Origin of the sequence: Dyadobacter sp. 676 (assembly GCF_040448675.1) — a bacterium.
GTDB lineage: Bacteria > Bacteroidota > Bacteroidia > Cytophagales > Spirosomataceae > Dyadobacter.
The window spans coordinates 1,727,030-1,784,700 of sequence record NZ_CP159289.1 but is presented as its reverse complement, the minus strand read 5'-3'; the positions used below and the strand labels follow the sequence as shown (position 1 = coordinate 1,784,700).

The following is a 57,671-nucleotide window of genomic DNA, read 5'->3' as shown; positions in this document are numbered from 1 at the left end:
GGCAGTTTATCTAATGCGGTTCTTTCCAGCCCCGGTTCCAGGGCCGACAGGTTGGCCTTTTGCGCCTCTGCAACGCTTGCTATGGTGCTTTTCAGTATCATCGATTGGGTAAATGATTCAAAGATAACAATCTTATACTTTTGTATCAAACAATATTGTCTATTAGTAATGAACAATATTGACTAGTAACATTTAACACTTGAGGTGTCCGGTTTTGGACACCGGTTTGGGAGTAAATATTTGATATTGAATGGCTTAATATTTTGGTACGAATTTGTAGCCGGTTTGCAAATCAGTGGCCATGCCTTTTCGCCAGACTTATGCTTAAAAACTACCTCAAAATCGCCGTTCGCAGCCTGTTCAGGCACAAAATGTATTCGCTGATCAACGTCCTTGGCCTTGCGGCGGGCATATGCGTTTCTACGCTCATATTGATGTTCGTCGTTCATGAGCACAGCTACGACAGGTTCCATGCCCGGCATAGCGACATTCACCGTGTGCTTGGCAAGGTGAAAATGGGCGATAATGAATTTCAGATGAATACTTTTGCCGCCAGCTTCGGCCCCGCGGTGGCGGAAGGCGTGCCGCAGGTAGCGGATTACGTCAGAATTTTGCCGTCCTACCGGAATGTTGCGATGGTGAATCCCGCGCGGAAGGAGGAAGTGGTGCTGGAAAAGAATGTCCTGTTCGCCGATCCGTCGTTTTTCCGCGTATTCAGTTTCCCGCTCGAAAAAGGGGATGCCGCGGATGCGCTGCAAAAGCCCCTTTCGATGGTGGTTTCCGAGCGGGCGGCGGTGAAATACTTTGGAAATACCGACGTGATCGGTAAAACGCTCCTGTACGAAGGGAAACATCTCATTCAGATTACAGGAGTAGCCCGGAATCCGCCCTCCAACTCTTCACTGGACTTCGATTTCATCATTTCCAATGCTACCTATCCCGCATTGAGCCCGGAAAACCGGAAGAATTGGGAAGCCGGAATGGGCAATTTCAATGTATACCTGCTTCTGAATTCCGGCGTTTCGAAAGCGCTGGCCGAGCGGAGTATCAACCGGCTTAAACCTTTGAAAGAACTAACCGGCGAGTTGCAACCTCAATATGTACTGGAAAGTCTCGACGACATGCACCTCGGCGGTGCATTCAATGAAGCCGGTAATAACAAGCTGATCCCTATTTTCTCCGTTGCGGCTATGGCGGTGCTGGTGCTCGCCTTGTTCAATTACATGAGCCTCACCACAGCGCGGGCGACGCAGCGCGCACGTGAGGTAGGCGTGCGAAAGGTCGTAGGCGCCACGCGCGCAGGGCTAGGTGGTCAGTTTTACATGGAGTCGGCGTTGGTATGTGCCCTGGCTTTTGGTCTGGGGCTGCTGATGGTCTTTTATCTGAGTCGGCCATTTTATGCGCTGCTGGGTCTGCGGATCGATACCTCCTTCGTCGTATCTCCGTTCTTTTTGTCGTTCCTGGCGGGCTTGCTGGCGCTCACCGCATTGATCGCGGGCAGCTATCCCGCGTTTGTATTGTCGGGTTTTGCGCCGCTGGAGGTAATCAAAGGCCGGTTTACGGGCAGTATCGGCGGAATAAGCGTACGGCGTGCGTTTACCGTCTTTCAGTTCGCGGTTTCCATGGCGCTGATCGTCGCCAGTCTGGTTGTACGCGAGCAACTCTCGTTCATGCAGCGAAAAGAACTTGGGCTCAATAAAGAACAAGTGCTGAGCATACCGGTAGGGCCGTCGATGGCCGCAAACTACATTCCTTTCCGGAACGCGCTAAGGCAACAGGCCGGCGTGGCGAATGCCACTTTTGCGAACGTGGGCCTTTTCAAGGGATACAATATGTTTTTTGTTCCAAATAAGGTCACCAAAAAGGACATCGCGGTAGCACAAATGGTGGTGGATGAGCAATTTGTGAAAACCCTGGGCCTTCAATGGAAAATGCCGCCAATGGCCGGCGCACGCCGCAATCAGGCCGTGCTGAACGAAATAGCCGTCAACGCGTTGGGTATTAAAGGCGATCCGCTCGGGCAGCAGTTAATGGAAGGCATGAATGTGGATGGGGTCGTGAAAAACTTCGACTTTTCGGATGTGCAGCATGGCGCAAAGGCAATGATGCTGTCGGTAGCCAGCGATACGGCCAACATGTTGCGTATGCCCGGCGCTTCGCAGGGCGTAATGTATGTCCGGATGGACGCTCAAACCGACATTGCAGCCAACGTAAAAGCGATAGGCCGGCTTTTCAAAAAGTACGATGCCGAAATGCCTTTTGAATACTACTTTCTCGACGATGCATTCAACGAGACTTTCAAAAACGAAATTCGGCTTTCGGGAATGTTTTCGGTATTCACGGGACTTGCCATTTTTATTGCCTGCATGGGCCTTTTCGGGCTCATTACTTTTACTACTGAAACACGGACGAAGGAAATCGGCATCCGGAAAGTATTGGGCGCATCGGCCGCGGGCATCGTCGGAATGCTTTCGAGGGAGTTTGTCGTGCTGGTACTCATTTCGGGTGCCCTGGCGATACCGGCCGCATGGTACTTTATGTCGCGTTGGTTGGAGGACTTTGCTTACCGGATCAGTATTCCGTTATGGGTACATTTCCTGACGATCGCCACGATGCTGCTGGTCACTTTGTTGACGGTCGGGTTCAGGGCCGTTCATGCGGCGATGGCCAATCCCGCGGCATCTTTGAAAAATGACTGACCACGGCGTTCAACGGTATCCTTCGGATCCTGTCCGGCTGTTCGGTTCCGGACAGCTTGCTTTTGTTTTGAGTAATTAAGCAATTGAATATCAGACTATTTGAATTTTGGTATACATTTCATATAGGAACACATTTAAAGCCAAATTTTATCAGACAGCCATGTTGAAAAACTATTTCAAAATCGCCTTCCGCAACCTTTGGAAACACAAAGTATTTTCGTTCATCAACATCATGGGCCTCACCGTCGGAATGTCGGCCTGTTTGCTGATTTCGATGTATGTTCATTTCGAACTCACTTACGACGCCTTTCACTCCAAATCGGACCGCATTTACCGCCTGGTAACCGATGTCATCACCCCTTCGGAGACCATTAATGCGGGTATTACTTCATGGGCCTACGGGCCGACGATCAGCCAGGAGTTTCCGGAGGTGGAAGCCTACACGCGAATCAACGGCGGCAGTTTTCTGGTCCGGAAAGGAGATATCAAATTTCAGGAGGAAGCGACGGTGTTTGCCGACTCGTCGTTTTTCCATGTTTTTGATTTCAAATTGATCCAGGGCGATCCCAAAACTGCGCTGAAAGCGCCACTGAGTCTTGTTTTTACAGAAAAGGCAGCCAGAAAATACTTTGGCGACAGCGACCCGCTGGGCCAGACATTGCTGCTGTCGGGCGAAGGCCTTCCCGCGAAGGTTACCGGAATCATGAAAGACATCCCGGAAAACTCACAGATCAAAGGCGACATGTTCGTTTCGATGACCACCATGACCCAACGCTTCAACCGGGGGATCGACGATCAATGGGGTAATTTCGGGGCCACTACCTACCTGCTCCTGAAACCCGGCACGGATAGCAAAGCTTTGGAAAAGAAGTTCCCGGTATACCTCGAGCGCCGCGCGGGCAAGCTCATGCGGGAAGCAAAAATGTCCTACAAACTTTTCCTCGAACCGCTGCTGGACGTGCATTTGCATTCGGAGCGCGATGTGCCGGAAAAGGGCAGCATGAACAACGTGTATGTATTCTCGGTAGTGGCCGCTTTTATTCTGCTGATAGCCTGCATCAATTTTGTGAACCTTACAACCGCACGTTCCGCGGAAAGGGCGAGGGAAGTAGGCATCCGTAAGGTGGTAGGTGCGGCCAAAGGGTTGTTGGCGAGGCAGTTTGTGAGCGAATCGGTGCTGCTTTGCCTGATCGCATTTGCGTTTTCGATCGCGCTGTCGGCAGCGCTGATACCGCTGTTCAACAACCTGGCGGGTAAAGTGGTCGTTTCGGGCATATTTTCCGATCCTTCATTTATTATATACATGCTACTGGCCGCCGTTCTGATCGGCGCCCTGGCCGGTATTTACCCGGCACTGGTATTATCGTCGTTCGAGCCGGTAACCGTCCTGAAAGGACGTTTTACCACCAGCATCAAGGGTATTTTGTTGCGAAAAGGGCTTGTTACGGTCCAGTTTGCCATTTCGATCGCGCTGATTATCGCTACGATGATCGTGTACATACAAATGAACTACATGCGCAACCGCGATCTCGGCTTCAGCAAGGATCAAATGCTGGTGGTCAGTACGGAAGGCGACCCGAAACGCGACGCATTCAAAGAGTCGCTGCGCGGCCTTGCGGGGGTGAAATCCGCAGCCGCATCGTCGAGTGTCCCGGGAGGCGGGAACCGCAGCGCATATTCCGAAATCGAGAACAAAAGTGGTGATTTGCAGGTAGCCAACCTGGATCTCTATTTCGTCGATTTTGATTATATCCCTCAATTTGGCCTGAAAATGGCAGCCGGTCGGCCGTTTTCGAGGGAATTCGGGACAGATACCACTCAGGCCATGGTAGTGAACGAGGCTGCTACGAAACTGTTTGGGTACGCCAAACCCGAAGACGCCGTCGGTCGCCGTTTCAAGCAATGGGGGCGCGAAGGCAAGATCGTCGGGGTGGTCAAAGACTTTCATTTCCGTTCATTGCAGGAAACCATCAAGCCCCTCACGATGCGCATTGAGCCGGGGGGGAACGGAGCTTGTTTCGGTCAAGATCGAAGGTAACCGCTTGAAAGAAACGGTTGAAGCTGTGGAGGCGAAATGGAAAGAGCTGATTCCCGGCAGGCCGTTCAACTATTACTTTATGGACGAGTTTTTTGACAGGCAATATCGCGCCGAAGAACGTTTTGAAAAGCTGTTTTTCAATTTCGCGATCCTGGCGATATTCATTTCCTGTCTCGGTTTGCTGGGGCTGGCGTCTTACAGCACCATGCAACGCACCAAGGAAATAGGGGTGAGGAAGGTCATGGGGGCATCCGTTGCCAGCATCGTAGGGTTGCTTTCCAGGGATTTTCTCAAACTGGTACTCATTGCATTTGTGGTAGCGTCGCCGATAGCGTATTTCGGCATGGACCGGTGGCTCGAAAACTTTGCCTACCGGACCGATATTTACTGGTGGGTTTTCGTGATCGCAGCAGTGTTATCCACGGTTATCGCTTTCGCGACAGTCAGTTTTCAGAGTATCAGGGCTGCTGTCATGAATCCGGTGAAGAGCCTGCGCAGCGAATAGACCTATGATGACGTCCCGTTCCAAATCGAACGGGACGTGTCCGATACCGGACACCAGGGATTTGTTTTATCAATATGTAAAAAATTGATTTTCAGGTGATTGATACAATGTAATTGGCTGGTGCATAATTTGACTGTCGAATTGAAGAATCCATCCGTTAATCTTCATAACCCGCGCAGTTATGCTATCCAGTTATCTGAAAATCGCTCTCCGGAGCCTTTGGAATAAGAAGGCTTTCGCCTCCATTAATATCTTCGGACTGGCAATAGGGTTAGCGACTTGCATGCTGATTCTCCTTTTTGTGCAACACGAACTGAGTTACGACCGCTTCAACCGAAATGCAGACCGTATATTAAGGGTTACATTGCATGGACGGATTGGCGGTAACGATATCAACATCGCGGGTGCGTCCGCTCCCGCAGGGCCCGCGCTCTTGCGCGATTACCCGGGCGTGGAGGCGTATACGAGACTCAGCAGCAATGGTACATTTCTTGTTAAAAACGGCGAAAAGCGCTTTTTGGAAGAGCGTGTCATTTTCACCGACTCCAACTTCTTCAATTTCTTTTCCATACCCCTTTTGAAGGGCGATGCCAACAGTGTGCTGAAAGAGCCGAAGACAGTCGTTCTGACCCGATCCATGGCATTGAAATACTTCGGGAATCAGGATCCGATAGGGAAAAGCCTCGATATGGGCAATAGCGGTGCGTTCCGTGTGACCGGTGTCTGTGAGGATGTGCCTTCCAATTCGCATTTCCATTACAATTTCTTCGGATCGATGAAATCGGTCACATTGGGGGATAAATGGCTGTCGAGCGGTGCCCATACCTATATTCTCTTGCGTAAAGGCTATCCGGTTGAAAAACTTTCGACTCAGATGCCGCAGATGGTGCGGAAGTACATCGGCCCCGAAATCCAGGAGTTCCTGGGCATGAGTTACGACGAGTACCTGCGCAAAGGCGACAAGTTTGGTTTCGGTTTGCAGCCATTGACCGACATTCACCTCACTTCCAACCTCGAAAATGAGCTGGAAGGCAATAGTAACATCAAATACATCTACATATTCACGGCCATCGCGGCATTCATTCTTCTGATCGCGTGCATCAACTTTATGAACCTGTCGACCGCGGGTTCGGCCGGGCGGGCGAAAGAAGTAGGCGTCCGGAAAGTAATGGGATCGGTGCGGCAGCAACTCATGGCGCAATTCCTGGTCGAATCTGTTTTGGTGACGTTTTTCGCGCTTCTGCTAGCATTGGTGCTGGTGGCGTTGCTTTTACCCGGTTTCAACGACCTGGCCGGCAAACAGTTCGATCTTCAATCCATTCTGAATGCGCGGATGATCGGTTACGCCCTGGCCGGATGCCTGATCGTGGGGCTGCTGGCAGGCAGCTATCCGGCATTTTTCCTGTCTGCCTTCAGGCCGGTGGCTGTGCTGAAAGGAAGTATCCAGGCAGGCGTAAAAAGCGGATGGCTGCGGAATACGCTGGTTACCATTCAATTTGTAGTCTCCATTGTGATGATTATCGGCACGATGGTCGTCTACCAGCAACTCCGTTTTATCCAGAACAAGAATCTGGGTTTTGATAAAGAACAGGTGCTGATCCTGCATGATACCTATTTGCTGGGAGATAAGGCCAAGACCTTCAAGGAGGAGCTGGGGAATCTCTCGGCAGTGAGCAGCGTGACGCTGGCAGGTTATGTGCCTGCGGGAAATTCCAATAATGGCACGGATGGTTTTCTGCCCGAAAGTGCGGATAACAACATTACGCCATATCGCTTCACGACCTACCAGGTGGATGAAGATTACCTGAAAACGCTGGGGATCGGCTTGGTTAGGGGCCGGAACTTTTCGAAGACCTTTGGCGGAGACAGCGCTTCCGTATTGATCAACGAGGCGGCAATGAAGCAATTCGGCTGGAAAGATCCCATCGGAAAGCGTATCAGAACCGTCGGTAACGGTACGCCCGAAAGCAAGCGGTTTTATACCGTGGTGGGTGTTACCAAAGACTTTCACTTCCGCTCCATGCATGAGCGTATTGCCCCGCTGGTGATGTTTTATGGTGGTGACCAATACCAAATGGCCGTCAAAATTAAGACGAACGATATTCCGGGTGTGCTCAAAACACTGGAAAGGACCTGGAAGGCAACAACGGATAATCCGTTTGGTTATTCGTTTCTGAATGAGCGTTTTAACAATATGTACGAGTCGGAGCAGCGGGTAGGAAAGCTGTTCGGGATTTTTGCCGGGCTTGCGGTCGTGATTGCCTGCCTGGGGCTGTTTGGACTGGCGGCTTTCACCACCATCCAGCGGACTAAGGAAATAGGGGTGCGCAAAGTGCTGGGTGCTTCGGTATGGAGTATCGTCTCATTGCTTTCCAAAGACTTTGTCAAACTGGTGGGCATTGCCATCGTCATAGCCTCGCCGCTGGCGTGGTATGGGATGAACACATGGCTGTCGGATTTTGCCTACAAGGTCAGCATTGAATGGTGGGTATTCCTCGTTGCGGGTGTGCTGGCTGTGAGTGTGGCTTTGCTGACGGTTAGTTTTCAGAGTATCAAGGCGGCGTTGGTCAACCCTGTAACTAGTTTGAAGAGGGAATAAAGGAGGAAAGGGAGGAAGGGGAATAAGGGATTGGACTTTCTGCCTCTTCTTCTTCTTTCTCCCCAAATAAAATACATCATGCTCAAAAGCTATCTGAAAATCATATTCCGCAACCTTTGGAAGAACAAGGGGTATTCGGCGATCAATATCGGTGGATTGGCGATAGGAATGGGTGTGGCGATGCTGATCGGCCTGTGGATTTATGACGAACTTTCGTTCAACCGCTATTTCGGAAACTACGGCCGGATAGGGCAGATATTGCAAAACCGGGTGGAGCACGGGGAAAAGAAAACGTGGTTCTCGCTGCCTGTGCCGTATGTCGAAGAATTGAAAACGCATTATGCCGCTAACTTCAAACGCATTGTGGCTTCCACCCAGACAGGCGAAAATATTCTCACCGCGGGTGATACGAAATTATCCTGTAAAGGTCACTTTATCGAGCCGGAAGCGCTGGAAATGTTCACGGTTTGCATGGTGAAGGGCTCGTGGGCGGCGCTGCACGACCAGCAGGGCATTGTCCTCTCCCGGTCGACCGCCGGTTCACTTTTTGGGAAGGCCGACCCGATGAACAAGATCGTGAAAATCGATACCGACTTAAATGTGAAAGTAACGGGTATTTACGAGGATTTTCCACAAAATACCCGGTTCAGCGACGTGCAATTCATGGCTTCGTGGGATTACTTTCTCAATAAAAACCGCTGGATGAAGGATAAAAAATGGGATAATCACGCGATCTGGATTTTTACCGAACTGGCTGATAATACCGATTTTGAGACTGCGAGCCGGGCTATCCGTCTGTCCGAACTGAATGTAATCCGGAAAATGGACGATATGCGGGAAGAAGCCGGCACACGTCCCGAAATGTGGATACATCCTATGAAGGACTGGCATTTGTACTCCGACTTCCGCAATGGCGTTGCGGGAGAAGGGGCTGTGAAATATGTCTGGATGGTAGGTCTGATCGGCTTTTTTGTGCTGTTGCTGGCTTGCATCAATTTTGTGAACCTGAGTACGGCACGTTCGGAGAAGCGTGCAAGGGAAGTGGGCGTGCGCAAGGCGATCGGTTCCATGCGAATGCAACTGGTCGGGCAGTTTTTCAGCGAATCGCTTCTCGTGGTGGTACTATCGTTTGTGGTGGCGTTGGTGGGCGTAGCATTGTCGCTCCCGTGGTTCAATAACCTGGCTGCAAAGCAAATGGTTATTCCCTGGGCCAATGCCTATTTCTGGTTTTGCAGCGCTGGTTTCGTGCTTGTTACGTCTGTACTGGCGGGCAGTTATCCTGCCATTTACCTTACGTCTTTCCAGCCGGTGAAAGTGCTCAAAGGCTCCGGAGGTTCATTGCGGACACATTTCGGGCGCTTTGGTTATACACCCCGGCAGGTACTGGTGATACTGCAATTCACAATTTCCGTCACATTGATCATTTGCACCGGCATTGTTTACAAACAAATCCGGTTCGCGAGGGAGCGCCCCGTCGGCTACTCGCGTGACGGCTTGCTGATGATACCTATGAAAACGACGGATTTTTATGGTAAAACCGACATTATACGCACAGAATTGAAAAATACCGGTGTAGTGGAGGAAGTCGCCGAATCGCAAAGCCCTATTACCGGGGTGTGGTCGTCCAACGAAGGTTTCAGCTGGAAGGGAATGCCGGAAGGGCTTGCCGAGACATTCGCCACACTGACGGTTTCGCCCGAATACGCTAAAACAGTCGGCTGGGAATTTGTAAGCGGCCGCAATTTTTCGAAGGACTTTGCTTCCGACACGTCGGGCTTTATCATCAACGAATCGGCGGCACGCTTGCTGGGCGTCTCCGACCCGGTTGGGATGGTCGTTTCCTGGAAAAGCCAATGGATGACCGATAACATCCAAAAGCAATTCACGGTGCTGGGGGTAGTGAAAGATATGGTAATGGAGTCCCCTTTTGCGCCTGTAAAACCGACCGTTTTTTTCTCTTCGGTTCTCCCAACTGGATCAATATCAAACTGAACGCGAATGTCAGCTCGGCAGACGCTTTGCCTGCTATTGAAAAGGTATTCAGGAAGCTGGTACCTGCCGCGCCATTCGAATACAAGTTCGCTGACGTAGAGTACGACGCCAAGTTCAGGGCAGAAGAGCGAATTGGAAAACTGGCCGGCTTTTTCGCCGCATTGGCAGTGCTCATTAGTTGTCTCGGATTGTTCGGATTAGCTTCATTCACCGCCGAGCAGCGTACCAGGGAAATCGGCATTCGTAAAGTACTCGGTGCGTCGGTAACGGCATTATGGGGCATGCTTTCGAAAGATTTCGTGTCGCTGGTGGCGGTCGCCAGCCTCATAGCTGCCCCTCTCGCGTGGTATTCCATGAGCGAATGGCTTGAAAACTACCAGTACCGCACGGAAATCAGTTGGTGGATATTCGCCGCGGCAGGATTGGGAGCACTCGTGCTCACGCTCGCGACCGTGAGCTGTCAGGCGATCAAAGCGGCGTGCAGCGATCCGGTGAAAAGTTTGAAAACAGAGTAAACATGACCAGCAGCTATTTGAAATTCACGCTTCGAAGCCTGGCCAGGCACAGGGTTTATACCGCCATCAACCTGATCGGACTGGCTGTTGGTATGGCCGGAGCCATTGTGATTTTTCAGCTCGTGAAGTATCATCTCGGGGTAGACAGGTACCATCGGAATGCCGACCGTACCTACCGCGTGGTGGTTGATCTGCACTTGGAAGACGGCTCCGTGGAGCATGAGCGCGGCTCGACGTTTCGTTTGCATGAAACGTTGAAAAAAGAGTTCGCCTATGTAAAGGACGCCGCCTATCTGGCACATAAAGAGACGACGATCCGTGCCGATCGAGAAGGGGAATCGCGAAAATTTCTCGAAAAAGAACATGTGGTATTCACCAATGCCGATTTCTTCAAAATTTTCGACTATAAATGGATCAGCGGTAATGCAAATGCGCTCAAAGCGCCTAATCAGGCAATAGTTACTGAGCGGTATGCCCGCAAGTATTTCGGGAATGGCAATGCATTAGGTAAGGTAATCCGCGCCGACAACCTCGAAAACCTGGTAATCGCGGGCGTTGTTGCCGACTATCCCGAGCAGACCGATTTCCGGAAGGACCTTTTCATTTCGTTGCCTACATTGAAAAAGATCGTTCCGAAGTATGGTTATGAGGATTGGGGCTGGATCGACAGCGGCCGCGAGACCTTCATAACGCTTCGTTCACCGGAAGACAAGGCGGCATTCGAGGCGCAAATGCCTGTGTTCGCCGGTAAATACTACGGCCCCGACGGCAAAGTTTTCCATTACCATTTGCAGGACCTCGCCGACGTGCATTTCAATATGGCCTACGGTGGTAAAATCAAGTACAATACCGTCATCGTACTCTCGACGGTCGGGATATTGCTCGTGCTGATCGCCTGCTTCAATTTCATTAACCTGTCGACGGCACAGGCGTTCAAACGGAGCAAGGAAGTGGGAGTGAGGAAAGTACTGGGTATTTCTCAGGCGCAGGTTTTCTGGCTTTTTATACAGGAAACGGCCTTGCTGGCGGTCGCCGCGGAGAGTATTTCGCTGCTGGGCGCCTGGCTTTTCGCGCCGGTGCTTAGTCGATGGATCGATCTAAATATAAAGCTAAACATTCCGAGGGACCCGTTGCTGCTTGGTTTCTGCGGTGCATTACTGCTGTTCGTGATCATGCTGGCCGGTGTTTATCCGGCATTTGTGGTATCGAACTTCAATCCGGTGAAAGCCATTAAGGGAGTGCTGAAAGAAAATAATCGCAGCTTTTTTTCGGTCAGAAAGGGACTAGTGGTGACACAATTCAGCATTTCGTTTGTCCTCATTGCGGTATCGACGTTGATCATCCTGCAATCTCGATACATGAAAAACAAGGACCTGGGAATGGACAAGGATTTGATCCTGCATTTAAACCTGCCTGAAACCAACCCCGGAAAACTAACCGCATTACGGAATGAACTCTCGGCATTACCGGAGGTGTCCGACATGTCGTTTTTCCGAAGTGCACCGTCGGTACAGGTCAGCGGAGGCGGGTCGATCAAATTCGAAAATCGCGACTGGGAGAAATTTGTGGCACGTTCGAGAGCCGCGGACGCGCATTTTGTCAAAACCTATGGCCTGAAACTCGTAGCGGGCAGGGAACCGGCGCATTCCGACACATTGAACGAATTGCTGATCAACCGGAAACTCGTGAAAGCCCTGGGCCTGAAATCGCCCGAGGCTGCATTGAACCGGCGGCTGCATGTGGGCGATGCGGGCAAAACCGGGACCATCGTGGGCGTTCTTTCCGATTTTAACAACGGCGACCTCTACACCGGCATCGAGCCGACGATCGTTTTCGCGGACCAATCGCGCTACCGCCGGGCGGGTGTCAAACTTAGCCGGGTAAACGCGGCCACTATCCAACGGATACAAGCGGTATGGCAGAAACAGTTTCCTGAAAATGTGTTCGAATACACTTTTTATGACGATGAAATCGCGAAGTTCTATCAACGCGAAGAACTCGCGACCCGCCTCACGACCACTTTTGCACTGCTGTCGGTGTGCCTGTCGTGCCTCGGGCTTTTCGGGTTGGCGATTTTTGCGATCGAACAGCGGATCAAGGAGATAAGTGTGCGGAAAGTACTCGGTGCCTCCGTGGCGGGCATTACTGCCATGTTGTCGATGGATTTTTTGAAACTGGTACTCGTAGCGGTTGTTATCGCGAGCCCGGTTGCCTGGTATTTCATGCACCGCTGGTTGCAGGATTTTGCCTTCCGCGTCGAAATCCATTGGGGGATTTTCGCCTGGGCGGGTTTTCTCGCAGCCGGTATTGCGTTGCTGACGGTTGGCTTCCAAAGCGTTAAGGCCGCGTTGGTAAATCCTGTTGAGAGTTTGAAAAGGGAATGAAGGAGGAAAGGGAGGAAAGGAGAATGGAGGAAAGGGAACAAGGGAAAATATGTAGTGCTCCTCTTCCTCTTTCTCCCTCCTTCCTTTCCTCTCATAAAATAACCGATAAAAACTATGCTCAGAAGTTATCTAAAAATCGCGTGGCGTAGCCTGGTTAAGGACCGGCAGTTTACGCTGCTCAACCTGTTGGGGCTTTCTACCGGGCTGGCTTGTACGTTGCTTATCTACCTTTGGGTGACGGATGAATTGCGTGTGGATAAGCACAACGCAAAAGACGCGCATTTGTTCCAGATCATGGTCAACCAGCCGCATGAGGATGGCATTAAAACCGGAGAATACACTCCGGGGTTGCTGGCCGACGCATTGAAGGCGGAAATGCCCGAGGTGGAGCTGGCGACGACGGTGGTTCCAGCAGAATGGTTTTCGAACAAGGGCATGGTATCGGCCGGGGAAACCAAATTGAAAGCGGGCGGCCAGTTTGTGAGCAAGGATTATTTCGATGTGTTTACCTGTCCGTTCACACAAGGCGACGCTGCCGCGGTAGTAGGCGACAAGAATACGCTGGCGCTGTCCGAGGAGATGGCCGAAAAGCTTTTTAGCACGCAGCAAAATGTGGTTGGAAAGACCGTCAAGTGGGACGAAGGGCAGTTCAGCGGGCTTTACCGCGTGGGTGGCGTGTTCAAGGCTAACCCCCGTAATGCGACCAACCAATTTGATATTCTCTTCAATTTCGAGCAGTTCAAGGCGCGACGGCCCGGAATGGAAAACTGGGGCAACAGCGATCCCCATACTTTTGTGATCCTCAAAAACGGCGCAGATCCGGCGCTTTTTAACGAGAAAATCCGGCATTTTCTAAAAACAAAGAGCAAGGACAACAATACGCAGCTTTTCGCCATCCGGTATTCGGACAAATACCTGCACGGGCGGTTCGAGAATGGCGTGCAGGCGGGCGGGCGCATTACCTATGTGAGGCTGTTTTCCGTGATCGCGGTGTTCATCCTCGTGATTGCCTGTATCAATTTCATGAATCTCGCTACGGCCAAAGCGTCGGGGCGCATGAAAGAAGTGGGGATCAAAAAAGTGGTGGGCGCACAGCGCAGCTCGCTCGTCATGCAGCATCTGAGCGAGTCGCTGATGCTCACCTTTGTGTCGTTGCTCCTGGCGGTAGGCATAGTGATCCTTTTGTTACCGGAGTTCAACAACATTACCGGCAAGCAGATCTCGCTTTCACCCGATTCGGGGCTGATTTCGGCGGCGTTTGTTATAACGCTCCTGACCGGCTTGCTGGCGGGGAGCTATCCGGCATTATACCTCTCGGGCTTTGACCCGGTTTCCGTATTGAAGGGAAAGCTGAAAAACACGGCGGGCGAGCTGCTCGTGCGCCGCGGATTGGTGGTATTCCAATTTGCGGTGTCGGTGATTTTCATTGTTTCGGTGATCGTCGTTTACCGGCAAATACAGTTTATACAAAACCGGAACCTCGGCTATAACCGCGACCACATTATCCATTTTGAAATACCACTTGAAATGGACTCCCTGAAATTGAAAGCGGCAGAGGCGTTTCTGGGAGAAGTCAAAAATGTTCCCGGCGTGGTGAATGCATCCAGCTACTACCACAATCTGACAGGCCAGCACGGCGCAGTCTCCGGTTTCGAATGGCCGGGTAAGTCCGTCGGGACGGATATGGAGTTTTCGAACCTGGAAGTGGGCTACAATTTCATGGAAACTGTGGGTATGACCTTGCGCGAAGGCCGGTTTTTTTCTCAAAACCAGAATGCGCGTAATGAAATCATATTCAACGAGTCGGCTATTAAAAGTATGGGACTGAAAGACCCCGTCGGAAAAACGGTGAAGTTCTGGGGAATGGAGCGGCAGATCGTGGGTGTGGTGAAGGACTTTAATTTTGAATCGCTCTATGAGCCGGTGAAACCCTGCTTCTTCCAGGTGTACCCCGTTATGCCCAATGTGATGGTGAAAATTCAGAACGGGACGGAGGAGCAGACGATCGCCCGTTTGCGTAAGCTGTTTCAGGACCGGCATAAGGGTCTGGTTTTCGATTATCAATTTTTGGATGAAAACTACCAGGCGTTGTACGCGTCGGAGCGCCGGGTAGGGGTGTTGTCGCGCTATTTCGCTGGGCTTGCTATCCTTATTTCGTGCCTCGGATTGTTCGGATTGGCGGCATTTATGGCCCAGCGACGGCAGAAAGAGATCGGTATCCGCAAAGTGATGGGTGCTTCGGTGGGTAATGTGGTGGTAATGCTTTCCGTGGACTTTGTCAAACTTCTGCTGATCGCCCTGCTGATCGCCTTTCCGCTTGTTGGCTGGGTAATGTATAAATGGCTCGACAACTTCGCATTCCGTATCAGTCTCGACGCGGGAATTTTTCTATTCGCCGCGGCCGGTCTCGCGTCCGTCACGCTCGCAACGGTAGGTTACCAGGCGCTGAAGGCGGCGCTGGTGAATCCTGTAATAAGTTTGAAAAGGGAGTAAAGGGAGGAAAGGGAATAGAATTGCTTTCTCCCCTTCCTCCCTTCTCCACCCTCCCTTTCTTCCCTTAAACAAGATACCATTATGATCAGGAATTACTTAAAAATCGCATTGCGTAACCTAGCCAAAAGCAAGGGTTATTCTGCCATCAATATCGGCGGATTGGCTGTGGGAATGGCCGTGGCTATGTTGATCGGCCTTTGGGTTTACGATGAATTCGCATTCAATCGCTACCATGAGAATTACGACCGCATTGCCAAAGTCGTCGAGCGGGGCGTTTTCGAGGGAAGAACATATGATGGCGGCGAACATACATCCTATCCGCTGGGGCAATATCTCCGCGAACACCATAAGGACGATTTCGAATACGTGATCCAGTCGTCATGGACCGATGAGCATATCCTGGCTTACAAGGATAACAAGTTTACTAAAAATGGGGCTTATATGAGCGCGGAGGCGCCACACCTGTTTACGCTGCGTATGCTGCGGGGCACGCGCGACGGGCTCAAAGAGCCCAATTCGATCATCATCGCGGAGTCGGTAGCAGAAGCGCTGTTTGGCAAGGAAAATCCGATGGGCAAGGTGGTGAAACTGGATAACCGGTTCGATATGAAGGTGACGGGTGTTTATGAGGACCTGCCTTACAATACCGAATTCCGCGAACTGACCTTCCTGGCGCCTTGGGACCTGTATGTAGCAACGCAGGATTGGGTACGCCAGGCACGGGATAAGGAGGAATGGAATAACAACTCGTGGCAGCTGCTGACACAGATCCGCCCGAACTCGACATTCGAAGGCGTTACCGAAAGGATTAAAAACATCAAGATACAACACACGCCGGAAGCGCGGTTCCTGAAACCCCAAAACTATCTGCTGCCGATGTCGAAATGGCATTTGTACGGCACGTGGGACGATAGCGGGCAAGCGGACGCGCGCATCAGGTATGTGTGGCTTTTCGCGGTCATTGGCGCGTTCGTGTTGTTGCTGGCGTCGATCAACTTTATGAACCTCAGCACCGCCCGCTCCGAAAAGCGCGCGAAAGAGGTGGGTATCCGCAAAGCGATCGGGTCGGTAAGAGGACAACTGGTCAACCAGTTTTTCAGTGAATCGTTCATGGTAGTCTTTCTGGCTTTCATTTTCACAATCCTGATCGTGGTATCGGTATTGCCGTCGTTCAATCAACTGGCCGACAAAAGGATCGAGTTTCCGTGGGGCAACGGTTTTTTCTGGCTGGCGGGGTTTGCATTCTGCCTCCTCACCGGCCTCCTGTCGGGCAGTTACCCGGCGTTGTACCTGTCATCGTTTCAGCCGGTGAAGGTTTTGAAGGGAACATTCAACGCGGGCCGGTTCGCCTCTTTGCCGCGCAAGGTGCTGGTGGTGTTGCAGTTCACGGTATCGGTGACACTGATTATCGGCACGGCCATTGTTTACAAGCAGATCCAGCATGCCAAGGACAGGCCGGTTGGCTACGATCGGAACGGACTGATAACGGTCGAAATCAATACGCCGGAATTGTATAATCAATATAACAGGATTCGCGGGGCGTTGCAGGAAACCGGGGCGGTCGAGGAAATGGCCACTTCTTCGTCGCCATCAACGTTCCTGGGTTCGAACAACGGCGGTTTCAGCTGGCCGGGCAAAGATCCCAACTTTCACGACAACTTCGGTACGATCGGCGTCTCCCACGATTTTGGTAAAACGGTCGGCTGGCAATTCATCGGCGGGCGCGATTTCTCCCGCCAGTTTTCAACCGATTCGTCGGGTATGGTCATGAATGAATCCGCGATGAAATACATGGGTTTTAAACAACCATCGGACATCGTAGGACAAACGGTGAAATGGGGCGACAATCCTTACAAGGTCGTGGGCGTAATCCGCGACATGGTGATGGGCTCGCCGTTCAGTCCGGTACGCCCGACATTGTTTATGGTGAACTACGGATGGGCGAATTTCATCAGCATCAAACTGAAACCGGGCCTTCCGCTAAGGCAATCGCTGGCGAAAGTGGCGGCGGTTTTTCGTGATGTAAATCCCGGCGGACCGTTCGATTACAAATTTACGGACCAGGAATATGCTCGGAAATTCGCGGCCGAAGAACGCATTGCCACACTCGCGACGGTGTTTGCAGCACTGGCGATTTTTATCAGCTGTCTCGGATTGTTCGGGCTTGCATCCTTCACGGCGGAGCAGCGGACGAAAGAAATCGGAGTACGCAAAGTGTTGGGCGCTTCGGTTGCCAACCTTTGGGCGTTGCTCTCCCGGGAGTTTGTGGTACTGGTTGTTCTTTCATCCCTGATATCCACACCCATTGCCTGGTATACCCTGAGCAATTGGCTCCAAAAATATGAGTACCGCACCGAAATCCCCTGGTGGATTTTCGCGGCAGCGGGCTGCAGCGCACTGCTGGTGACCCTGGCAACGGTAAGCTACCAGGCAATCCGGGCCGCGCTGCTGGATCCTGTTAAATCGTTAAGAATGGAGTAGGGGGAAAGGAGGAAGGAGAAAAGGGAGTTCTTCCTCCTTTCTCCTTCCTCTCTCAAAAATTAAAACAATGTTTAAAAACTATCTTAAAATCGCCCTTCGCAACCTGTTGAATAACAAGGGTTACACGGCTATTAATGTCTTCGGACTGGGGCTTGGGTTGGCTACCTGCCTGCTTATCGTGCTGTACATTTCCGACGAGCTGAGTTTTGATAAACATCACCGGTCCGCCGACCGGCTTTTCCGCATTGCCATGGAGGCCCGGAATGAAAAATGGGCGGGGACTCCCGGGCCGGTGGCTGCGGGCATCGCCACCGATTTTCCGGAAGTCGAATCGGTGGCGCGTGTGCTGAAATTTTCCGGCGTGGACCGTATGCTGCTCGAAAATCGCGGCGGCCGGGAAACCATTCGGTTTTACGAAACCAATGGCTACTATGCCGATTCGACGCTGTTCGATGTATTTACCTACGATTTCAAATATGGAAATGCACAAACAGCACTCAAACGGCCCAATACCCTCGTACTTTCGGAGCCGGTCGCCGAAAAACTGTTCGGGAATGCCGATCCGGTTGGTAAAGTGATCCGGGTCGGGCTTATTTTCGGGGATTTCGACTACACTGTCACAGGCGTTTACCGTACCGGCAGGAAATCGCATATCGACGCCCGCTTCTTTTTATCGATGCAAAATGGCGATATGGGCGGTTGGGTAGCGAGCCAGAACAACTGGGCGATGAACAACATTTTTCATACCTACGTAAAGCTGCATAATGGCGCCGACGCAGCTGCGTTCGAATCCAAACTGACGCCGTTTTTAAATCGTCACGGCGAAGCCGACCTGAAAGCGATGGGCATTTCGAAAAGGTTATTCATTCAACCGGTAACCGATATTTACCTGAAATCCAACATCGGCAACGAGATCGCGCCCAATGGAAGCATGACGTACCTGTACATTTTTGGCTCAATCGCGGTATTCCTGTTGCTCATCGCCTGCATCAATTTCATGAACCTCAGCACCGCGCGCTCCGAAAAGCGGGCGAAGGAAGTGGGTGTAAGGAAGGTAATGGGGGCGGTGAGGGATTCATTGGTTTATCAATTCCTCGGCGAATCGATGATGCTGGCATTCCTGGCGCTGGCAATTGCGGTGCTGGTTGTTCAACTGCTTTTACCCTATTTCAATAACCTGACCGGAAAAGACCTGAATATGTTCGCCCATCCGGCATTTCTGTACTGGATGGCCGGCATTACGCTCTTTACCGGGCTGGCTGCGGGGCTTTATCCGGCCTTTTATCTGTCGTCGTTCAAACCCGTGAGCGTTCTCAAAGGGCGGCTCGTGAATGTGCCCTCGGCTGTACTGCTCCGGAAGGGATTGGTGGTATTTCAGTTCACAGTGTCTATCGTCCTGATTCTCGGTGCGATCGTGATCGGCAGGCAATTGTCCTTTCTTCAGAAGCAAAACCTGGGATTTGACAAGGAACAAAAACTGGTGGTGCCGTTTAGAAGCGAGAAGGCAGCGGCGAATTACGACGCATTCAGGAACGAGGTGCTGCGGATTCCAGGTATCGGGACCGCTACCAGCGGATCGGTATATCCGGGAATCGAAAACATTGAAGACTTGCTTTTTTACGCGGAGAACAAGACTGTCCATGATGCCGTCGACATTCATTTCGCGACCGTAGGCGACGACTATATAGAAACATTGGGCCTGAAAATGGCCGCCGGGCGATCCTTCACAAAGGCATTTGGCGGCGATTCCAGCAGTATTATCCTCAACGAGACGGCCGTTCGGGCTCTCGGCTACAATACCACGTCCGCGATTGGTAAGAATGTGTTCTTCGAGTTGGGCGGTCAGCGACGGAGTTTGCAGGTGGTGGGTGTGGTAAAGGATTTTAACTTCCGCAGCCTGCACGAGAGAATTAAACCCTATGCGCTTACTACCAGCATTACCGATAAGTACCAATATTTTATTGCCAGTGTAAAAACCAGGGACTATACCGCCGTATTGGCATCGGTAGAAGCTGCCTGGAAGAGACTGAACCCCGACATGCCTTTTTCCTATTCGTTCCTTGACCAGGACTTTCAGAAGAATTATGAAAAAGAGCGGCGCACGGGTAGCATTGTGGTGTATTTCACCTGCATTGCCGTTGTGATTGCCTGCCTGGGCTTGTTCGGGCTGGCTGCTTTCTCGGCCGAACGGCGGACGAAGGAAATAGGCGTCAGAAAAGTGCTTGGCGCGTCGGTAGGCAACATTGCGGGTATGCTCTCGGCCGAATTTCTCCGGCTGGTGTGCGTTGCATTGGTAATCGCCACGCCCATCGCGTGGGTGGGGATGCGGCAGTGGTTACAGGGATTCGCCTATCAGGTAGGCATCCAATGGTGGATTTTCCCGGCTACGGGGCTTTTCGCCATTGTCCTGGCATTGCTTACAGTCGGTTTCCAGAGCATAAAAGCGGCATTGACGGACCCTGTAAAATCTTTAAAGAGTGAATGAGGGAAGAAGGGAGTAGGGAGGATGGAGGAAAGGGAAAATATTTCAAAATTTCTTCTTCCCCTTTCTCCTTCCTCCCTCCCTTTCCTCCTTTCCCAAACCGATATGAACAACATACTAGCGTTTCTGATTTTTTTCTGTGCTTTTCAAAAATCGTGGTCACAGGCAAGGGGTGGGTTTGAGGCAGACGTCGGGCGTTATGCGCGCATGCTTGGCTTGCCCGCGTACGCGCTAGGCGTGGCTGAGGGGGATAAGCTGGTTTTTTTCAAAAGCGCGGGTTATGCCGATTCGGCAGGCAAGGTGGCGATTACAAAGGATCATATCTTTGAAATAGCTTCTGTCACAAAATCGCTTACATCCATTGCATTGCAGCAATTGGAGGAGGCCGGGAAACTTTCACTGAACGACCTCGTCGACAAGTACCCGAACCGTTATTTCACGAAAGAGCGCTGGAATGCGCAGACGACGTTGGCGCATCTTGTCAGCCATACTTCGGAAAGCACGCCGGTCGGGTCGGCGTTTGTGTATAATGGAAGCAAGTTCAACATTGTTTTCAATGCATTTACGGCGGTTAACCCGGTAGATTCCACCGAAGAATTGACACGTCCGTTTACGATGGAGATCGAGAAGGGTATTTTGACTCCGCTCGGAATGACGCACACACTTACCCGCTTTACCGAGCAGGAGCATGGCGACCTGAGAAAATGGGTGGCTGTAAAATACAGTTTCGATGCTGCGGCCGGCAAATATGTTCCCCGGCCAGTGAATCCGGCGGGTATGCAGAGCGGTCCGGGCTTCGGCATGATGAGCAGCGTGCAGGACTTGGTACGCTATTCGGCGGCGATAGGCAAGGAGAGTATCCTTTCTGCCGGGCGGTACCGGAAGATTACGACGCCATTTTACCCGGGCAGCCCGCAGGGAATGGGCTGGTTTACGTATTCTGTGGGTGGTGTAGACCTGCATTGGTCCTACGGCTATGGCGATAACAGCTCGGCGTTGCTGCTGCGCGTGCCGCAACGGAACGTTACGCTCATTTTGCTGTCGCCCGCCAATGCACATTCCGCGGCAGCGCTACTCGGTTTCGGGAACCCGCTGTTCGCGCCGATTGTGGCTTCGTTTGTACGCAATTACGTGTTGAATGCCCCCGGAACCATTGATTTCGGGGGGAGATTTGATACGCATCGAAGAAAGTTTGAAAACCCGGATGCCACCGGATGTTGCAGATGTGTTGGTACACGAGGCGTTCGGGGCGGTCATGAGCTTGTCGTATTCGGGAAAAGCAGTTCCCGCCAATACGATGAAAAGCCTTGACCTGCTCAAAATGCTGATCCGCAGGTATCCCGAACATTCCGTGTGGCAGGCTACCGCCGCGTACGAATTCATCGCAGAATCGGAGGACAAAGACGTGCTGAATTTTGGGGAAAAAATGGTTATACCCTTCGGGAAGGCAGGAAAGGTACATCCGGTAAAATCCTTCTACGCGGGGTTGATCCTGGAAAAAAATGGCGAAACGGAAAAGGCGATGGCTTTTTACAACGCATTAGCCACAGGCGACGATTTCAAGGAACAGTCCTACAAGCTGAATGCGATGATGAAAGTGGCAAAATACCAAATGGCCCGAAATCCCACGGAGGCGAAGGCTACGCTTGAACGGCTCGTGCGCTATAAGGGATATGTCGACGCGAAGGACGGACTGTATAAAGAAGCAAAGGAAATGTTATCGAAGTTGTAATATGGAGGAAGGAGTAGGGAGTAGGGAGGAAAGGGAAGATGGAGGAAAGGGAAATCTTTGAAATTTCTTCCCCCTTTCACCTTCCTCCCTTTCTTCCTTTTAAAAAAATTAAACCATGCTAAAAAACTATCTGAAAATTGCTTTCCGCAATCTCGTCAAAAACAAGGGGTATTCAGCGATCAATATCCTGGGGCTGGCAATGGGTATGGCCGTGGCGCTGCTGATCGGCCTTTGGGTGCGGTATGAATGGAGCTTTGATGATTTTCATGAAAACCGGGTGAGCCTTGTGCGGGTTATGAAGCACACGTATTTCAACAATCATAAAGGCACGCAAAGCGGCATTATGCTTCCCCTGGCGGCCGAGTTGCGGGCGCATTTCTCGGAGGTGAAGCACGTTACGCGGGTAGATTGGGGGGACAAGCATAGCCTGGTGGCCGGTGAACAAAAGCTGAGCAAGACCGGCCATTATGTCGACCCCGATTTCCTGAAAATGTTCACATTCCCACTCGTCAAAGGTAATGCGGAGCAAGTCTTGAAAGATCCGTATTCCATTGTTCTGACGGAGTCGCTCGCCAAAGCGATGTTCGGCGATGCGGAGCCGGTTGGTAAAGTGATCAGGGTAGATAACCGCTTTGAAGTGATGGTAACGGGGATATTAAAGGATATTCCCAGGAATTCGTCATTTGAATTCGATTACCTCATGCCCTATGAACTGAATATCGCTACTTCCGACTTCGTCCGCGGAGCAGTGAATGAGTGGGGTAACAATTTTCTCCAGACCTACGTGCAGCTGAACGACGGCGTTACGCCCGAAGCTTTTTCGGCGCGCATCGCCAACCTCGTCCGTACGAAGATGAATGATAAAAATGAAAGCCTGCTTTTTGCGCACCCTATGCCGAAATGGCATTTGTTCGGTGAATTTAAAGATTGGGTGAACACAGGCGGGGCCATCGAATATGTGCGGCTTTTTGCCGTGATCGGAATACTCGTGCTGCTGATCGCCTGCATTAACTTCATGAACCTCAGTACCGCACGCTCGGAGAAACGGGCACGGGAGGTGGGAATACGGAAGGCGGTAGGCTCGGAGCGGCGGCAACTCATCGCACAGTTCCTCACAGAATCGATGCTGACGGCATTGCTGGGCTTTGCAATCGCGCTGGTGATCGTAGAATTGGCATTGCCATATCTCAAAGATGTCGGATTTGAGCATGTCGAGCTTAATTGGAGCAATATTCCGTTGATGGCCGTAGCTTTTGCGGGGTGCATAGTTACGGGATTGCTGGCAGGAAGTTATCCGGCGTTGTATTTGTCGGGATTCGTGCCGGTAAAAGTTTTGAAAGGCACGTTTCAGGTTGGCAGGGCAGCCAATTTGCCCCGGAAAATATTGGTTGTGACCCAGTTCACATTCTCGATCGCGTTGATCATCGGCACGGTGATCGTGTTTCAGCAAATACAGCATGCCAAAAGCCGGTCCATGGGCTACAATCCCGAAAAGCTGATCTGGCTGAGCCTTTCCAGCGATTTACAAAGGAATTTCCTGCCGATGAAAACCGAGCTGATGGCCACCGGCTACGTCGAAGCGGTGAGTAAAACGTCGAGCCCGATGACGGGGGTTTATAATCAATGGGAAGGGTTTTCCTGGCCCGGTAAAGACCCGCAAAGCAATCCGTTGTTCAGTGCATTGATGGTCGATCCCTCATATTTTAAAACAGCGGGCCTCAAACTGAAAGAAGGCAGGTTTTTTGCCGAAAGGGTGCTTTCCGACAGCAACGCGATCGTACTCAACGAGGCATCGGTGAAGCTGATGGGTTTAAGAACCCGGTGGGGAGCCATATCAGGTTCGGCGAGGAGGATATGACGGTAATAGGGGTCACGAAAAACGTGATCCAGCAAAACCCGTACGACGAAGTGCAGCCTGCCGTGATGCTCATGCGGCCGTATTTTACTTTTCAGGGGCTTATCCGTTTCAAAAACGAAGTCGATATCCGGAAGGCGCTTGCCGCGATCCAGCCGGTAATCGAGAAATATAATCCTTCCTATCCGTTCGAATACCAGTTTGTGGACGACGAATACAACCGGAAGTTCCGGACCGAAAATCAGATCGGTCGGTTGGCCGCCATTTTCGCGGTGCTGGCAATCCTGATCAGCTGTCTCGGGCTTTTCGGACTGGCTTCTTTTATGGCGGAACGGCGGACCAAGGAAATCGGCGTGCGTAAGGTGCTGGGCGCTTCGGTATCGCAGCTTTGGCTGTTGTTATCGCAGGATTTTGTATTGCTGGTACTGATAAGCTGCGCAATTGCGTCGCCTCTGGCTTATTATTTCCTCCAAAAATGGCTTGCCAACTACAATTATCGTATCGAAATCAGTCCGTTCGTGTTCCTGGCCGCGGGTGTGGCCGCTGTGCTAGTGACGCTCGCGACGATCAGTTTCCAGAGTATCAAGGCGGCATTGATGAACCCGGTAAAGAGTCTCAGATCTGAGTAAGAGGGAGAAAAGGAGGAGGTAGAAAAGGAACAAGATAATGCTCCTTTCTCCCTTTTCTCCTTCCTCCCTTTTCTCCTTATTTTAAAAAAGCATGATACGCAACTATTTCAAAATCGCATTAAGGAACCTGCTGAAAAGCAAGGGGTATTCCGCTATTAACATTGGCGGGCTTTCGGTAGGCATGGCGGTGGCGGTGCTGATAGGGCTCTGGATCTATGACGAGCTGTCGTTCGACCATTACCACCGGAATCACGGACGCATCGGACAGGTGTGGCAGTTTGTACAGTTCGGGCCTGAAAAATCGGCGTATAACGTAGTGCCGCTACCACTGGCCGCAGATATGAAAGAGAAATATGCCGATTTTGAAGCGATCAGCAAATCGGCATACCGGGACATTATTATTTCCAACGGCGACAAAATGTTCTCCAAGCCGGGGCAGTACGTGCAGCCGTCGTTCACGAAAATGATGTCTGTCCGCATTGTTGCCGGAAGCGATAATTTAAACGATGTGAATTCGGTCCTGCTTTCCGAATCGTTTGCCCGATCGCTTTTCGGGAATGCAGACCCGGTCGACAAAGTCGTGAAGCTCAACAGCAACCGTGATGTGAAGGTTATGGGCGTGTTTGAAGATATACCCAATAACAGCACATTTAAAGACACACAAGTGCTTGCGCCCTGGGATCTTTTTGTTGCGACCAACCCGTCGGTACAGGGGGCGGAGAAAACCTGGGACGAGAATTCTTACCAGGTATTTGTGCAGCTGCGTGAAGGCGCCGATTTTGCGGCGGCATCGGCGAAAATAAGGGATTCGCGCATGAAAAGAGAGAACCCGCCGGGCTACAAACCGGAGTTTTTCCTTCATCCGATGGACCGCTGGCACCTGTATTCCGATTTCGAAAACGGTGTCAATACCGGCGGGCTGATCTCGTTCGTATGGCTTTTCGGGACTATTGGCGTCTTCGTGCTCCTTCTCGCCTGTATCAATTTCATGAACCTGAGCACCGCACGGTCCGAGAAGCGGGCCAAGGAAGTGGGTATCCGGAAAGCAATCGGATCGGTGCGGGTACAGCTGGTGAGCCAGTTTTTCAGCGAATCGGCGCTGGTCGTGATGGTCGCGTTTGCGCTGTCGTTGCTGCTGGCCGGACTTTCGTTGCCGGCTTTTAACGAATTGGCCGAAAAGAAGATCACCCTGCCGCTAACCAGCCCGTTATTCTGGCTCTCGGGGATCGCATTCAGTCTGCTCACGGCCATGATCGCCGGTAGCTATCCCGCGCTTTACCTTTCTTCTTTTCAACCACTCAAAGTGCTGAAAGGAACGTTCAAGGCGGGCAGGTTCGCCGCATTGCCTCGAAAAGTGCTCGTGGTTATGCAATTTACAGTTTCGGTAACGCTGGTCATAGGTACCGTTGTTGTTTTCAGGCAAATACAGCATGCCAAAAACCGCCCGGTGGGGTACGACAGGCAGGGGCTGATTGAAGTGGATATGACCACACGGGCGCTTTACGGGCATTATAATGCATTGAAAAACGACCTGATGAATACCGGGGCGGTGAGTGGTTACTCGCAGTCGTCGGGCTCGATGACGGTGCAATCCGGCGGGGTAACCAATCTTTCGTGGCCGGGCAAGGCCCCCGACGCGGTACCGCTGCTGATGTCCAACCATATTTCGCATGATTATGGGGAAACGGCAGGCTGGCAAGTAATCCAGGGCCGGGATTTCTCACGCGCCTATCCGACGGATTCGACGGCCATGATTATCAACGAATCGGCATTGAAGCTGATGGGGCTGAAAAAGCCGCTGGAATCGGTATTGAATTGGGGCGGAAAGGAATACAGGGTGATCGGTGTGGTGAGGGACATGGTCCGGGAGTCGCCGTTCAACCAGAACAGCCCGTCGTTCTTTGTGATCAATTACCGCAATACGAATGTGATCAATATCAGGCTGTCGCCCACGGTCGGGGTGGGCGACGCACTGGAAAAAGTAGCGGCGGTTTTCCGCAAATATGATCCGGGCAGTCCGTTTACCTATCAGTTTGTTGACGAGCGGTTTGCGGAGAAGTTTGCCGACGAAGAGCGGATCGGGAAACTGGCTTTTTTCTTCACGGTCCTGGCGATATTCATTTCTTGTCTGGGCTTGTTCGGCCTTGCATCCTTCGTCGCCGAACAACGTACGAAGGAGATTGGGATCAGAAAAGTGCTCGGCGCATCCATTGCCAATCTCTGGCAGCTGCTTTCCACCGATTTTATCGCGCTGGTAATGCTCGCATGTGTCATTTCGGGGCCCATTGCCTGGTATTTTATGAGCGGCTGGCTGCAAAATTACTATTATCGCACCGAGCTATCCTGGTGGATTTTCGCCGGTACGGGTCTGGGCGCCCTTGCGATTACCTTGTTGACGGTCAGTTTCCAGGCGATCCGCGCCGCGCTTATTAACCCTGTGAGAAGTTTGAGGGCGGAGTAACAAAATTCCCCCGCTCGTTTTTATCTTGCGGGGGAAATCTTGACCGAGCCGAATCACTTGTGTAGAACCTTTACTTTCAGTGTTATCGCGATTTTTGCAATCCTGTCCGGGCCACTTTTTGCCCAGAAAAGCAAGGGCGTGTCCAACCTGGAAGCGAGTGCCGGGGCGGGGGCCTATTTATCGTCAAACAGCGAAACGCCGTTCTGGCTCAGTACTAATCAGTTCGGCGCTGTGCCCGACCGTTCCACTGCCGGTGTAGTGCAGGCAACCGTACGGAGGAACTATGTTTTCTACGACAGCCTCGCCGGCCAACCGCGGAAGTTTGACTGGCGTGCGGGGATAAACCCCATAGCCATGTACAATAAGGATAACCGGTTCAAATTTGTGTTGCCGGAAGCGCATGTGAACGTGCGGTATAAGCGCGTGGAGCTGTGGGTTGGGCGAAGGAGGGAAGTAATGGGGCTGGGGGATACTACGCTGTCTTCGGGCTTTTATGCGGTGTCGGGCAACTCGCTGCCAATCCCGAAATTGCAGATCGGTACGGTTGGCTTTACGCCTTTAAAGTTCACCGGGGACTTTGTGGCGGTGCATGCGGGGTTTGCGCACGGATGGTTTAATACGGATTATATCCAGGGTGTGAGGCTGCATCAGAAATTTCTCTATCTGAGATTTGGGAAAAATAAAAGCAAAATCTACGCCGGGCTGAACCACAATGTAATGTGGGCAGGGCATTCCGATTACCTGAAAGAACACCCCGAACTGGCCGTGAATGGCGAACTTCCATCGTCGTGGTCCATTTATCCGAACGTCGTTTTCGCGTTCACTTCCAAAAACTGGTTTGAAAAGAACGGATACGGTGCGTTTGATAGCTATCGGGTCGGTAACCACCTGGGGAGCTACGACGTTGCCTTTGAAACGCAATTCCGGCATTACCGGTTGTTTGTTTATCATCAGCATCCTTTCGAGGACGTATCCAGCATGCTCTTTAAGAACATTCCCGACGGGCTGTACGGGGTAAACCTCAAAATGTTATCCTCAAATGCCGGAAATGGCTTTTCGCTTACGCATCTGACCGTGGAATTCCTTTCTACCAAAGACCAGTCGGGTTCGGAGTTCTACATTCCCGGAAGCAAGTACCAGGGCGCGGACAACTATTTCAATCACACGCAGTATTCGGAAGGATGGTCGTATCAGGGCCGGACGGTGGGGACGCCGCTGATCATTCCGGGCAAAGATATGGACCAGTCGCAGCTGGTGAACCACCGGTATTTTCCCAACAACCGTGTGAATATGTGGTACCTGGGTGCCCAGGGAGCGATGGGACGGTCGCTGACGCTTACACTGAGGCTTTCATACAGCCGGAATTTCGGTACCCCCGGAGCGGATTTCGACCCCCCCGAAAGGACAGTTTTCATCGGCGCTCGGAGCAGAATATATGCTGCGCCGTTTGAAAAATACAAGCATGATCGTGCGCGTAGCTACCGATCGGGGCGATATTTTCCTGCGGAGAACGGGTGGATATCTTGGCCTGCGAAAGAGCTGGTAAAAAACGGCGGGGCGAGGTATTTTCCAGATTGTCCAACGATGGACAAGGTTGTTCGGAATCGGACAGCTTGGAGGACTTTTTCTTCAATAAAGCACTGAGTATTAAACCGTTGTTTGGCTGGCACAAAATTGTTGCCGGTTAGCAGATACAGTCATTGTCAGGGAATTATGTTTTCTGGCAATTATTGTTTCTAACCCTTTCTGAACGACGGAATGCTCAAAAACTATCTCAAAATCGCCCAACGGAACCTGCTTCGGCATAAGGGCTTTTCGTTTATCAACATTTTCGGTCTGACGGTCGGTCTGACGTGCTGTTTCCTGATCATGGTCTTTGTGCGCCACGAGCTGAGCTACGATACGTTTCATAAGAAGTACGACCGCATTTACAGGCTGAACTATATGCCGAAATTCGCCGGATACTCGGCTTACATCGGGCTTACGCCAGCCGTCGCTTCACCGCTCCTGCCCGATTATTTCTCCGAAATCGAGAAAACGGCGCGGGTATACCGCAGCAATGCGACCATCGAGGTGAAAAGTGCGCAGAACGCGCGTCCGATGAAATTCGACGAGGACCATTTCTTTTTCGCCGACTCTTCATTGATCAATATTTTCACCTTCAATTTTGTCGAAGGCGATCCACGAACGGCACTGAAACAGGCTTATTCGCTGATTGTCACCGAGGAGGTTGCACGCAAATATTTCGGCAATGCCAAAGCACTGGGCAAAACGGTTACCTATGAAGGCAAACATCCGTTGACCATTACCGGGGTAGTAAAGTCGTTCCCCGATAATTCGCATATCCGTATCGACCTGCTATCCGACTACCAGACCATGTTCGCCATTGAAAGCGAACTGGTTCGGACCAACCTCCCCCAAAACTGGGTGATTACGCATTCGGCGACCTATGTTTTACTGAGGCCTGGAAAAACAGCCGGGGCCGTCAATGCACGTTTACCAAAGTTCCTCGCAACGCATGCCGATCCGCAGATTGCGAAGGATATCGAGTACCGGTTGCAACCATTGGACGATATTCACCTGAATTCCGAAGTGGAAGGCAACCCCGAGCCTACCGGCAGCATAACCTATGTGTATGTATTCCTGGGCATCGGCATAATGACCCTGCTGATCGCCTGCATTAATTTTATCAACCTTTCCACCGCGCGCTCGCTGCAACGCGCACGCGAGGTGGGCATCCGTAAAACCCTGGGAAGCGAAAAGGGCCAGATCGTGGTCCAGTTTATGGGAGAATCGTTGCTCTTGAGCGGGGTCGCGCTCGTTTTCGCGGTGATCCTGATCACATTGCTTTTCCCGGTGCTGAATGCGCTGACAAACAAAAACCTGACCTGGGAATATTTGCTGGCCCATCCCGGTTTGCTGGCGGTGTTCGTAGCGGTCGCCGTCGTCGCCGGATTGATCTCCGGTAGTTACCCGGCATTCTTCGTGTCCCGCTTTCAGCCGATTGCAACATTGAAAGGCAGTTTTATCAGTGGCAAAGCGAAAGGCGGGGCGGTAAGGCAGGTTTTGCTGGGCTTCCAGTTCATCGCTTCCATTATGCTGATCATCGGGGCAATGGTCGCTTTCCGGCAACTCCGGTATCTGATGGATCAGCCGATGGGTTTCAATAAGGACTACATTGTAACGGCCGACATCCGGAACGAAAAGATTACGAACGTATTCGCAACACGGAACGACAGCGCATACCTGCGCCTGAAAACGTTCCGGGAGGCGCTGATGCACTATCCCGGCGTGGAGGACGTCACGTTTGCGACGCAACGGATGGGAACGGGAGCGGTGCGCCGGAATGTGGTCCCCGAAGGCAAAACGCCGGATGCGAACCTCTTTATAGGCACCATAGGCATCGATTTTAATTTTACGGAGACTTACGGATTGAAACTCGCTGCGGGCAGGGATTTGTCGGAGCGGTATTCGACCGACAAATCGGCAGGTTTCCTGATTAATGAAACGGGTGTGAAGATGCTCGGCTGGAAATCGAACCAGGACGCATTGAACAAAACGATCAACCTGGAAGGAAAGCATGGGCGGATCGTAGGCGTTTTAAAGGATTTTCATGGCCAATCGCTGCAAAATCCGATAGAAGGGATGGTGTTTCATATCGAGCAGCCGCTTTTTACCCAGGTTTCGGTTAAACTCTTTCCCGCCGGAATGGATAAGACGCTGGCGTTTATCGGGCGGGAGTGGGACAAATATTTTCCTGAAAAAGGGTTCGACTACCAGTTCCTCGATCAAAGCATCGCGGACGCTTACGCGGGTGAGCAGCGTCTCAGCAAACTAATTACCTATTTTGCCGGTCTGGCGGTGCTGATTTCCTGCCTCGGTTTGTACGGCCTCGTCTCGATTGTGACGCAGCAACGTACCAAGGAAATCGGTATCCGGAAAGTTTTGGGCGCATCGGTGAGGAGCATTGTGCAATTGTTGTCGAGGGATTTTGTGGTGCTCGTCGGCATTTCCCTCGCCATAGCCAGTCCGCTGGCCTGGTACGCGATGGACAAATGGCTGGAAAACTTCGCCTTCAAAACCAGTATAGCCTGGTGGATCTTCGGCCTGGCGGGCGTTATGACCATCGCCGTCACTTTACTGACGGTCAGTTTTCAAAGCATCAAAGCCGCGCTCACGAACCCTGTGAAGTCCCTTAAAACAGACTAACCGTTTTATCTTCCTATGCATTAAATTTTAACCAGATAATCCCCATGAGCCACATTGCCATTCCCATCCCGCCGCTTCAAGGTAAGCAGGAGATCAAAGTTGAGGTAACGATCAACGGAATCAAGCAGAACCTGTTCTATCGGGTCGAGCTATTCTACTGGGAAGATTGTGCCAATCCGGTTGCGCACCGCGCCGATTGTATCAGCGAAATGCTGGCGCACCACGATCCGGAATGGACGGTCTATTACATCGGCGCACCGAACGACGAGTTTGTGCCTATCACGTTTGTCAAGAAAGAAAGCAGGAACTTGCTACGCGAGGCAATGGCCTGACCAAACGGTATTTTAACGCTTTTTTAATCTTTATATGCAACGCTGTTGCATTTGTGGTTCTTCTGAAACTACATTTGCATCATTGTTGCATTTAAAGATTTTTTTATGAAAAAGCATTTATTCAAAGTACTGTTTTGGGCAGCGGCAGGCGTTTCGCTCGTGGCTTGCGATGACGACAAGGAGAAGGACGGCGTAACGCCGGTAGAGGAAACCGAATACAAATTCGTTCGTGTGCTCGTAAACGACGAAACCTCGAAAGAACTTTCCCTGGTGGACCCCGTGAAACTTTCGGTAGAGAAGTTTGAAGCACAGTTTGCGAAATCGGCGCTGTACGGTACGCAAGGCGGGCGCTTCGGCGCAATCGTGAACGGCGCCAACAATTTTGTGCAGCTGTTCGATACCGGATTCGAAGGGCATGGCGATCACGTGGACGTGAAAGGTACCCCTAAATTCGCGGCCCTGACGGGCGATGGGAACAAGCCGACACATTTCAAAAGCAAGGGCGACGAGATCATTACTTTTAACGATGGCGACGGTACGCTAAGCATTGCCCGGGAAGCTGACTTTCACACCGCAGGTAAGAAAATGACGCATATCCATGCAGGCAACGTAGCGCATCACGGCGCTATGACGAAGTTCGACAATGGTACTTATGCGATTACCGAAAAAGACGGCTCAGTAGCCGGAACGCTGCCGGAACGCGTAAAAATCATCGACGGAACCGGTAAAACGCTTTTCGCTTCGACCATCCGGACAAAGGGCATTCATGGCAATGCGACCAACGGAAGCATTTCACTCTTCGGTTCGTCGAGCGGCATTCTGGCCGTGGAGCCGACGGGGAACCAGCAATTGATTCCGCATCCGGCCGATTTCGGCGATGCCTGGTTTGGCACCATTCTCGAAGCAAAAGGGGCAGGTAAATTTCTTGGTTACACGGCTTCGAAAGGCGTTTATACCATCGATGTGGCTTCGAAGGCGGTTACGCCGGTTCTGGCAAGTGCCGATATCATGCAGGCGAAAGTCGATTACGCGGGCAATAACCTGGTGGTACTGCTGCACAGCGGAGAGGTCCGTATCTACGATTTGAAAACCAATTCCCTCAAAATAAGCGGCCCGGTGCTGGGCGCTACGGCCAAAGACGAAACGCAGAAGCCGCAGCTGGAAGCTACCGCAAGATATATTTACATTACCCAGCCGAAAAGCGGCGAGTTGCTGGTTGTCAATACCAATAATTTGTCGAAAAAGAACGCGGTGAAAGTTTCGGCGACGCCTTACCGGCTGGCTATTCTCGGATTTGAGTCCAGTGAAGGGCATTAGCAACAAAAATCCGGCAGGCTCTCGCACCTGCCGGATTTTTCAGAACCAGAATCGTCCCGAGTCGTCAACCGGCTTCCATTTGCTTTTGGGTTCGAAATGGTCCCAGATGACGGCCGAGACCTTTCGGATGAGCGTATAACCTTCGTTGTCACGCTGCCACCGCTGGTCCTGCTGATTTTTGGTGGCAATGCAGAACACATAGTCTCCATGCGGCGCGTGCACGAGAAGCACTTCCGACTTTGCCCGGTCCACTGCCCCGCTTTTGGCCGCCACTTTTACGTCGGAGGGCAGCTGCGAGATTGCCTCACCATCCCAGAATTGCATTCCCAGGTACCGGTACATCCGGTCGCTTGCAGCCCGACCGACCGCCTTTCCGTTTCTGATCATAGCCACCAGCTCCGCCATTTCGCGGGGTGTAGTGACGCCCCAGCCGTAACGTGCCTGGAAATCCCTGCGCCCTGGCGTACGTGAATTGACGCGCGTATTGGTAAACCCGTTCTTTTCCAGCCATTGATTGATAGCGCTTCCTCCTCCCGCCATGGCCTGCAACCACAGGCTGCCGGTGTTGTCGCTTTGAGAGATCATCAGATGGATCACCTTGGGCAGCGCGATCCTCGTGCTGTCGCGAAACGAGCCGACGACGCCATTGTCGTATTTCAGCGAATCCCGGTAAATGAGTTCCTGATCGAACCGGATTTCACCTTTTTCGATCTTGTCGAAAATCCCGCACATAATCGGTACCTTAATCATGCTGGCGGTAGGGTACAGGGAGTCGGCATTTACGGCGGCAATGCGGTTGGTTTTGAGGTTACGCACGTATACGCCGGCCTGCCCGTGGAAGCCTGCAAGTACGCTTTCGAGTTTCGCAGCCAGTTTCTTGTCGATGGCAGCGTGACTGATCGTATCGGGTTGCGCACCTGCTGAGCTGGTAAGGAGTGTCAGGAGAAAGAGTGTGAAGGTTCTGGTCATACGGCGCATCATTTTTGTGCGATTCCTTTTGCTTTTCCGACTTTTTCCGCGCTGAAAAGCAGTTTTCCCCAGTATTCGGGGTAATGCATGTTGATAATGCCCTGTGGCGACCATACCCAGTTGTATTCAGGAATGATCTTGCCGGTTTCCGCATTCCGCTTCCGGTTGTAACGGCCGTCTTCGCCGATTTCATGCTGCCAGTTGACGCGGGAGAAGTTGATCCGCCATTCGGCGCCGTCGGCGGGGATCAGCGGTTTCACGTTTTCGATGGACAGGGATTCGAACGGAATGGCGATTTCCACGACCCAGCGCTTGTCTTTGTCTCGGGCATTGTTGACGGTACCGTCGACGGTCACTGCCGATTTCAGACCTTTAATATCCCAGTCGATCTGTGCCCGGCCGCCTTTTCGGTAGGGCTTGGGCAGAAAAAGGTCGAATATGTTGTTGATGGCGTTAATTTCGAGCTCATAGTAATTGTCGGTATCGCCGTCGGGATCGATAAATACTTCAAAATCATTTTCGAGGTACACAATCTGATCCTTTTTGTTCTGATACGCCCAGATATGTTCTTCCTCCATCTGGGCGGCGATATACAGGTACCGGTCGTCCCAAAGCATTTTTACACGCGTATCCTGCCGGGGTAGGGGCTTTTTATCCCCTTCTATATCCACAAACGACGAAGTCCATGCGGCTTTTTTCCATGAACGCTCGCTCAGGCGGCCATCCACGCTAATTCCTTTTTCCGCACGGTAGCAGGTATAATGTCTGGGCAACAACGGTGCCTGAGCCGATGCACCGGAAATGATCGCAACGGCGACCGCCAATGCGCAAACAATGCGAAAGAAGTAAAGCCTTTTCTTTCTAATAGGTAAACCGGCTTTTTTCAAGGTAGTCAAAGGAGTAGCGGAAAATGTTCAATATACGGCATTCTGCCGAAATGTGGGGTAAAACGACCGGTTCGGGACATTTTAGCATTGCCCCGTCTTTTCAGGGTTTCAGCAGATCTCCTGCTTTGTTTTCTGTGCTGAGTAATGTCTCGAAAAGTTTCCATCGCCTGCCGGGATCAGCGGCGGTACCGCCCTGCGACTCGATATACTTCCTCACGATATCCTGGCCATAATTGTAATTGATTACATAGCTCCGGTATTTGCGGATAAACCGTAGGTAGTCGGAGGCTCCTTTTTCGGGCAGCAGGCAATAGTCGGTGAGCCATCGCTTAGCTTCCTGTTCGCTCATGCCGCCGTCGAGCAGGCCCCGGGCCACTTCGTTGCGTGCGTAATTCAGAGCGGAACGCACGGCCAGCGCTTCGAAATAAATATCGCTCATTGCCGTGTCAAGGCCGGCCAGCGGGATCAGGACATTCTTGCAGAATTCTTTTTGCCCGTCGCCGGGGAATGCGATCGAAATGCCGTAATTGGCACTCCCTTCGGCAATCAGGGATTGGGGACTGAACAACGGGTAAAGCGAAATTTCGGTCCAGCCTTTATCGCGGAAAAGGTTCTTTTCCAGTAGCGTATTATAAACATGGTGGCCCGGGTACCCCTCGTGGCATGCGAGATCGATCGCCCTTTCTATGTAAATAGGCTGGCTCACATTGATCTGGATTACGCTTTTGTAGTTGCCTTTGTACCAGTTATAGCCCGACCACGGCTTATCGCGCACATATTCGAGTTTGAAATCTTCGCCCGCAGGCAGCGGGTAATGCGCGCGAGTACGTTTGCGGGCCTCGGTAATGGCGGTGCGGAACACAGTATCGATCTTGCTTTCGGGAATGAGAAAGCGGCTGGCCAATTTCTGGTAACGTTCCGGGATGGAGCCTTCGCCGGGCAAAAGCCGGTCGAGCCGGGCTATGAGGACACGGAAATGCTTTTCGTCGTACAGGGGTGCCACTGCATCGAAAAGTTCCTTCGACTCCGAATCGAACGGCACAAAAGAGCCTGAATAGACGTGGATCCGCCTTTCGAATGCCGTGAGCTGGGCTGTCAGCCATTCGGCACGCCGTGTGAGGGTGTCGTTGCCGGCGTTGGCCGAAATCGCAGCCAATGATTGCTTCAAACGGGTGATCTGTCGGAGGAACTGTCCTTTCGGGAATTGCGAAGTGTCTCTCCCCGAAGGTCGCAGGGAGTCCGGGCCGTAATAAGCATCCACAAAATCGCCGTCGAACTGGCCTATCGAAAGGCCGAGTTTGACATATTCTCTGGCAACGCTGTCGAGCGGATTGGTGGTCGTCGGCTTATCACGGGAGCCACAGGAAAATGCAAATGCCGCCATGGCAGCGGCAGCCAGATACTTTTTTAACATAGGCACAGTTGGTCGGGTCGTAAACAGGCTGGCGGGTCGCATCGCTGGAGGCGCGGACATCCGCTCACCGCCTGGTAATCGGAACATAAAATAAGCAGGTTATCCTGAAACGCGCACCGGAACGGAAAAATATAAAATAGGGTCGCCCCGATTAATGAAAGCTGTTATGCGAAGCCGGAATGAAAGAACAGGATTACCGTGGCGGCTTCCACTCAAAGAATCACCAAAACGGCCAAGATGTATAAAGTGTAATGTATTGACTGTCTGTTAGATATATTTTACTGTGCCTGCTTTGTTGCCCGTTCGGCAAAGCGCCGGAGGTGGAGACTCTTGGGTAGGCGAAAAACCTCGCTCACGAATTGCCCGTTTTGTAAAAATAACTCGAGAGGTATTTTGTCGACTGCGTGTTTCGGCCGCTAAAATTCTGCCGGGCCCGGATGCTCCGGTATTTTCTACCGCTGTTCTGCCGCGTGCTCGTAATATGTTTGGCGGCAAGCGCTTGTAATACGAATAGTATGTAGTTAAAATGCTGTAATACAGTAATAAAACAACTGCATTTTGTTCGCATTCGATATAAATCTTGTAGAAGCCCGGGTTTTCTCAAAAAAAAATTTTGTCGAAATTCTTCAGTGAAAACTCATCGTTATCCACAGAATCCCCCGGCGTCGATCAGAACCGTTCGTTTCCTGAATATGGCATTTTATTGCGAAAAATGCGCCTTTCGATCTTTTTTGATGTAGAAGTTTTACTTGCCGCCGCGTCATTATCGCGACTAAACGATGATTTTGAGCCGAACAGCGATAAGTACGGGCAGGTGCCCATGAACGTCTGAAAGACACGGGCTTTAACCAAATAAAATTCTGTTTTTATGTAACCGCTATCGTCGCCGGGCTCACCTGGCGGCACGGGATTATATTGGAAAAGTTATATTATTAATTTGGCGTTGTGTATAATCACTTTGAGTGAATTTAAAGAAGTAATTTATGCTAAAAAGGTCGATTGTGAAAAATAATTGGCGATTTTATTATAGAAGTAATTTGAAAAGACTTTTTAGAAATAATTAAAATTTTTATATAAACATAATTATTACGGACTTGTCATATAAAAAAAGTGCTATTTTTCGATTGTCTGGCTAGTTACCTTTGTAGCGTACATTTTGTAGGAAAGCGCAACAGCTAATCAATTACAAATCAAATACGTTATGAAAAATTTTACGTTTCTCTTTACCCTATTACTTTTCGGCCTGGGCTTCGCCTTCCAGGCCAATGCGACCAACGACTGTGGTTGCGACGACAACAAGTTGAAAAATGCCAGCTTCGAGAACGGGACAGGCGACTGGACAAAAGGCACCTATAATACGAGCCTGAGTACCAGCACAGGTTACAATATGTGCGGTACCTACAACGGCGTGATCAACGGTTCGGGTTACATCTATCAGGACGTGGCCATTACCGGCGGAAGCGCTTATTATATGAAGGTTTACGGAGGTACGCATGAAAATAATTACGATCACAAGTTCAAGCTGATTTTCTACCGGTCGAATGGCTCCGTTATATCAGAAGCGGTGAAAGACGTCAACTATGAGGTAGGGAGCGGAAGCACCCTGGCCAAATACACGCTGACAGGAACTGCACCTTCCGATGCCGTGAAAGTGCGCTTCCAGGCGTCTTCGAGCGGAAATTATCTCAAGATCGACGGAGCTTGCCTGACGATAACGCCGCCAGCCACGCCGGTCGACTGCGATTGCGTCGCGTCCAATCAATATATTAAAAATGCAAGTTTCGAGAACGGAACGAACGACTGGTCGAAATCCGGCTCGTTCGGGGTGGACGATGCCTACGAAATGTGCGGCAGCAAAAATGGTCTGATCACGGGTACCGGCTCGATATGGCAGGATATCAATGTGGTTGCGGGTGCGAAAGTGGATGTGACTGCTTATGGCGGTACCCATAATACAGGTGTGTCGCACACATTCAAGCTGACTTTCTACGACGGCGCCGGTAACAAAATCAACGCCAACGAAGCGGTTGTAGACATGAATTACAAAGTGGTCGACAGCAAACTGAAACAATTCTCGATTTCGGCGACCGCGCCGGCCGGAGCTGTGAAAGTCCGCTTCTCGGTGAATTCGTCGGGTGACTATTTCAAGGTAGACGCGATCTGCACGACGATCACACAGCCGGTTACTTGTACGGAATGTAACGGCAATACCCTTCAGAACCCGAGCTTCGAAAATGGTACCGCTAACTGGGATGTCACTGGTACTTTGACGGTCGAACCTACTTATGCGGTTTGCGGAACCAACGGCGCGAAACTGACCGCCGCAGGCAAGTTCTGGCAGGATGTGGAAGTACAGACGACCACCGGAAAGCTGGTTACGCTGAATATCTATGCGGCATTCAGCACTTCTTCCCCCAACAGTCAGAAAATTCAATTGGTGTACCTGAACGAGGTGAAAGAAGAACTTGGGCAGACTTCGCAGGATGTAACAAAATCGCTCACGGAAGGTACCTGGGGCCTCACGAAATATACGTTGAACGGTACGCTTCCGGCCGGGACCAAATATGTACGTGTGCTGCTCTCCTCAAACGGAAACGACTTCCTGGTTGACAATGCCTGCCTTACCTTCTCCGGTCCCCCGATGCCTGTAACGCTTTCGGTATTCTCCGCGAAAAAAGAAGGAGCAACGGCACAACTCACCTGGGCCACCACTTCCGAAAGCAACTCGGCCTACTTCGAGGTTCAGCACAGCCAGGATGGCAAAAACTGGACGGCGCTGGCACAGGTGGCGGCAAAAGGCGAAAGCAGAAGCCTGGAAACATATAGCTATACGCACACCAACCCACTTGCCGCGAACCTGTATCGCCTCAAAATGGTGGACCTGGACGAAACGTTCGCTTACAGCTCGATCAGGAACCTGAACTTCGACGGCCAGGAGCAGTTGAGTGTGTATCCAAACCCGACCGTGGACCGTATCAAGGTGAGCAGCAACCAGCCGGTTACGAATGTGAAGGTGTACAATCAGACTGGTGCGTTGGTTCTGAACGCAGTGCCGGATTCGTCAAGCGAGGTCGATCTTACCAGACTGTCGCAGGGAACGTATTATGTGAAAATCAACAACGGCCCGTCGATGCGCAAGATACTGATCGTCCGGTAATCGCGTAAAGAAGCCCCCGGCTTACGACAAGCCCTCCGTCCACAGTTTCGGGACGGAGGGTTTTTTGTTTTGAGATTAGTTTTAACTTTCGCAAATAATGGGTTAACCGGTAAAGGTTTGGCAACGACTATCGACTATCACAAGAGGAATTCTGAAAACAAACTGGATTATAATGTGCCATTGACGCGTGAGGCGTTCGGGCACGATTTCAAATGGGGCGTCGCCACGGCAGCTTACCAGATCGAGGGGGCCGTGAACGAGGATGGCAGAAGCGATTGTGTCTGGGATGTTTTTGCGAGAAAAAAGGGCAAAATCCGCAACGGAGACCACGCGCGGCAGGCCTGCGATTTTTATCACCGGTACGAGCAGGACCTGGAACTGGTGAAAGAGCTTGGATTCGGGCATTTTCGGTTCTCGCTTTCCTGGTCGCGGATATTGCCCGATGGCCACGGGCGCGTGAACCAGCCGGGTATCGATTTCTATAACAAGCTGATCGACAAATGCATTTCCCTTCGTATAGAGCCCTGGATCACCTTGTACCACTGGGATTTGCCACAGGCGCTGGAAAAATCGGGCGGCTGGAAAAACCGGCGCATCGTCGAATGGTTTGCGGAGTACGCATCTGTGTGTGCGCTTGCATTTGGCGATCGCGTGCATAACTGGATCGTACTGAACGAACCGATGGCGGTGGCCGGACTGGGCTATACCACCGGTGAGCATGCGCCGGGCAACAAGGGGATCCATAATTTCCTCCCCGTGGTGCACCACCTGGCACTGAGCCAGGCGGAGGGCGGGCGGGTATTGAGGCAAATACTGCCGGATGCACGGATTGGTAACGCGATTTCCTGCTCATATGTTTACCCCAACAGCCGGAGCGCAGCCGACGTCCGGGCCGCCCGGCGGGCCGATGCGTTGATGAACCGCCTTTTCATCGAGCCCGCACTCGGGCTAGGTTACCCGAAGGACGCATTCCCGTTTTTATCCAATATCAAAAGATTCATGCGTGAAGGCGATCGCGAGCGGCTGAAATTCGATTTCGACTTTTGGGGCCTGCAAAACTATTTCAGTGTAGTGGTGCAGCATTCGTACCTGGCGCCGGTAACGTGGCTGAAAGAAGTCCCGGCTACCCTGAGAAACGTACCGACGACCGCGCTGGGTTGGGAAATCAGTCCTGCCGGAATGTATGAGATATTGAAGCAGTTTGGCCGCTACAAGGGTGTGCGCGAGCTGATGATTTCCGAGAACGGCGCCGCATTCAAGGACAAGCTGAAAGAAGGGAAAGTGGAGGATTCCGGAAGGCGGGCTTATTATCAGGAATATTTATCGGCTGTTCTGAAGGCTAAAAATGAGGGATTGAATATAACCGGTTATTTCGCGTGGACATTACTGGATAATTTTGAATGGGCGCATGGATACTCGGCCCGCTTTGGCCTGGTATTTGTTGACTTCAAAACGCAGGAACGTACGGTAAAAGATTCTGGCAGATGGTTTGCCCGGTTCCTGAAAAAAGTGGAAATATGAGCCGGAGGGTTCCAACTATTTCGAACGAGGCCGTGTCTAACCGACAATCAAAATCCCTGTAACCATGAAAGTTCTGATCGTTTTGTTCGGTTTACTGGCCTGGATAAGCTGCCATGATGAAAGTGACGACATCAATCAGCAGATTTACGAGGTAGACGCCACATGGACCAACATGCTCGCCGCCGACGGGTGTTCGTGGCATTTCTCCGTAACCACCGCCGACAGCACGTATTCATTACTCCCCAACGAAGCTTCCCTTTCAAAAATAGAGAAAGCGCTTGGCAAAAGCGACGATTATTACAGCTTTACCAAAGTACGCCTCAAATATAGCCTCACCGGGGGGAAAGGCGCGGTGCAGTGCGGCTGGGGGGCAACGAATACCTTTGACGAGATCAAGGTTATCGATATTAAGAAACAATAATTCCTACAAATGAAGGATTTTTTTCGCCTCTTTCTCAGAATAATAAGGACCTAATTCCGCTTCATCGATAATCTCCTGCACCTGCTCCTCCGTGGCAGGTGCGGCTTCTTTAGCGCGGTTTTGAAATTGCTCTTCTTCAAATACGATCGTCCCTTGCCGTTGCAGGTTTTGCAGGATGTCCAATACCACGTTTTCGTCGGATTCCCGGACGGCTTTTACTCGGTATGTTTTCATGATGTGTTGCAGGTTTTGAAAATAAATATTGCAAAAAGTATACCGACCGGCCCGCTACCTGGATTTTAAATTCCCGCCGTGCAACTTCGACATCCGGTTTTACATCATTGATTAAACTAATCGACAGATTCCATGAAAATTAAACAACTACTTGGTTTCGCGTTGGCGGCAATGTCTTTCATGACTGCGTTCGCGCAAAGCGACGATGACAAACCTTACGTCACTAAAAACTTCAACGGCTCATCCCTGAAAGAATTACAAGTCGAGACGTCCGGAGGCTCCATTGCTGTACAAGGCGGGCAGCCGAACGGCTTTAAAGTGGAAATGTATGTGCGTGGCAACGGGAATAAGGATCTGACGAAGGAGGAAATCGAAGACCGCCTGGAAGACTATGACATCCTGATCGGCACGGAAGGCAGCAAGGTGATTGCTACCGCGAAAAGAAAAAGTAACCTGCAATGGAACGACAAAAGAAGTATTTCCATCGCATTTAAGGTGACGGCCCCGCGGAATGTGGCTACCAACCTCAAAACCAGTGGTGGAAGTATCAAAATTGCATCGTTAAGCGGCAACCAGAACTTTTCGACCAGCGGAGGAAGCCTCAAGATCGACGACCTCGATGGCAAAATACAGGGCCACACTTCCGGCGGAAGCATCGATGTGGCGCATTGCAGCAATGATATCAACCTGCATACCAGCGGAGGCAGTATTAAAGCCAATGAGTTGAAAGGTAAAATCGAGCTCAAAACTTCCGGTGGCAGCATCGAACTGAATAAGCTCAACGGCGATATTTTAGCACATACCAGTGGCGGAAGTATTCGTGGCGATGGCGTAAACGGTTCGCTTGATGCCGGAACCTCCGGTGGCTCGGTGCACCTGGCCGATGTGTCGGGCAGCGTGCGCGCTAGCACCAGCGCGGGCAGTATCGAACTCGAATTGAAATCGCTGGGTAAATATGTAGACTTGTCGACCTCCGCTGGCAGTGTTCGTGTTACAATGCCGTTGGATAAAGGTGTAGACCTGAACCTAAGGGGAAACAGAGTGACGATCCCGCTTAAAAACTTTGACGGCTCGGCTGAAAAAGACCGCGTTCAAGGAAAAATGAACGGTGGAGGTATTCCGGTAACACTTTCGGCCAGCGCAGGCAGTGTTTATGTGAATCAATAAAGATCGCTTTTTGAATGCATGGATGAGCAGGCGGTTTACCGTCTGCTCATTTGTGTTCTAAAACCTGTTACCAAAACGCTGATGCAGCGTCAAAAGGGAAAACAAATCCCGATTTATGTATCAGAAAATTTTAAATGGCTTACAGGACTTTTTCGGCATTTCCCGAAAAGAAGCACGCGGCGCATTGATGATGATGGTATTCTGCGGAGTGGTTATTTGGACGCCTTTTTTATTCCGCCGATGGATTTTGCCCCACCTGACTGCCTCACCACCCGAGATGAAGGTGCTGGACAGCATTGCGGCACTGCTGGAAAAGCAGCAGTCGGCTAAGCCCGGCAGGTGGCAGGGCAGGCGGTCCGCGCCGGGCGACGAGGCGCCATCGCTAACGACGACGCAGATCAAACCCGTCGATTTTAATCCTAATTCCGCCTCGGAAAGCGAGCTCATGGGCGTCGGAATTCCCGCATTTATCGCCCGGCGAATCGTGAAATTCAGAAGCAGGGGAGGGCAATTTCGCAGGAAAGAGGATTTGCTGAAGATTTACGATTTCCCGCCCGGGCTTTATACGCATTTGGAAAAACATATTCAGATCCCGCGGGCCTCGCCTGATGCCGGGACTGCGGCAGTACCCAAATCGGGTGCACAGGTACCGGAAAGGCAAATTACACAGGATAGCAAACGCATATTCGACATCAATCAATGCGATACCACGACGCTTATTCGCCTGAAAGGAATCGGCAGCAAACTTGCACAGCGGATTCTGAAATTCCGGGACGCACTCGGTGGTTTCCATTCGAATGAACAGCTCGGCGAGGTCTATGGGCTCGATCCCGTCGCGTTATCGGAATTGAAACGGCACGCCAGCGTCATAACTCCTGTTAAAAAGATTCAAATCAACATCGCCACGATCGAAGAAATCAGCAGGCATCCCTATTTGAAGAACAGAAAGCAGGTGCAGATCCTGATCAACTACCGCCAGGAGCACGGGCCATTCGGATCGCTGGAAGATTTGCGGAATGCGAAAGCACTGGACGACGCGACATTACAAAAAGCAAAGCCATACCTGTCTTTCTGACGGCATGGCCTTGTTTTGAAAATGCTTTGCTAGAAGTTGGGTTTCAGCAGGTATTTCGAATAGAATGTGTCGATCACCTTCACCGCCTCGTCGGGCGTATCCACCAGACTGATCAGTTTGAGGTCTTCGGGGTTGATATTGCGCTCGTTAAGCATCGTGCCTTTGATCCAGTCGAGCAGCCCGGACCAATAAGCCGTGCCCACCAGTACGATCGGGAAGCGACCGATTTTTTTCGTTTGGATCAATGTCATCGCTTCGAAAAGTTCGTCGAGCGTACCGAAGCCGCCGGGCATGACGATGAACCCCTGCGAATATTTGACGAACATTACTTTTCGTACGAAGAAAAAGTCGAAGTTAATGCTCTTGTCGTGGTCGATATACAGGTTGCTGTGTTGCTCGAAGGGTAGCTTGATATTCAATCCGACCGACTTTCCGCCTTGCTCGAACGCGCCTTTGTTACCCGCTTCCATAATACCTGGCCCGCCGCCGGTAATCACGCCGTAGCCGTGGCGCACCAGTTTGGCGGCGATCTCTTCCGCCGTTTTATAATGGGGATTGTCGGGCAGCGTACGCGCGGAACCGAAAATCGAAACGCACGGCCCGATCTTGGCCAGCTTGTCAAATCCTTCCACGAATTCGGCCATTACCTTGAACACAACCCATGAATCGGCGCTCTTGATTTCGTTCCAGTTACGGTCTTCAAACGCCTCCTTGATCCTTTTCTCATCTTCGGGAACCGCCGGGTTGAGGAGGGAAACGTCGACTAGTTCGCCATTGGTAGGTTTTACTTCTTCACTCATATTTAGGATATCCATTGAGTTGTTGATAAGTATAATGGTAACTTTGTACCATTAACACCAATAATAAAAAACTTTTCACGATGTCCGCCTCCGTTACCGGGCGGCGGGCTGTAATTAACAAAAAAGTAATGAGAAAAATTGCTATCGGCTCCGATCACGCAGGTTTCCCCTACAAGCAACCGGTTATCGACTGGTTAACCACCAATGGTTTTGAAGTAAAGGATTTCGGGACATATAGCGCCGACTCGGCCGACTATGCGGATTTTGCGCATCCTGTGGCGAGCGGAGTGGAAAGCAAAGAGTTTGAAAAAGGGGTATTGCTTTGCGGGAGCGGGCAAGGCGTATGCATTACCGCGAACAAGCATCAGGGCGTGCGCGCCGCGCTCGTGTGGGATGTGCCGCTCGCACCATTGGCCCGCCAGCATAACGACGCGAACGTGATTTGCTTTCCGGTACGCTTTATCGAGCTGGAAACCGCATTGGCCAGCCTGGAAGCATTTCTGGGCACCGAATTCGAGGGGGGGCCGTCATCAGACGCGTGTCGACAAGATTTCCTGCTAATAAGCCCTTTGGTAAATACCTTTCCAGGGGCTCTCGATATATTGCCTTTTCAATGCCGGAACCCGGTTCAGGAGTTTCGGCATAATATTTACCTTGTCGATCACGTACTCGGGCGGGTCTTTCCGGAAGTTGTTGTAAACATGGATGACGCTGTCGAAATTGTCGAGATTGAGCACGTCGTAGCTGGCCAGTTCCCAGTTGAGGTATGGTGTTGCGGTGAAATTATTGATATACTCCCCTGAATTTTGGCCCAGGACCAGGATACGCTTGTTCCTGATCTGGTCAGGCAAATTGGCCGGTTTGGCACGCAGGTTTTCCAGTTTACCCATCGAAATCCCCGGCAGCACGCCTCTCAGTCCCTGATATTGGATCAGAACGATCATTGCGCCCATAAGGGTAAACTGCAACTCATCGGCCCAGCTGTTCTTTTTGAAACTCTGGAAATAATGCGTGGCGAAGAATGCCGCGGGCGGAATGAAGATCACAAATTGCATCGGTGCCAGAAATTGCATGAGCGGTATGGTGAACACGGCGGCGATGAACCACAACGCCATTACCTGCTGAATGCGGGTCTGGTAGTTCACAAAGCGGAGCGTTGTGAAAATCCGCATAAAACCCATAATCCCGAAGCTTAGCGGAAGCAAAAGCGACGCCAGCAGGGACGAAAAATCGTTGAGGTTGTATTGTTTTACCTGAAAGACGGAGGTCAAAAGGTTCCGGTTCAGGCTTTCGATGCCGTTGTTCAGATAAAAGAACAGCACGACCATCAGGAGCGGGAAAACAGAGCCGAACAGTCCGAGCAAATGGTGCCGGAAAGTAGAGCCGGTATAAAACAGCAACGCCAGAAATGCCCAGATCATGAATAGCGACGCAGGCAGGTAAAACAATGTGGCTATCCCGATATACAGCCCCAGTTCGAAAACCTGGGTGGTCACTTCTCTTCTTACCAGCATTTTAACGATCGAACCGAATGCGAACAGCAGGAAAGTGTTTGCGATCAGCATGGGCGATAATGTACCCATATCGAAGGAAATGTTCAGAAAGAGCGCGTACAGAGCCCCGGGCAAGTAAGTGCGCTCGGGGAAAACGTCGCGGGAGTGGATAACGTAATTGAAATACAATATCTGCACCAGCGAAACACCCATGGCGGCAAGCTGGTACACCCATTGCGCGCGGCCGAATAGGCTGTCGATTAGCCAATAGGTAAGCCCGGAGAAGGGGCTTACGTTGTCCCACACGTCGCGATAAAGCATAAACCCGCGGCCCATTTGCTCACCGACCAGCATCCAGCTCAGCTCGGGTATCAGCAATGGCGCGCCACCGAGGAAAAAGGGGAGGCGGAGCAGCAGGAAGAATACTACTAAACTGATGGTCTGGTACCGTGCATTTACGCGAAAAAAACTAAGCAAGCGGCAGGTGGATTAGGTCTTAGACGGGAAATAAGTTTCACGAAATTACAATGCCGGGTTCTACAAAAACAAAATAAGTACGGATATTTGTACTTATCGAAAGGAGAGAGGGAAACGAATTAGGAGACGTAAGTTTATATCATCCTAACTGGCGAACCAGGATGTGCGGTCAGGACCGGCAAAATCCCTCCGATTAATATGCATGATATGGAATCGAAAAGACAACAAAAAGTAGGCAGGCAGATACAGAAAGACCTGGGAGAAATTTTCCAGAAGGACGCGCAGCACCTTACCAGCGGTTCTTTCGTGACGATCACTGCCGTGCGGGTAACGCCCGACCTGAGCATTGCCAGGGCTTACCTGAGCTTTCTGCCCGATAAAAACAAGACAATGCTGCTGGAAACGATCCGGGAAAACACCCGTTTCATTCGCCAGAAGCTCGCCGAACGCGTCCGGCATCAGCTGAGGATCGTTCCGCACCTGCAATTTTATATCGACGACACTGCCGAATACGCAGCCAAAATGGATCAGTTGTTCGCGGATCTGGTGATCCCGCCTGCACAGCCCGACGAGGAGGAAGATACCTACTGATTTCAAGTTCGAGCCATCATGGACATTTCCTACCGGATTGCCGTTCGCTATTTTTTTCGCGGAATAAGCGGAGTTTCATCAGTCTGATCGCGCGCATTGCCATGGCAGGTGTGGCGGTCGGGACGATGGCGATGGTGGTGGTACTGTCGGTATTCAATGGAATGGAAGACCTGAACCGGAAGATTTTCAAGACTTTCGATGCCGATATCCGCATTCTTCCGGCCGAAGGAAAGCGGTTCAAGGTGTCGCCGCAGCTTCTGAACGAAGTGGCGGCGGTCGAGGGCGTTAAACTGGTTACACAGGTTATAGAAGACAATGCGCTGGTGCGCTACGGCAGTCAGCAGACAATCATTCGTCTGAAAGGTGTCGACAGCACATTCGAGCGGCAGGGCCAGCTCGACACTGCCATGATCGAAGGTTCGGTAAAACTGACCGGGAATAACGGCACTCCGTATGCGATCCTGGCGGAAGGTGTCCGTAACGCGTTGTCGGTTTCGCTGGAAGACATTTTTACCCCGCTCGAATTACTATATCCGCGTACCGGCTCAAAAACGCTCAACCTCACGTCGCCGGACGCATTCAACCAGCTTAATCTCCGGCCCGGCGGTGTATTTTTTATCGAAAACCGTTACGACGACTACATTATTGCCCCTTTGAAACAAGTGGAAGAGCTTATGGGCTACCACAGCGAACGATCGGCGTTGGAGGTGTATGTCAAACCGGGTTATACCGAAAAAGAGGTAAGTGCGGAAATCGGCCGGAAACTTGGCAAGGTATTTGTGGTGAAAGACCGCGACTTGCTCAATGCCGACCTGTTACGCGCAATAAAAATGGAAAAGCTTTTTGTGGCGGTCACCCTTTCCCTGATTATTTTAGTAGCCGCAATCAATATCTTTTTCTCGCTGAGCATGTTAGCCATCGAGAAAAAGAACGACGTGTCGATGCTTTACGCAATGGGTGCAACGCAATCGCTGATCCGGAAGATCTTTATGGCGGAGGGGGCCATCGTTGCGTTTTCCGGTGCCCTGGCGGGACTGTTGGGCGGCGTGGCCATTTGCTGGCTGCAAATGCGGTACGGGCTCGTTTCGATGGGGATGACCACCTCGCTGGTGGATGCTTACCCGGTGAAATTAATTTGGGAAGACATACTCTACACGGGCGTTATTGTCGTTATGATTACTATGGTTGTTTCCTACATTCCCGCCCGGAGGGCCGCAGAAGCCGGTTTGCTGCTGCGGGTGTAAGCCGGCCGGCAACACCAGAGAATCGTTTATTAACTTATTTACATTGACTTACTTCCTAGCAATCAATCAGAAAGCGGATATGACCGGTGATAATAAAAGACCTTTTTTGAACCGATTGATCTTTACAATTTTTGGAATACTTTCTATCGCATTCAGTACCCCGGCCGTCGCAGGTACCGATGCCGACACACTTTACAGGAGAAACCCCGGCACCGTAACCCCCCAAGGCCCTTACAGACCCGAGAGAACCCGCAAAAGCGACATATTGTATACCCGGCTGGACTTGCAGCTCGACTGGGTAAAACAACAGGTACCCGGTTCGGCGATACTGAAATTCAAGCCTCATTTTTATCCTCAGAACACCCTCGAACTGGACGCGAAAGGGTTTGAAATAAAAGGTATTTCAATGCTGGATACCACCGGCGAATATGGTGACCTGACCAGCGAGGACATCGCAGGAAAAGTCAAAAAGAAGCTCGAATTCACTTACGATAAACGCAAGCTGGTGATCAAGCTGGGACAGGAGTATACACGTAAGGACACCCTTTTTGTCAAAATCGATTACATAGCCAAGCCGAACGAGGTGCCGAGAGGTAAGGAGGACGACAGTGCTTCGGACAAAGGACTCTATTTTATCAATGCCGACGGCCTCGACGAGGGCAAGCCCCGGCAGGTGTGGACGCAGGGTGAAACCGAAGGCAGTTCCTGCTGGTTTCCGACGATCGATGCGCCTAATCAGAAGTTTACCCAGGACATTTACATCACTGTCGACAGTACCTACAAAACCCTTTCAAATGGCTTGCTGGTAGAGCAGCTGGAAGGCAAGAAAGGCACCCGTACCGATCACTGGAAGCAAACCCGGCCGCATGCGCCTTATCTGGCGATGATAGCCGTGGGCGATTTCGCGGTGGCGAAAGATATGATGCCGAACGGCCTGGAACTGAGCTATTATGTTGAACCAAAGTATGGCGCCGACGCCCACGCCATATTCGGCCGTACGCCCGAAATGATGGGTTTTTTCAGTAATGTTTTTGGCGTAGAATATCCCTGGGAAAAGTACGCCCAGATCGCCGTGCGGGACTTTGTGGCCGGTGCGATGGAAAACACGACGGCAACCGTGCATGAAGAAGGGGTCCAGAATGACGCCCGGTCGCTGGTCGACGGAAATTCGGATGCCGTTATCGCCCATGAACTCGCGCACCACTGGTTTGGCGACTATGTAACCTGTGAGGAATGGGGGCAATTACCTTTAAATGAATCTTTCGCCAACTACGCCGAATACCTTTGGAGCGAATACAACGACGGCCGTCATGAAGCGGATTGGGGTAATTTGCAGGAAACGAAAGAATACCTGGCCGAATCGGAGACCAAGCAGGTGCCGATGATCCGCTATTTTTATAAAGACCGTGAGAATATGTTCGATGCCCATTCCTATGCGAAGGGCGGCCGTATTTTGCACATGCTGCGCTCGCTGGTGGGAGATGACGCTTTCTTTGCTGCATTGCAGCAATATCTCAAAACCCACGCCTTCGGTACTGCCGAGATCGATGACCTCCGTGTTGCTTTCGAAAAAATGACTGGCCAGGACCTGAACTGGTTTTTCGATCAGTGGTTCCACAAGCCCGGGCATCCGGTCTTAAAAATTGAGCAGCAGTATGCGGCTGCTCAGGGAAAAGTGCTTTTAAAAGTAAAACAGGCACAGGATACCGTGGCGACCACCGTTTATCGCCTGCCGGTAAAAGTGGATGTGTGGGTGTCGGGGAAAAAGAACCGTTACGACGTAGTGGTTGACAAAGTAAACCAGACGCTCGAATTCCCAGCTGCCAAAAAACCCGACCTGGTGATATTCGACGCGGAAGCGCAGTTGCTGGCCGTGGTGGAACACGAAAAGAACAGGCCGGAAATGGAGTTTCAATACCTCCACGCCGATCGGTTCCTGCATAAATATGAAGCGTTGGCGTCGCTGGAAGGCGCATTGGCCGATACCACCGCGAGAAAGATTCTTGTAAAAGCGATGGACGATCCGTTCTGGAAATTACGCCAGATGGCGATCAGTAATTTCGCCGAATACGCGGGCGAGGGCTTCGCGGATATTGAAAAGGTGATCCAGAACCGCGCGCAGAACGACCCGCACCCGCAAGTCCGCTCAGAAGCGATCATTACGCTGGCTTCCTTCGGCGACAACAACAGCGACCCGATCTTCAAAGCGGCATTGGCCGACAGTTCGTACCTTGTGGCGTCGGTGGCCATCGAGAAATATTTGATGAGCCAGCCCAGCGACGCGGCGGAGGTAGCCGCCCAGTTCGAAAATTCGCCTAACGACGCCATTATCACGGCAGTGGGCAACTACTATGCAGGCCTGGCCCAACCCGAACGTTTCGATTGGTTTCTTACGAAAATGAAGGCGATGAAGCCGGGTGAGAAATACAATTTCCTGCAGGTTTTCGGCAAATACCTGATCAAATCGAAGCAGGACATTCAGCGTAGGAGCATTCCCATCCTCGAAGGCCTCGCCCGTGACAATTCTTCCTATTTTGTACGTTTCGGCGCATTTCAGGCACTGGGCCTGCTGACGGACATTCAGGGCGTTTCCGCGCTCCGGAAAGACATTCGCGCCAAGGAGACCGAGCCCAAACTGAAAGAAATGTATAGCCAGTTTGGGGATTTATAACGCCGCATGCTATCTCGACTTGGGTAGAGTCGGAAGTTGTGGTCAGGTGATGTCATTAATGGTCAGATGTTGTCATTGGTAGTCAGATATGGTCAATTGATAGTCAGGCGTTGTCATTAATGGCGAGGTGTTGTTATTTCAGATAATACCTTTTATAACGATTCCTAACTAAAAATGACTACTCTTGATGAACCTGACCTTTTATAACCGCCCTTGACACCAAATCACTACTCCCAACTTTCCCTAACAATACCTGACTACAAACGACTACACCCGCCGCATCCGACAACGTCTGACGTTCAATACGGTCACTGCGGGTCGAGGTAGTAATCCAGGTTTTCCTTCGTGATAATGTCAAGCGGGAGGAATTTGATTGCCGGAATTTCCTTTTTGAAGATTAAATGGTTCGCCAATTGGTGAATGCCCCAGTAGCCCTGGCCAAGCGGGTTCTGGTTGATCAGGAAATTGATTATGCCCTTGTTGAGATACTGCTGGTTGTGTTCGATAAGGTCGTAGCCGACGAGTTTAATGTCGGTCAATGCGTTTTTTTCCAGATAGGCGGCTACTTCGAATGCCTTAGAGTTGGTTACATACACCGCGCCGAGATCCGGGAATTCCCGGCGTATTTCATCAAGCCGTTTATCTGGTCCCTCTTCTTCCTGGAAATTGATCTCCCTGCTGATCACCCGAAATGTGTCTTCCAGCTTCTCACCTTTGAAATAGTCGCGAAAACCGTCCTCTTTGGTAATCAAATGCGCGGAATTCGAAATGTCTTCGTTCACGTGTGCAACCAGTACAGTTGCAGGGGAATGCAGGCCGAAACGCAGTATTTTCGCCGCCAGCGAGCCGCTTCTGTACGAATCCTGACCGATGTAGCACAAAGGATTTACGTGCTCGATCTGGGTGTTGAAAAGGACGTACGGAATACCCATTTCCCCCCATTCCTTGAAAAAGGGAAGCGCTTCTTTATAAAATATCGGTGCGATGAGCAGGCCGTCGGGGTGGTCGCGGGTGACTTCCCGGGCTTTGGTGATAAAAGAAGTGTCGGAATGCGAGTTGAATATAAACTTGGTGATATACACGCCATACTGCCTGAGCTCTTTTTCCGCCTTTTCCAGCCCATTGTGCGGCGCCTCCCAGTACGAGTCGAGGTTGGGGTCGGGGATGAGGGCCGCAATGTTGAATGCGCGCTGGGATTTCAGCGATTGCGCGATCAGATTGGGTTCGTAATTCAGTTCCTTGATGATGGCCAGGATCCGCTCCCGAACATCTTCGGCAACGCGACCGCGATTATGTAAAACCCGGTCTACCGTGCCCTTGGATGTTTGGGCCCTCTCCGCAATATCTTTGATTCTGACAATTTTCTTTTTCACACGCGACTATTATTCAGGGATTTTAGGTATCAATTCGCAAATCTAACAAGTAATCAGGAAGATGGGTCAAGTAGTGTGTTTCTAGTCAAAGACAACTACTTAATACAAGATTTTTCGAACTATTTTTATAACAAATTTGATATTTCAGGGCCGGGGTATTAGTTTTACCTGACTGAAAATAACTATAAATGTATTTGGTCGTGTACGAGCCCGGTAAGCGTTTTTGAATGCGTGCTCGAACACTTTTTTTAAATTTTATTAGGAAAAACCATTTTGGCAACTAATTTTGTAAATAAGATAAGAAAGAAAATTTTATTCTTTAATACTCCTAACCTTTAACCTTTTCAGGAATTCATTTATGAAATTCCTCTAATCCTAAACCTAATGAAGCGTACGGCCCGGCCTGTACGCTTCTTTGTTTTTCATCCCTGCCTGAATTCGACCACTACGTCGTCGCTATCCACATAAGAAGAGCACGTCAGAATCCACCCTTCGGCCAGGTCACGGTCGGTGAGTACCTCGTTCACGCTCATATGCACGTTTCCACGCGTGCATAGGGCCGCGCATGACGAGCAGCGACCACCTTTGCAACTATACGGCAATTGGATCCCGCGTGCCAATGCCGCGTCCAGCACGGTCGAATGTGCCGGGACCAGCAGGTGATAAATGTTCCCGAGGAAGTTAAGCGTGATGTTGTGCGGGTTGGAAACGGGCGGGGGAGGTGGCGGCGATGCGATCACAAAATTCTCCTTACGGATCTGTGTCCCGGAAAAACCCATGAAATGCAGGGTAATTTCCGCCGAACGCATGAGGTCAAAAGGGCCGCAGATAAAAAAACGGGCATCTTTTCGCTCGAAACGAATGGCTTTTCCTACCAGTTGTTCGAGACGGGTGTTGTTGATGCGTCCCCGAATGCCGTTCCAGTCGTCGGCAGGCTGACTGTGGATGTGAATCACGCTCAGCCGTTCGGAAAATCGTGCCTGCCATTCGGTAATATGGTTCCAGAAAAGTGTATTGCGCACGTTGCGGCTTGCATAAATAAGCGTCACCTGGCTTTCCGCTTCCTGAGTCAATGTCTGTTTTAATATGGAAAATAACGGGGTAATGCCGCTTCCCGCACCGATCAATACGATGTCGCGTGCACCTGCGTCTTCCTTTTCCAGCACAAATCTGCCCGACGGGGCCAGCACACGGAATGTGTCACCGGTTTTGACAGTGTCGATCCAAAACCGGGAAATCTCCCCATTTGGTACCCTTTTGACGGTTATAGCGGGAAATACGTCCACGCCGGGAGCCGAGCTCATGGAATAGGAGCGGCGCACCTCGTGACCATGGATGTCGATCAGGAATGTGAGGAACTGGCCGGCTTTGTAATTTAACGTGCTGCCATCGAGGGTTTCGAAAATAAAGGTTTTCGCATCATCGGTTTCGCGGATGATCTCGCGGAGTTTTAACGTTATCGTATGGTCTGCCATGTCGCCTAGCTCGGGTTGGATAATGATAAAGCGCCGTTGGGCTGCTGCTGGTTCCAGATCGCCTCATATTCGGCAAGGAGGGTCCAGCAATGCGCCTCGCAGGTCCAGTGCATATGTACCAGCGGATTGACCGACAGCTTGTAGAGCACCGGGTTTTCGTAGGCGGTAAGCAATCCGGCTATAAAGAAGAAAAAGCCTGTGAAATCCCTTTCCGTAAATGTTTCGACCGGAATGCGTTCCGTTTTTACCCCTAACCGCATGAGCGAAGTCGACAGCAAAACCCGGTCCATCCGGTTGCGGGTATTTTTCAAAAGGCTTTCCGTGTCGCTAATCAACTGTCGGCGAATGGATTGCAGAGCCGGCGGATCAAACGCGGCCAGGAGCCTGGCAACGTGGTAAACGATCAGCGGCGTACGCGGATATTGGTGCGCGCAGCGAAACGGCGCGTCAATGTACCGGCGCGTCTGGATTACCGAACGGATATATTCGAAACTGGCGGCGTCGTGCCGGTTAAGGGGCAGTTTGTAGTGCAGAATGCAATACAGCATATTGCTTAGCACGCTCACATCGAATTCCACGTACATGTTTTTCCCGAACCAGGTCGAATACGCCGGCAACGGCTTGTATTCGGGATAGGTATTTTTAATCCACAGTTTGCTGCCATTCGCGTGGAGCGCGAGTTTTTGTTTTAACCAAATTAACTCCTCCCTGGTCGGATTGGTAGTCAGGTAGGCAAATGCGGTGTCGTCGATATCATCCGGAATGCGAAAATGCTCGAAACGCCGGAACCAGCGGCCGTTGGGGAAATGACGCGATGGTTTCGTTTTCCAGAAGTTATAGGTCTTTAAACCGTCTTTATTTTGAAAATCAGCATAGTTAGCGGTTATCAGAGGGATGATGGAATCGATTTTTACCTGGCTCTCCGCGCTGCATTGCTTTCGGATGGATTGCAAAGTGAATGCGATAATGGCGGAAAAGAATATCGTCGTGTCCGGCCGCCGGTAGCCGATCAGGTGGTTGGACCGCTGCGCCGGGAAAATGCCTTTGGGAAAAACCGCATTGCCTGTCGATTGCAATGCCTGAATGCGTTCTATGAATTTTTCCAGCGGTGGCTTCATGCGCCGAAACTAACAAAACACAATAAAAAAAGAAACCCTGTCGCGACAGGGTTTCTTTTTTAACATCTTTTTGGGCATTAAATGCCTTCCGCCACCACCTCTTTCACATCCGGGACCATCCGGGTGAGCAGGTTTTCGATGCCGGCCTTCAATGTCAGCGTCGACGACGGGCAGCCACTGCAGGAGCCCTGCAAAAGCACCTTCACCACACCCGAACCTTCATCGAATGAATGGAAGTTAATTGCCCCGCCGTCCGATTCAACTGCCGGACGTACATATTGGTCCAATGCGGCCTTAATCTTCTGAACTGTGTCGGAGTCCCTTGCGTCGACGATCAGCGTGTTGCTGTCTATCGTTTTCTGCTCGAATACCGGGTGGTTTTCCTCGAAATAGATTTTAATAAACTGCTTGGTATCGCGCAAAACTTCTTCCCAGGCGATTTCATCGTCTTTGGTAATGGTGATGAAGTTGCTTGCGATGAACACGCGCTTCACGTGCGGAAACTGGAACAAGTCCGCGGCGAGCGGAGAAGCCTTGCCTTCTTCCAGCGCGGCCTGCAATGAAGGGTAATCGAAAGAAAGCCCGTCGGGTACCAGCTCGAAATTCAGGACGAATTTCATCGAGTTGGGATTGGGGCTCAATTCGGTATATACAAAAATGGGTCGTGACAACATTGGATGGTCGATAATGATAGGGTAAAAACAACTTTTTCCGGTTTATGAACACCGAATGCGGGCTTTTGGTTTTGGAGCGGGCGCATTAACCAATAAAAAACCCGTCAAACGGATGCCTGACGGGTCTTTGAATTTCGCGTTAAGCGTACCGGATTACGCTTCCGCAGCAGCTTCAACCGCAATCGGTTCGATGTGAACGTAAGATCTGTTTTCACGGGTCTTACGGAACACCACGTTGCCATCAACCAATGCGAACAATGTATGGTCGCGGCCGATGCCTACGTTCTTACCTGGATTGTGCTTGGTACCACGCTGACGAACCAGGATGTTACCTGCTTTCGCGAACTGGCCACCGAATAATTTTACGCCAAGACGTTTACTTTCCGATTCACGTCCGTTTTTCGAGCTACCTACACCTTTCTTATGTGCCATGATATCTTATACTTAAATTGTAGTTTCCTGTTTTAAACTGTTTCCGGCTTCCGCCGGGTGCATTAGGCAACGATTTCGTCGATGCTGATTTTGGTCAGATACTGACGGTGACCGTTTTTCACGCGGTATCCTTTGCGGCGTTTCTTTTTGAAAACGATCACTTTTTCACCTTTCAGGTGTTCGAGAACAGTTGCTTTTACAGAAGCACCCGCTACGGTCGGAAGACCTACCTGTACTGTGCCTCCGTTATCAACGAGAAGGACTTTGTCAAATACAAGTGCAGCGTTCACGTCACCTTCAAGCCTATGCGTGAAGATTTCGCGACCCTTTTCAACTTTAAATTGCTGACCTGCGATTTCTACGATTGCGTACATGTTAATAGTTATATTAAACTGGATTCAAAATTGAGGTGCAAAGATAAAAAGAGACCGGCAGAATCACAACGCATTAGGCGGAATATTCCGGTTTTTTTAATATCTCGCAACATTGCACCCGGATGGCGGGGGTAAGGCGGCATTGGGTTGTCATGCTTACCGAACCGTACGCGGAAGAATTATAGGCGGCTGATGCGGTTAATGATGCTCAAAAAGTTACTTTTATATGATCCGCCGCCGCCGATACGTTTAGACACTGAACGTAATGGCTTGCCTTAACAAATTTTAACATGTCGCGCTTTTACTTTTACCTTTTATAGGGGTCTTAGAAACGGAGATTTAAAAACATGAAAATAAAAATCAATCTGTGTGTTTTAATGGTCCTGTGCCTCGCCACAGCCTTACAACCGGCTTTGGCCGGCGGGGATTCCGGCGATCAGACACAGCCGGGGTACCAGGTAGGGGACGCGGTGGCGAACTTTCGTTTAAAAAGTACCGACGGAAACATGGTTTCACTTTCCGATTTCGGTAATTCCAAAGGTGTGATCGTGATTTTTACCAGCAACCATTGTCCGTTTGCCAGGGCGTACGAGGACCGGATCATCGCGCTCAACAGCAAGTTTGCCGGTCAGGGCTTTCCGGTGATCGCGATTAACCCGAGCGATCCCGGTACGCACCAGGACGATAATTTCGAAAAATTAAAAGAGCGGGCTACCGCGAAGCATTACGGTTATCCCTATCTTGTCGACGATGCGCAGCAGGTAGCCCGTGCCTTCGGGGCCAGCCGCATGCCGCAGGCTTTCGTTTTACAGAAAAGCGGGGCACAATTTACGGTCCGTTACGTAGGCTTGATCGACGATAATATGCAGGATGCGGCGGCTGTTACCAAGCTGTACGTCGATGAAGCCGTGGCAAACCTCCTCGGCGGGAAACCGGTCGTTACCACCATTACGCGCCCGCTGGGGTGTGCCATTAAATGGAAAAATCAGTGATTTTTTGAAGAAATTACCCTATGACCAGAATTTTGACGATCCTCCTCAGCATTGCCTTGTTGTCGCCCGGAATCAGCTGGGCGCAGACCAGAAGCAAAAATTTCTCCAACGAAGGCGAATTCACCAGTAACTGCGAAGGCCCGGCTGTCGACGAGGACGGCAATGTGTACGCTGTGAATTTCGCCCGCGACGGCACGATCGCGCAGATCAGCAAAAAAGGCAATGCGAGCTTTTTCGTGACTCTGCCCAAAGGCAGCACCGGCAACGGCATCCGCTTTGTGGATAAAAACACTTTTTACGTGGCCGATTTTACAGGACATAATATCCTGAAAGTAGATATGATCACCAGAGACGTTTCGGTTTTCGCGAACGAGCCTAAAATGAATCAG

43 protein-coding genes and 1 pseudogene (2 of these 44 running past the window's edge) are annotated in these 57,671 nt (G+C 51.1%); 31 read left to right on the top strand and 13 right to left on the bottom strand.

What is annotated here, in order from left to right:
* Positions 1 to 101: the 5' portion of an ATP-binding protein gene (locus ABV298_RS08095; RefSeq protein WP_353721647.1), read on the bottom strand. It extends 1,108 nt beyond the left edge of the window; 101 of the gene's 1,209 nt are visible here — the first part of the coding sequence; it begins with the start codon at positions 99 to 101; its stop codon lies off the left edge, out of view.
* Positions 102 to 320: 219 nt separating this feature from the next.
* Between ABV298_RS08095 and ABV298_RS08090 the strand changes: the two genes are divergently transcribed.
* The 19 genes from ABV298_RS08090 to ABV298_RS08000 all read left to right on the top strand — a co-directional run bounded on the left by ABV298_RS08090 (position 321) and on the right by ABV298_RS08000 (position 32,723).
* Positions 321 to 2,699, top strand: coding sequence for an FtsX-like permease family protein (locus tag ABV298_RS08090; RefSeq protein ID WP_353721646.1), 2,379 nt, complete (start codon positions 321 to 323; stop codon positions 2,697 to 2,699).
* Positions 2,700 to 2,859: 160 nt separating this feature from the next.
* Positions 2,860 to 4,737: an ABC transporter permease gene (locus ABV298_RS08085; protein WP_353721645.1), complete on the top strand. Its 1,878-nt coding sequence runs from the start codon at positions 2,860 to 2,862 to the stop codon at positions 4,735 to 4,737.
* On the top strand, positions 4,691 to 5,242 hold the full coding sequence (locus ABV298_RS08080) for an FtsX-like permease family protein (protein WP_353721644.1): 552 nt from the start codon (positions 4,691 to 4,693) through the stop codon (positions 5,240 to 5,242). Before ABV298_RS08085 ends, ABV298_RS08080 begins: the two co-directional genes overlap by 47 nt.
* Positions 5,243 to 5,423: 181 nt before the next feature.
* Positions 5,424 to 7,841 (top strand): ABC transporter permease, encoded by a 2,418-nt coding sequence (locus ABV298_RS08075; protein WP_353721643.1) that lies wholly within the window; start codon positions 5,424 to 5,426, stop codon positions 7,839 to 7,841.
* Positions 7,842 to 7,919: 78 nt separating this feature from the next.
* A complete protein-coding gene (locus ABV298_RS08070) occupies positions 7,920 to 9,833 on the top strand; it encodes an ABC transporter permease (protein ID WP_353721642.1) in 1,914 nt (637 codons plus the stop codon).
* A gap of 26 nt (positions 9,834 to 9,859) precedes the next feature.
* Positions 9,860 to 10,348, top strand: coding sequence for an FtsX-like permease family protein (locus tag ABV298_RS08065; RefSeq protein WP_353721641.1), 489 nt, complete (start codon positions 9,860 to 9,862; stop codon positions 10,346 to 10,348).
* 2 nt (positions 10,349 to 10,350) lie between these two features.
* Positions 10,351 to 12,732 (top strand): ABC transporter permease, encoded by a 2,382-nt coding sequence (locus tag ABV298_RS08060; protein WP_353721640.1) that lies wholly within the window; start codon positions 10,351 to 10,353, stop codon positions 12,730 to 12,732.
* Positions 12,733 to 12,846: 114 nt separating this feature from the next.
* On the top strand, positions 12,847 to 15,225 hold the full coding sequence (locus ABV298_RS08055; protein ID WP_353721639.1) for an ABC transporter permease: 2,379 nt from the start codon (positions 12,847 to 12,849) through the stop codon (positions 15,223 to 15,225).
* Positions 15,226 to 15,306: 81 nt separating this feature from the next.
* Positions 15,307 to 17,706, top strand: coding sequence for an ABC transporter permease (locus tag ABV298_RS08050; protein WP_353721638.1), 2,400 nt, complete (start codon positions 15,307 to 15,309; stop codon positions 17,704 to 17,706).
* A gap of 67 nt (positions 17,707 to 17,773) precedes the next feature.
* On the top strand, positions 17,774 to 20,191 hold the full coding sequence (locus ABV298_RS08045) for an ABC transporter permease (RefSeq protein ID WP_353721637.1): 2,418 nt from the start codon (positions 17,774 to 17,776) through the stop codon (positions 20,189 to 20,191).
* Between the two features lie 102 nt (positions 20,192 to 20,293).
* The gene (locus ABV298_RS08040) at positions 20,294 to 21,499 is read left to right on the top strand and encodes a serine hydrolase domain-containing protein (RefSeq protein WP_353721636.1); all 1,206 of its coding nucleotides are present in this window, start codon (positions 20,294 to 20,296) and stop codon (positions 21,497 to 21,499) included.
* Entirely contained in the window at positions 21,486 to 21,920 is a 435-nt protein-coding gene (locus tag ABV298_RS08035; protein WP_353721635.1) for a hypothetical protein, read from the top strand. The genes ABV298_RS08040 and ABV298_RS08035 overlap by 14 nt, the downstream gene beginning before the upstream one ends.
* A gap of 115 nt (positions 21,921 to 22,035) precedes the next feature.
* Positions 22,036 to 23,778, top strand: coding sequence for an ABC transporter permease (locus ABV298_RS08030; protein WP_353721634.1), 1,743 nt, complete (start codon positions 22,036 to 22,038; stop codon positions 23,776 to 23,778).
* Positions 23,742 to 24,404, top strand: a complete 663-nt coding sequence (locus tag ABV298_RS08025; RefSeq protein ID WP_353721633.1) for an FtsX-like permease family protein — start codon at positions 23,742 to 23,744, stop codon at positions 24,402 to 24,404. Before ABV298_RS08030 ends, ABV298_RS08025 begins: the two co-directional genes overlap by 37 nt.
* A gap of 91 nt (positions 24,405 to 24,495) precedes the next feature.
* Positions 24,496 to 26,865: an ABC transporter permease gene (locus ABV298_RS08020; protein WP_353721632.1), complete on the top strand. Its 2,370-nt coding sequence runs from the start codon at positions 24,496 to 24,498 to the stop codon at positions 26,863 to 26,865.
* A gap of 138 nt (positions 26,866 to 27,003) precedes the next feature.
* Complete coding sequence (locus tag ABV298_RS08015; RefSeq protein WP_353721631.1) at positions 27,004 to 28,509, top strand: capsule assembly Wzi family protein; 1,506 nt, start codon at positions 27,004 to 27,006, stop codon at positions 28,507 to 28,509.
* A 114-nt stretch (positions 28,510 to 28,623) separates the two neighbouring features.
* Positions 28,624 to 31,074: an ABC transporter permease gene (locus tag ABV298_RS08010; protein ID WP_353721630.1), complete on the top strand. Its 2,451-nt coding sequence runs from the start codon at positions 28,624 to 28,626 to the stop codon at positions 31,072 to 31,074.
* A 44-nt stretch (positions 31,075 to 31,118) separates the two neighbouring features.
* Entirely contained in the window at positions 31,119 to 31,406 is a 288-nt protein-coding gene (locus ABV298_RS08005) for a hypothetical protein (RefSeq protein ID WP_353721629.1), read from the top strand.
* A gap of 105 nt (positions 31,407 to 31,511) precedes the next feature.
* Positions 31,512 to 32,723, top strand: coding sequence for a hypothetical protein (locus ABV298_RS08000; protein ID WP_353721628.1), 1,212 nt, complete (start codon positions 31,512 to 31,514; stop codon positions 32,721 to 32,723).
* 39 nt (positions 32,724 to 32,762) lie between these two features.
* Here ABV298_RS08000 and ABV298_RS07995 read toward each other — a convergent pair whose 3' ends face one another.
* The 3 genes from ABV298_RS07995 to ABV298_RS07985 all read right to left on the bottom strand — a co-directional run bounded on the left by ABV298_RS07995 (position 32,763) and on the right by ABV298_RS07985 (position 35,993).
* Complete coding sequence (locus tag ABV298_RS07995) at positions 32,763 to 33,692, bottom strand: serine hydrolase (RefSeq protein WP_353721627.1); 930 nt, start codon at positions 33,690 to 33,692, stop codon at positions 32,763 to 32,765.
* Positions 33,693 to 33,700: 8 nt separating this feature from the next.
* Entirely contained in the window at positions 33,701 to 34,579 is an 879-nt protein-coding gene (locus ABV298_RS07990; RefSeq protein ID WP_353721626.1) for a carbohydrate-binding family 9-like protein, read from the bottom strand.
* A gap of 100 nt (positions 34,580 to 34,679) precedes the next feature.
* Positions 34,680 to 35,993: a hypothetical protein gene (locus ABV298_RS07985; protein ID WP_353721625.1), complete on the bottom strand. Its 1,314-nt coding sequence runs from the start codon at positions 35,991 to 35,993 to the stop codon at positions 34,680 to 34,682.
* A gap of 1,201 nt (positions 35,994 to 37,194) precedes the next feature.
* Between ABV298_RS07985 and ABV298_RS07980 the strand changes: the two genes are divergently transcribed.
* The 3 genes from ABV298_RS07980 (at position 37,195) to ABV298_RS07970 (ending at position 41,092) form a co-directional block, all read left to right on the top strand.
* The gene (locus ABV298_RS07980) at positions 37,195 to 39,150 is read left to right on the top strand and encodes a T9SS type A sorting domain-containing protein (protein WP_353721624.1); all 1,956 of its coding nucleotides are present in this window, start codon (positions 37,195 to 37,197) and stop codon (positions 39,148 to 39,150) included.
* Positions 39,151 to 39,267: 117 nt separating this feature from the next.
* The gene (locus ABV298_RS07975) at positions 39,268 to 40,671 is read left to right on the top strand and encodes a GH1 family beta-glucosidase (RefSeq protein ID WP_353721623.1); all 1,404 of its coding nucleotides are present in this window, start codon (positions 39,268 to 39,270) and stop codon (positions 40,669 to 40,671) included.
* A 64-nt stretch (positions 40,672 to 40,735) separates the two neighbouring features.
* Complete coding sequence (locus ABV298_RS07970; protein ID WP_353721622.1) at positions 40,736 to 41,092, top strand: hypothetical protein; 357 nt, start codon at positions 40,736 to 40,738, stop codon at positions 41,090 to 41,092.
* 3 nt (positions 41,093 to 41,095) lie between these two features.
* Here the strand turns inward: ABV298_RS07970 and ABV298_RS07965 are convergent, their stop codons facing one another.
* Complete coding sequence (locus tag ABV298_RS07965; RefSeq protein WP_353721621.1) at positions 41,096 to 41,326, bottom strand: hypothetical protein; 231 nt, start codon at positions 41,324 to 41,326, stop codon at positions 41,096 to 41,098.
* Positions 41,327 to 41,458: 132 nt separating this feature from the next.
* On the opposite strand from ABV298_RS07965, the gene ABV298_RS07960 reads away from it, so the two are divergent.
* Genes ABV298_RS07960 through ABV298_RS07950 form a run of 3 tightly spaced genes read left to right on the top strand, consistent with a single transcriptional unit; the run spans position 41,459 to position 43,568 of the window.
* A complete protein-coding gene (locus ABV298_RS07960) occupies positions 41,459 to 42,493 on the top strand; it encodes a hypothetical protein (RefSeq protein ID WP_353721620.1) in 1,035 nt (344 codons plus the stop codon).
* 18 nt (positions 42,494 to 42,511) lie between these two features.
* Positions 42,512 to 42,823 carry a hypothetical protein gene (locus tag ABV298_RS07955; RefSeq protein ID WP_353721619.1) on the top strand — a complete coding sequence of 104 codons (312 nt, stop codon included), beginning with the start codon at positions 42,512 to 42,514 and terminating at the stop codon, positions 42,821 to 42,823.
* The gene (locus ABV298_RS07950) at positions 42,771 to 43,568 is read left to right on the top strand and encodes a helix-hairpin-helix domain-containing protein (protein WP_353721618.1); all 798 of its coding nucleotides are present in this window, start codon (positions 42,771 to 42,773) and stop codon (positions 43,566 to 43,568) included. The genes ABV298_RS07955 and ABV298_RS07950 overlap by 53 nt, the downstream gene beginning before the upstream one ends.
* A 29-nt stretch (positions 43,569 to 43,597) precedes the next feature.
* Here the strand turns inward: ABV298_RS07950 and ABV298_RS07945 are convergent, their stop codons facing one another.
* Positions 43,598 to 44,383 (bottom strand): TIGR00730 family Rossman fold protein, encoded by a 786-nt coding sequence (locus tag ABV298_RS07945; protein WP_353721617.1) that lies wholly within the window; start codon positions 44,381 to 44,383, stop codon positions 43,598 to 43,600.
* A 113-nt stretch (positions 44,384 to 44,496) separates the two neighbouring features.
* Between ABV298_RS07945 and rpiB the strand changes: the two are divergent.
* Positions 44,497 to 44,929: pseudogene (gene rpiB / locus ABV298_RS07940) on the top strand (ribose 5-phosphate isomerase B).
* Here rpiB and ABV298_RS07935 read toward each other — a convergent pair.
* The gene (locus ABV298_RS07935; protein WP_353721616.1) at positions 44,926 to 46,338 is read right to left on the bottom strand and encodes a hypothetical protein; all 1,413 of its coding nucleotides are present in this window, start codon (positions 46,336 to 46,338) and stop codon (positions 44,926 to 44,928) included. The pseudogene rpiB and the gene ABV298_RS07935 overlap by 4 nt on opposite strands.
* Before the next feature lie 207 nt (positions 46,339 to 46,545).
* Between ABV298_RS07935 and rbfA the strand changes: the two genes are divergently transcribed.
* From rbfA to ABV298_RS07920, 3 genes are all read left to right on the top strand, one after another.
* The gene (rbfA, locus tag ABV298_RS07930; protein ID WP_353721615.1) at positions 46,546 to 46,929 is read left to right on the top strand and encodes a 30S ribosome-binding factor RbfA; all 384 of its coding nucleotides are present in this window, start codon (positions 46,546 to 46,548) and stop codon (positions 46,927 to 46,929) included.
* A 101-nt stretch (positions 46,930 to 47,030) separates the two neighbouring features.
* Positions 47,031 to 48,173: an FtsX-like permease family protein gene (locus ABV298_RS07925; RefSeq protein ID WP_353721614.1), complete on the top strand. Its 1,143-nt coding sequence runs from the start codon at positions 47,031 to 47,033 to the stop codon at positions 48,171 to 48,173.
* A 106-nt stretch (positions 48,174 to 48,279) separates the two neighbouring features.
* Entirely contained in the window at positions 48,280 to 50,844 is a 2,565-nt protein-coding gene (locus tag ABV298_RS07920) for a M1 family aminopeptidase (protein ID WP_353721613.1), read from the top strand.
* 308 nt (positions 50,845 to 51,152) lie between these two features.
* Here the strand turns inward: ABV298_RS07920 and ABV298_RS07915 are convergent, their stop codons facing one another.
* The 6 genes from ABV298_RS07915 to rplU all read right to left on the bottom strand — a co-directional run bounded on the left by ABV298_RS07915 (position 51,153) and on the right by rplU (position 56,290).
* Complete coding sequence (locus tag ABV298_RS07915) at positions 51,153 to 52,217, bottom strand: substrate-binding domain-containing protein (RefSeq protein ID WP_353721612.1); 1,065 nt, start codon at positions 52,215 to 52,217, stop codon at positions 51,153 to 51,155.
* 422 nt (positions 52,218 to 52,639) lie between these two features.
* Positions 52,640 to 53,692, bottom strand: coding sequence for a ferredoxin--NADP reductase (locus tag ABV298_RS07910; RefSeq protein WP_353721611.1), 1,053 nt, complete (start codon positions 53,690 to 53,692; stop codon positions 52,640 to 52,642).
* A gap of 5 nt (positions 53,693 to 53,697) precedes the next feature.
* Positions 53,698 to 54,810 (bottom strand): hypothetical protein, encoded by a 1,113-nt coding sequence (locus tag ABV298_RS07905; protein ID WP_353721610.1) that lies wholly within the window; start codon positions 54,808 to 54,810, stop codon positions 53,698 to 53,700.
* Between the two features lie 77 nt (positions 54,811 to 54,887).
* Positions 54,888 to 55,484, bottom strand: coding sequence for a NifU family protein (locus ABV298_RS07900; protein WP_353721609.1), 597 nt, complete (start codon positions 55,482 to 55,484; stop codon positions 54,888 to 54,890).
* Between the two features lie 153 nt (positions 55,485 to 55,637).
* Positions 55,638 to 55,916, bottom strand: coding sequence for a 50S ribosomal protein L27 (gene rpmA / locus ABV298_RS07895; RefSeq protein ID WP_353721608.1), 279 nt, complete (start codon positions 55,914 to 55,916; stop codon positions 55,638 to 55,640).
* A gap of 62 nt (positions 55,917 to 55,978) precedes the next feature.
* The gene (gene rplU / locus ABV298_RS07890) at positions 55,979 to 56,290 is read right to left on the bottom strand and encodes a 50S ribosomal protein L21 (protein ID WP_015814326.1); all 312 of its coding nucleotides are present in this window, start codon (positions 56,288 to 56,290) and stop codon (positions 55,979 to 55,981) included.
* 347 nt (positions 56,291 to 56,637) lie between these two features.
* Between rplU and ABV298_RS07885 the strand changes: the two genes are divergently transcribed.
* Positions 56,638 to 57,282 (top strand): thioredoxin family protein, encoded by a 645-nt coding sequence (locus ABV298_RS07885; RefSeq protein ID WP_353721607.1) that lies wholly within the window; start codon positions 56,638 to 56,640, stop codon positions 57,280 to 57,282.
* Between the two features lie 20 nt (positions 57,283 to 57,302).
* Positions 57,303 to 57,671 carry the 5' portion of an SMP-30/gluconolactonase/LRE family protein gene (locus tag ABV298_RS07880; protein WP_353721606.1) on the top strand. The gene runs 543 nt beyond the window's last position, so 369 of the gene's 912 nt are visible here — the first part of the coding sequence; it begins with the start codon at positions 57,303 to 57,305; its stop codon lies beyond the right edge, outside the window.

Excerpts from the sequence above, each read along its gene's own strand:
- ABV298_RS08005 (WP_353721629.1), top strand. The coding sequence starts at position 31,119 with ATGAGCCACATTGCCATTCCCATCCCGCCGCTTCAAGGTAAGCAGGAG.
- ABV298_RS07910 (WP_353721611.1), bottom strand. The coding sequence starts at position 53,692 with ATGGCAGACCATACGATAACGTTAAAACTCCGCGAGATCATCCGCGAA.
- ABV298_RS08035 (WP_353721635.1), top strand. The coding sequence starts at position 21,486 with ATGAAAAGCCTTGACCTGCTCAAAATGCTGATCCGCAGGTATCCCGAA.
- rbfA (WP_353721615.1), top strand. The coding sequence starts at position 46,546 with ATGGAATCGAAAAGACAACAAAAAGTAGGCAGGCAGATACAGAAAGAC.
- ABV298_RS07965 (WP_353721621.1), bottom strand. The coding sequence starts at position 41,326 with ATGAAAACATACCGAGTAAAAGCCGTCCGGGAATCCGACGAAAACGTG.
- ABV298_RS08090 (WP_353721646.1), top strand. The coding sequence starts at position 321 with ATGCTTAAAAACTACCTCAAAATCGCCGTTCGCAGCCTGTTCAGGCAC.
- ABV298_RS08060 (WP_353721640.1), top strand. The coding sequence starts at position 10,351 with ATGACCAGCAGCTATTTGAAATTCACGCTTCGAAGCCTGGCCAGGCAC.
- ABV298_RS08085 (WP_353721645.1), top strand. The coding sequence starts at position 2,860 with ATGTTGAAAAACTATTTCAAAATCGCCTTCCGCAACCTTTGGAAACAC.
- ABV298_RS08050 (WP_353721638.1), top strand. The coding sequence starts at position 15,307 with ATGATCAGGAATTACTTAAAAATCGCATTGCGTAACCTAGCCAAAAGC.
- ABV298_RS07960 (WP_353721620.1), top strand. The coding sequence starts at position 41,459 with ATGAAAATTAAACAACTACTTGGTTTCGCGTTGGCGGCAATGTCTTTC.
- rpmA (WP_353721608.1), bottom strand. The coding sequence starts at position 55,916 with ATGGCACATAAGAAAGGTGTAGGTAGCTCGAAAAACGGACGTGAATCG.
- ABV298_RS08070 (WP_353721642.1), top strand. The coding sequence starts at position 7,920 with ATGCTCAAAAGCTATCTGAAAATCATATTCCGCAACCTTTGGAAGAAC.
- ABV298_RS07885 (WP_353721607.1), top strand. The coding sequence starts at position 56,638 with ATGAAAATAAAAATCAATCTGTGTGTTTTAATGGTCCTGTGCCTCGCC.
- ABV298_RS08075 (WP_353721643.1), top strand. The coding sequence starts at position 5,424 with ATGCTATCCAGTTATCTGAAAATCGCTCTCCGGAGCCTTTGGAATAAG.
- ABV298_RS08010 (WP_353721630.1), top strand. The coding sequence starts at position 28,624 with ATGCTCAAAAACTATCTCAAAATCGCCCAACGGAACCTGCTTCGGCAT.
- ABV298_RS07905 (WP_353721610.1), bottom strand. The coding sequence starts at position 54,810 with ATGAAGCCACCGCTGGAAAAATTCATAGAACGCATTCAGGCATTGCAA.
- ABV298_RS07900 (WP_353721609.1), bottom strand. The coding sequence starts at position 55,484 with ATGTTGTCACGACCCATTTTTGTATATACCGAATTGAGCCCCAATCCC.
- ABV298_RS07945 (WP_353721617.1), bottom strand. The coding sequence starts at position 44,383 with ATGGATATCCTAAATATGAGTGAAGAAGTAAAACCTACCAATGGCGAA.
- ABV298_RS07970 (WP_353721622.1), top strand. The coding sequence starts at position 40,736 with ATGAAAGTTCTGATCGTTTTGTTCGGTTTACTGGCCTGGATAAGCTGC.
- ABV298_RS08000 (WP_353721628.1), top strand. The coding sequence starts at position 31,512 with ATGAAAAAGCATTTATTCAAAGTACTGTTTTGGGCAGCGGCAGGCGTT.
- ABV298_RS07925 (WP_353721614.1), top strand. The coding sequence starts at position 47,031 with ATGGCAGGTGTGGCGGTCGGGACGATGGCGATGGTGGTGGTACTGTCG.
- ABV298_RS08040 (WP_353721636.1), top strand. The coding sequence starts at position 20,294 with ATGAACAACATACTAGCGTTTCTGATTTTTTTCTGTGCTTTTCAAAAA.
- ABV298_RS08030 (WP_353721634.1), top strand. The coding sequence starts at position 22,036 with ATGCTAAAAAACTATCTGAAAATTGCTTTCCGCAATCTCGTCAAAAAC.
- ABV298_RS07985 (WP_353721625.1), bottom strand. The coding sequence starts at position 35,993 with ATGTTAAAAAAGTATCTGGCTGCCGCTGCCATGGCGGCATTTGCATTT.
- ABV298_RS08055 (WP_353721639.1), top strand. The coding sequence starts at position 12,847 with ATGCTCAGAAGTTATCTAAAAATCGCGTGGCGTAGCCTGGTTAAGGAC.
- ABV298_RS07995 (WP_353721627.1), bottom strand. The coding sequence starts at position 33,692 with ATGACCAGAACCTTCACACTCTTTCTCCTGACACTCCTTACCAGCTCA.
- ABV298_RS08045 (WP_353721637.1), top strand. The coding sequence starts at position 17,774 with ATGTTTAAAAACTATCTTAAAATCGCCCTTCGCAACCTGTTGAATAAC.
- ABV298_RS07980 (WP_353721624.1), top strand. The coding sequence starts at position 37,195 with ATGAAAAATTTTACGTTTCTCTTTACCCTATTACTTTTCGGCCTGGGC.
- ABV298_RS08020 (WP_353721632.1), top strand. The coding sequence starts at position 24,496 with ATGATACGCAACTATTTCAAAATCGCATTAAGGAACCTGCTGAAAAGC.
- ABV298_RS07950 (WP_353721618.1), top strand. The coding sequence starts at position 42,771 with ATGAAGGTGCTGGACAGCATTGCGGCACTGCTGGAAAAGCAGCAGTCG.
- ABV298_RS07955 (WP_353721619.1), top strand. The coding sequence starts at position 42,512 with ATGGATGAGCAGGCGGTTTACCGTCTGCTCATTTGTGTTCTAAAACCT.
- rplU (WP_015814326.1), bottom strand. The coding sequence starts at position 56,290 with ATGTACGCAATCGTAGAAATCGCAGGTCAGCAATTTAAAGTTGAAAAG.